At 71.6% G+C, this 57,043-nt stretch carries 51 protein-coding genes and 1 tRNA gene (2 of these 52 cut by a window edge); 27 read left to right on the top strand and 25 right to left on the bottom strand.

Annotated elements, in window-relative coordinates:
* The 3 genes from ACGFWI_RS03620 to ACGFWI_RS03610 form a co-directional block, all read left to right on the top strand.
* Positions 1-15, top strand: the 3' portion of a protein-coding gene (locus ACGFWI_RS03620) for an LLM class flavin-dependent oxidoreductase (protein WP_393904245.1). It extends 885 nt beyond the left edge of the window; 15 of the gene's 900 nt are visible here — the last part of the coding sequence; the start codon falls outside the window, past its left edge; it ends in the stop codon at positions 13-15.
* A 294-nt stretch (positions 16-309) separates the two neighbouring features.
* Complete coding sequence (gene htpX, locus ACGFWI_RS03615) at positions 310-1,209, top strand: zinc metalloprotease HtpX (protein WP_393904244.1); 900 nt, start codon at positions 310-312, stop codon at positions 1,207-1,209.
* Between the two features lie 100 nt (positions 1,210-1,309).
* A complete protein-coding gene (locus tag ACGFWI_RS03610; protein ID WP_393904243.1) occupies positions 1,310-1,873 on the top strand; it encodes a hypothetical protein in 564 nt (187 codons plus the stop codon).
* 102 nt (positions 1,874-1,975) lie between these two features.
* Here ACGFWI_RS03610 and ACGFWI_RS03605 read toward each other — a convergent pair whose 3' ends face one another.
* On the bottom strand, positions 1,976-2,518 hold the full coding sequence (locus ACGFWI_RS03605; protein ID WP_393904242.1) for an RNA 2'-phosphotransferase: 543 nt from the start codon (positions 2,516-2,518) through the stop codon (positions 1,976-1,978).
* A gap of 144 nt (positions 2,519-2,662) precedes the next feature.
* Positions 2,663-3,247 carry a PadR family transcriptional regulator gene (locus tag ACGFWI_RS03600; protein WP_393904363.1) on the bottom strand — a complete coding sequence of 195 codons (585 nt, stop codon included), beginning with the start codon at positions 3,245-3,247 and terminating at the stop codon, positions 2,663-2,665.
* Positions 3,248-3,385: 138 nt separating this feature from the next.
* Between ACGFWI_RS03600 and ACGFWI_RS03595 the strand changes: the two genes are divergently transcribed.
* Complete coding sequence (locus ACGFWI_RS03595) at positions 3,386-3,976, top strand: hypothetical protein (RefSeq protein ID WP_393904241.1); 591 nt, start codon at positions 3,386-3,388, stop codon at positions 3,974-3,976.
* Positions 3,973-5,322: a carotenoid oxygenase family protein gene (locus ACGFWI_RS03590; protein WP_393904240.1), complete on the top strand. Its 1,350-nt coding sequence runs from the start codon at positions 3,973-3,975 to the stop codon at positions 5,320-5,322. The genes ACGFWI_RS03595 and ACGFWI_RS03590 overlap by 4 nt, the downstream gene beginning before the upstream one ends.
* A gap of 241 nt (positions 5,323-5,563) precedes the next feature.
* On the opposite strand, the gene ACGFWI_RS03585 is transcribed toward ACGFWI_RS03590, so the two are convergent.
* The 3 genes from ACGFWI_RS03585 to ACGFWI_RS03575 all read right to left on the bottom strand — a co-directional run bounded on the left by ACGFWI_RS03585 (position 5,564) and on the right by ACGFWI_RS03575 (position 9,814).
* Positions 5,564-6,784 (bottom strand): MerR family transcriptional regulator, encoded by a 1,221-nt coding sequence (locus ACGFWI_RS03585; protein ID WP_393904239.1) that lies wholly within the window; start codon positions 6,782-6,784, stop codon positions 5,564-5,566.
* A gap of 256 nt (positions 6,785-7,040) precedes the next feature.
* Positions 7,041-8,771, bottom strand: coding sequence for an SDR family oxidoreductase (locus ACGFWI_RS03580; RefSeq protein ID WP_393904238.1), 1,731 nt, complete (start codon positions 8,769-8,771; stop codon positions 7,041-7,043).
* A gap of 176 nt (positions 8,772-8,947) precedes the next feature.
* A complete protein-coding gene (locus ACGFWI_RS03575; protein WP_393904237.1) occupies positions 8,948-9,814 on the bottom strand; it encodes a M24 family metallopeptidase in 867 nt (288 codons plus the stop codon).
* Between the two features lie 207 nt (positions 9,815-10,021).
* Here ACGFWI_RS03575 and ACGFWI_RS03570 point away from each other — a divergent pair, with 207 nt between their 5' ends.
* The 4 genes from ACGFWI_RS03570 (at position 10,022) to ACGFWI_RS03555 (ending at position 13,780) form a co-directional block, all read left to right on the top strand.
* A complete protein-coding gene (locus ACGFWI_RS03570) occupies positions 10,022-11,077 on the top strand; it encodes an ABC transporter ATP-binding protein (RefSeq protein WP_393904236.1) in 1,056 nt (351 codons plus the stop codon).
* Positions 11,067-11,993 (top strand): ABC transporter permease, encoded by a 927-nt coding sequence (locus ACGFWI_RS03565; RefSeq protein WP_393904235.1) that lies wholly within the window; start codon positions 11,067-11,069, stop codon positions 11,991-11,993. The genes ACGFWI_RS03570 and ACGFWI_RS03565 overlap by 11 nt, the downstream gene beginning before the upstream one ends.
* Positions 11,994-12,069: 76 nt before the next feature.
* Complete coding sequence (locus ACGFWI_RS03560) at positions 12,070-12,981, top strand: ABC transporter ATP-binding protein (RefSeq protein WP_393904234.1); 912 nt, start codon at positions 12,070-12,072, stop codon at positions 12,979-12,981.
* Between the two features lie 79 nt (positions 12,982-13,060).
* Complete coding sequence (locus ACGFWI_RS03555; RefSeq protein WP_393904362.1) at positions 13,061-13,780, top strand: ABC transporter permease subunit; 720 nt, start codon at positions 13,061-13,063, stop codon at positions 13,778-13,780.
* A 63-nt stretch (positions 13,781-13,843) separates the two neighbouring features.
* Here the strand turns inward: ACGFWI_RS03555 and mltG are convergent, their stop codons facing one another.
* From mltG to ACGFWI_RS03540, 3 genes are all read right to left on the bottom strand, one after another.
* Positions 13,844-14,665, bottom strand: a complete 822-nt coding sequence (mltG, locus tag ACGFWI_RS03550; protein WP_393904233.1) for an endolytic transglycosylase MltG — start codon at positions 14,663-14,665, stop codon at positions 13,844-13,846.
* Between the two features lie 216 nt (positions 14,666-14,881).
* Positions 14,882-16,303, bottom strand: coding sequence for a diaminopimelate decarboxylase (gene lysA, locus ACGFWI_RS03545; RefSeq protein WP_393904232.1), 1,422 nt, complete (start codon positions 16,301-16,303; stop codon positions 14,882-14,884).
* A 16-nt stretch (positions 16,304-16,319) separates the two neighbouring features.
* A complete protein-coding gene (locus ACGFWI_RS03540) occupies positions 16,320-16,634 on the bottom strand; it encodes an SAV_915 family protein (RefSeq protein ID WP_393904231.1) in 315 nt (104 codons plus the stop codon).
* Between the two features lie 393 nt (positions 16,635-17,027).
* On the opposite strand from ACGFWI_RS03540, the gene ACGFWI_RS03535 reads away from it, so the two are divergent.
* Positions 17,028-18,110, top strand: coding sequence for a MerR family transcriptional regulator (locus ACGFWI_RS03535; RefSeq protein WP_393904230.1), 1,083 nt, complete (start codon positions 17,028-17,030; stop codon positions 18,108-18,110).
* On the opposite strand, the gene ACGFWI_RS03530 is transcribed toward ACGFWI_RS03535, so the two are convergent.
* Together ACGFWI_RS03530 and ACGFWI_RS03525 are read right to left on the bottom strand one after the other, a co-directional pair.
* Positions 18,100-19,017, bottom strand: a complete 918-nt coding sequence (locus ACGFWI_RS03530; RefSeq protein WP_393904229.1) for a LysR family transcriptional regulator — start codon at positions 19,015-19,017, stop codon at positions 18,100-18,102. The genes ACGFWI_RS03535 and ACGFWI_RS03530 overlap by 11 nt on opposite strands.
* Before the next feature lie 176 nt (positions 19,018-19,193).
* Positions 19,194-20,795: an MFS transporter gene (locus tag ACGFWI_RS03525; RefSeq protein WP_393904228.1), complete on the bottom strand. Its 1,602-nt coding sequence runs from the start codon at positions 20,793-20,795 to the stop codon at positions 19,194-19,196.
* A 140-nt stretch (positions 20,796-20,935) separates the two neighbouring features.
* Between ACGFWI_RS03525 and ACGFWI_RS03520 the strand changes: the two genes are divergently transcribed.
* Both ACGFWI_RS03520 and ACGFWI_RS03515 read left to right on the top strand, forming a co-directional pair.
* On the top strand, positions 20,936-22,000 hold the full coding sequence (locus tag ACGFWI_RS03520; protein WP_393904227.1) for an Lrp/AsnC family transcriptional regulator: 1,065 nt from the start codon (positions 20,936-20,938) through the stop codon (positions 21,998-22,000).
* Positions 22,001-22,008: 8 nt separating this feature from the next.
* Positions 22,009-22,788 carry a rhomboid-like protein gene (locus tag ACGFWI_RS03515; RefSeq protein ID WP_393904361.1) on the top strand — a complete coding sequence of 260 codons (780 nt, stop codon included), beginning with the start codon at positions 22,009-22,011 and terminating at the stop codon, positions 22,786-22,788.
* Here ACGFWI_RS03515 and ACGFWI_RS03510 read toward each other — a convergent pair.
* The 9 genes from ACGFWI_RS03510 to ACGFWI_RS03470 all read right to left on the bottom strand — a co-directional run bounded on the left by ACGFWI_RS03510 (position 22,776) and on the right by ACGFWI_RS03470 (position 33,415).
* A complete protein-coding gene (locus ACGFWI_RS03510; RefSeq protein ID WP_393904226.1) occupies positions 22,776-23,591 on the bottom strand; it encodes an HAD family hydrolase in 816 nt (271 codons plus the stop codon). The genes ACGFWI_RS03515 and ACGFWI_RS03510 overlap by 13 nt on opposite strands.
* Complete coding sequence (serS, locus tag ACGFWI_RS03505; protein WP_393904225.1) at positions 23,588-24,877, bottom strand: serine--tRNA ligase; 1,290 nt, start codon at positions 24,875-24,877, stop codon at positions 23,588-23,590. The genes ACGFWI_RS03510 and serS overlap by 4 nt, the downstream gene beginning before the upstream one ends.
* Positions 24,878-25,616: 739 nt before the next feature.
* Entirely contained in the window at positions 25,617-26,543 is a 927-nt protein-coding gene (gene pheA / locus ACGFWI_RS03500; protein ID WP_393904224.1) for a prephenate dehydratase, read from the bottom strand.
* Between the two features lie 200 nt (positions 26,544-26,743).
* The gene (efeB, locus tag ACGFWI_RS03495) at positions 26,744-28,114 is read right to left on the bottom strand and encodes an iron uptake transporter deferrochelatase/peroxidase subunit (RefSeq protein ID WP_393904223.1); all 1,371 of its coding nucleotides are present in this window, start codon (positions 28,112-28,114) and stop codon (positions 26,744-26,746) included.
* A complete protein-coding gene (locus tag ACGFWI_RS03490) occupies positions 28,114-30,432 on the bottom strand; it encodes a copper resistance protein CopC (protein ID WP_393904222.1) in 2,319 nt (772 codons plus the stop codon). Before ACGFWI_RS03490 ends, efeB begins: the two co-directional genes overlap by 1 nt.
* Before the next feature lie 60 nt (positions 30,433-30,492).
* Positions 30,493-30,942 carry a copper chaperone PCu(A)C gene (locus ACGFWI_RS03485; RefSeq protein ID WP_393904221.1) on the bottom strand — a complete coding sequence of 150 codons (450 nt, stop codon included), beginning with the start codon at positions 30,940-30,942 and terminating at the stop codon, positions 30,493-30,495.
* Positions 30,939-31,583 carry an SCO family protein gene (locus ACGFWI_RS03480; protein ID WP_393904220.1) on the bottom strand — a complete coding sequence of 215 codons (645 nt, stop codon included), beginning with the start codon at positions 31,581-31,583 and terminating at the stop codon, positions 30,939-30,941. Before ACGFWI_RS03480 ends, ACGFWI_RS03485 begins: the two co-directional genes overlap by 4 nt.
* Positions 31,584-31,671: 88 nt before the next feature.
* The gene (locus ACGFWI_RS03475) at positions 31,672-32,460 is read right to left on the bottom strand and encodes a YcnI family protein (RefSeq protein ID WP_393904219.1); all 789 of its coding nucleotides are present in this window, start codon (positions 32,458-32,460) and stop codon (positions 31,672-31,674) included.
* A 109-nt stretch (positions 32,461-32,569) separates the two neighbouring features.
* Positions 32,570-33,415, bottom strand: a complete 846-nt coding sequence (locus tag ACGFWI_RS03470; RefSeq protein ID WP_393904218.1) for a hypothetical protein — start codon at positions 33,413-33,415, stop codon at positions 32,570-32,572.
* A 247-nt stretch (positions 33,416-33,662) separates the two neighbouring features.
* Here ACGFWI_RS03470 and ACGFWI_RS03465 point away from each other — a divergent pair, with 247 nt between their 5' ends.
* The 5 genes from ACGFWI_RS03465 to ACGFWI_RS03445 all read left to right on the top strand — a co-directional run bounded on the left by ACGFWI_RS03465 (position 33,663) and on the right by ACGFWI_RS03445 (position 39,837).
* A complete protein-coding gene (locus ACGFWI_RS03465) occupies positions 33,663-34,160 on the top strand; it encodes an ATP-binding protein (protein ID WP_328385627.1) in 498 nt (165 codons plus the stop codon).
* Positions 34,161-34,334: 174 nt separating this feature from the next.
* Entirely contained in the window at positions 34,335-35,678 is a 1,344-nt protein-coding gene (locus ACGFWI_RS03460; RefSeq protein WP_393904217.1) for a diacylglycerol/lipid kinase family protein, read from the top strand.
* Between the two features lie 262 nt (positions 35,679-35,940).
* The gene (locus ACGFWI_RS03455; protein ID WP_393904216.1) at positions 35,941-36,072 is read left to right on the top strand and encodes a hypothetical protein; all 132 of its coding nucleotides are present in this window, start codon (positions 35,941-35,943) and stop codon (positions 36,070-36,072) included.
* A 727-nt stretch (positions 36,073-36,799) separates the two neighbouring features.
* Entirely contained in the window at positions 36,800-38,815 is a 2,016-nt protein-coding gene (locus tag ACGFWI_RS03450; protein WP_393904360.1) for an ABC transporter ATP-binding protein, read from the top strand.
* Positions 38,816-39,078: 263 nt separating this feature from the next.
* The gene (locus tag ACGFWI_RS03445) at positions 39,079-39,837 is read left to right on the top strand and encodes a TetR/AcrR family transcriptional regulator (protein ID WP_393904215.1); all 759 of its coding nucleotides are present in this window, start codon (positions 39,079-39,081) and stop codon (positions 39,835-39,837) included.
* 142 nt (positions 39,838-39,979) lie between these two features.
* Here the strand turns inward: ACGFWI_RS03445 and ACGFWI_RS03440 are convergent, their stop codons facing one another.
* Positions 39,980-41,440: an aminopeptidase P family protein gene (locus tag ACGFWI_RS03440; protein WP_393904214.1), complete on the bottom strand. Its 1,461-nt coding sequence runs from the start codon at positions 41,438-41,440 to the stop codon at positions 39,980-39,982.
* 234 nt (positions 41,441-41,674) lie between these two features.
* Positions 41,675-43,312, bottom strand: a complete 1,638-nt coding sequence (locus ACGFWI_RS03435; RefSeq protein ID WP_393904213.1) for a PP2C family protein-serine/threonine phosphatase — start codon at positions 43,310-43,312, stop codon at positions 41,675-41,677.
* A 721-nt stretch (positions 43,313-44,033) separates the two neighbouring features.
* Between ACGFWI_RS03435 and ACGFWI_RS03430 the strand changes: the two genes are divergently transcribed.
* The gene (locus ACGFWI_RS03430; RefSeq protein WP_393904212.1) at positions 44,034-44,741 is read left to right on the top strand and encodes a bifunctional DNA primase/polymerase; all 708 of its coding nucleotides are present in this window, start codon (positions 44,034-44,036) and stop codon (positions 44,739-44,741) included.
* 527 nt (positions 44,742-45,268) lie between these two features.
* The gene (locus ACGFWI_RS03425; protein WP_393904211.1) at positions 45,269-45,910 is read left to right on the top strand and encodes a hypothetical protein; all 642 of its coding nucleotides are present in this window, start codon (positions 45,269-45,271) and stop codon (positions 45,908-45,910) included.
* 252 nt (positions 45,911-46,162) lie between these two features.
* On the opposite strand, the gene ACGFWI_RS03420 is transcribed toward ACGFWI_RS03425, so the two are convergent.
* From ACGFWI_RS03420 to ACGFWI_RS03410, 3 genes are all read right to left on the bottom strand, one after another.
* Positions 46,163-47,131 carry a DUF5926 family protein gene (locus ACGFWI_RS03420; protein WP_393904210.1) on the bottom strand — a complete coding sequence of 323 codons (969 nt, stop codon included), beginning with the start codon at positions 47,129-47,131 and terminating at the stop codon, positions 46,163-46,165.
* 160 nt (positions 47,132-47,291) lie between these two features.
* Positions 47,292-47,882, bottom strand: a complete 591-nt coding sequence (locus ACGFWI_RS03415; protein ID WP_393904209.1) for an ATP-binding protein — start codon at positions 47,880-47,882, stop codon at positions 47,292-47,294.
* Between the two features lie 140 nt (positions 47,883-48,022).
* Entirely contained in the window at positions 48,023-48,868 is an 846-nt protein-coding gene (locus ACGFWI_RS03410; RefSeq protein WP_393904208.1) for a glycerophosphodiester phosphodiesterase, read from the bottom strand.
* 616 nt (positions 48,869-49,484) lie between these two features.
* On the opposite strand from ACGFWI_RS03410, the gene ACGFWI_RS03405 reads away from it, so the two are divergent.
* The 7 genes from ACGFWI_RS03405 to ACGFWI_RS03375 all read left to right on the top strand — a co-directional run bounded on the left by ACGFWI_RS03405 (position 49,485) and on the right by ACGFWI_RS03375 (position 55,072).
* Positions 49,485-50,990, top strand: coding sequence for a S1C family serine protease (locus ACGFWI_RS03405; protein ID WP_393904207.1), 1,506 nt, complete (start codon positions 49,485-49,487; stop codon positions 50,988-50,990).
* Positions 50,991-51,041: 51 nt separating this feature from the next.
* Positions 51,042-51,128: transfer RNA gene (locus tag ACGFWI_RS03400), tRNA-Ser, on the top strand.
* Positions 51,129-51,545: 417 nt separating this feature from the next.
* Positions 51,546-51,896: a hypothetical protein gene (locus ACGFWI_RS03395; RefSeq protein WP_393904206.1), complete on the top strand. Its 351-nt coding sequence runs from the start codon at positions 51,546-51,548 to the stop codon at positions 51,894-51,896.
* Positions 51,897-52,369: 473 nt separating this feature from the next.
* Entirely contained in the window at positions 52,370-52,999 is a 630-nt protein-coding gene (locus ACGFWI_RS03390; RefSeq protein ID WP_393904205.1) for a hypothetical protein, read from the top strand.
* A 27-nt stretch (positions 53,000-53,026) separates the two neighbouring features.
* Positions 53,027-53,587, top strand: a complete 561-nt coding sequence (locus tag ACGFWI_RS03385; protein WP_393904204.1) for a GDSL-type esterase/lipase family protein — start codon at positions 53,027-53,029, stop codon at positions 53,585-53,587.
* Between the two features lie 206 nt (positions 53,588-53,793).
* Complete coding sequence (locus tag ACGFWI_RS03380) at positions 53,794-54,258, top strand: GNAT family N-acetyltransferase (protein WP_393904203.1); 465 nt, start codon at positions 53,794-53,796, stop codon at positions 54,256-54,258.
* A gap of 55 nt (positions 54,259-54,313) precedes the next feature.
* The gene (locus ACGFWI_RS03375) at positions 54,314-55,072 is read left to right on the top strand and encodes a class I SAM-dependent methyltransferase (protein WP_393904202.1); all 759 of its coding nucleotides are present in this window, start codon (positions 54,314-54,316) and stop codon (positions 55,070-55,072) included.
* Between the two features lie 172 nt (positions 55,073-55,244).
* Here the strand turns inward: ACGFWI_RS03375 and ACGFWI_RS03370 are convergent, their stop codons facing one another.
* The gene (locus ACGFWI_RS03370; protein WP_393904359.1) at positions 55,245-56,348 is read right to left on the bottom strand and encodes a bifunctional DNA primase/polymerase; all 1,104 of its coding nucleotides are present in this window, start codon (positions 56,346-56,348) and stop codon (positions 55,245-55,247) included.
* 439 nt (positions 56,349-56,787) lie between these two features.
* On the opposite strand from ACGFWI_RS03370, the gene ACGFWI_RS03365 reads away from it, so the two are divergent.
* Positions 56,788-57,043, top strand: partial view of a hypothetical protein gene (locus ACGFWI_RS03365; RefSeq protein WP_393904201.1) — the 5' portion only. It continues 50 nt past the right edge of the window; 256 of the gene's 306 nt are visible here — the first part of the coding sequence; its start codon is at positions 56,788-56,790; its stop codon lies off the right edge, out of view.

Here is a 57,043-nt window from a genome sequence, read left to right as displayed (position 1 = left end):
CTGGGCGCCCGGTAGGCGGGGCACGGTCCGGCGGTCCCCTACGGCCCGCCGGTTCGTCTCGACCCCGCCGGAGTCGCCTCCGCTCCTCCGAGCCGTTTCCGCTCCTCCGAGCCGTCTCCGCCCCCAGGCACCGCATGTGTCCCGCCGCCCGGCGCGCCCGGCAGTCCCCTGGCCTGGGCTTTACCCCCTATATAGCCCTCAAGAGGGAGAATCGGGACAGCGGCGCAGTGTGCTGCCCGCGGCGCGCGGTGCGGGGACGGCGCGTGGGCGGTCGGCGCACTGCGCGAACTGCGGCGTTGCGGAGGAGCCATGGCACAGACCCGATTCGCCCCGGACCGCGGGCTGACCACACGCATGGTCACCACGATGTTCTTCATCGGGCTGCTGTACGTCGTGGTCGTCGGCGTGCTGGTGGTGCTGCTCAAGGGCGCCTGGGTGGTGGTGCTGGTGATCGCGGGTGCCCTGTTCGTCGCGCAGTTCTGGTTCAGTGACCGGATCGCGGCGTTCAGCATGGGCGCGCGTGAGGTCACCCCGGAGCAGGCGCCCGAACTGCACGGCGCCGTCGACCGGCTGTGTGCGCTGGCCGATATGCCCAAGCCGCGGGTCGCGATCGCTCAGTCGGATGTGCCGAACGCCTTCGCCACCGGCCGCAGCCGGAAGAACTCCCTGGTGTGTGCCACCACCGGGCTGCTCAGGCGGCTGGAGCCGGAGGAACTGGAGGGGGTGCTGGCCCACGAGCTCTCGCATGTCGCGCACCGCGATGTCGCGGTGATGACCATCGCCTCCTTCCTCGGCGTACTGGCCGGGATCATCACCCGGGCCGCCCTGTGGAGCGGTATCGGCCGCAACAACCGGGACCAGAACGCGGCCATCGCCGTGCTCATCGTGACCGCCGTGAGCGTGGTCGTCTATGCGATCAGTTTCCTGCTGACCCGGCTGCTGTCCCGTTACCGCGAGCTGTCCGCCGACCGGGCCGCCGCGCTGCTGACCGGCCGTCCCTCGGCGCTGGCCGCCGCACTGACCAAGGTCACCGGCCAGATCGCAAGGATCCCGACCGAGGATCTGCGCAAGGCCCAGCCGTTCAACGCCTTCTACTTCGCCCCGGCGTTCAACAAGGAGAGCTTCAGCCGGCTGCTGTCCTCGCACCCGACGCTGGAAGAGCGGCTGGACCAACTGGCCAAGATCTCGGCGCAGCTGGGGCGGGCGTGATGAACGGCGCGGCCGGGCCGGATGTGGTGACCGGCGCAGTGGCCGGACGGGATGACCGGCGCAGTGGGGCCGGACGTATCGAGCAAGGAGTAAGTCGCGCATGGGATTTCTGGACGTCATCCTCGGCCGCAGCAAACCGGTAAGCCCCGATCTCGACCGGCTCTTCGCGCTGCCGTCCGCCGCGGTAACCCTTCAGGCCGCGGCCGGATTTGAACCCACCGGCCTGGGGTCGGTGTGTTTCGCGAGCGTCGAGGGCGGGACGTTCTCGCGCATCCAGGAGGAGGCCCGGTCCCTGCTGGACGGTTCGGTGGAGTTCACGCAGGACGCGTACGGCTACACCTGGCTGCTCGCACAGCATCCGCCGGAGGATGTGGCGGGCCTGGTCAACGACCTGCACGCGGTCAATACGTCTCTGGAGGAAGCGGGTTTCGGCCCGCAGCTGCTGTGTTCGCTGGTCGGCTTCCGCGATGAGCGGCAGCGGCCGCTGGCGCTGGTCTACCTCTACAAGCGCGGCACGTTCTACCCCTTCTCCCCGAAGGAGGGCGGCGGCGAGAAGCGCGACAATCCGCTCGAACTGGAGGTGCGGGCGATGCTCGGGGACGACCTGACGATCGAGCAGGATCTGGCGCGGTGGTTCCCGGTGTGGGGGGCGCCGGGGCTCTGAGGAGGCGCTGTCGCGGGGCCGCCGGGGCGGGCTCACGGGGGCGGTGGGGCGGGCCGGCCCTGTGGGGCACACGGATTTCGGCCCGGTCCTACGGGCGAGGGCTCAGCCCGGGAAGCGGAGGAACGGGGCCGGTACGCGGCCGGTGAGCCAGACCCCGTTGGCACTGACCCGGAAGATATGGCCGGCGCGGTGCATCGCACCCGCGTCGACGGTCAGGACCACGGGCTTGCCGCGCCGCGCGCCGACGCGGGTCGCGGTCTCGCGGTCGGGCGAGAGATGGACGGCATGCCGCGACATCGGCCGCAGCCCCTCCTCCCGGATGGCGGCCACACTGCGGGCCACCGTGCCGTGGAAGAGATGGGCGGGTGGTACGGCCGGCGGCAGATCGAGGTCGACCCGCACCGAGTGGCCCTGGTTGGCGCGGATCCGGTCGTCCTCGATGGCGTAACGCTGCTTGTCGTTGCCGGCGGCCACCGCCTCCAACTCCGCCCGGGAGAAGCGGAATCCATGCCGCGCGGCCGCTGTCATGAGTTCTTCCACGGACACCCATCCCTGGGCGTCGAGGGTGATGCCGATCCGGTCCGGTTCGTGGCGCAGATGTTTCGCCAGATACTTCGAGATGCGCACGGAGCGCTGGTTTTCCATGGTTCCAGAGTGCCGCGCACGGCGGGCGACGGCACCTGAATTGTGGGCCCGGGAGGCTGCGGCAGGTGCCGGGCGGCGCTGTCAGCCGTCCGCCCCGCGGGCCTGTCGGGTGACCGAGGGCCTCGACGGCCGTCGCCCGGCCCGTCACTCCTCTTCGGCCTGCCCGCCCTCCGTGTGCTGCGCCCTTGCGAGCGCGCTCGCCTTTCTCGCCCTTGCGCTGGTCACCTCTTCGGCTGCCCAGCGGGCCCATTCCTCCTGGGTCGCCGACATCCGCAGGCCGTACTCCAGCGCGATGCGCCCGTAGACCGAAATCATTTCCTCGTCCCACTCGGCGGTCTCTTCGAGGTGCTCGAGCGTGGCGCGGGTATGCGCGGCGCGCTCGGCCTGATGCAGGAGAAATGTCTGTGCCTCGAGAGGCGTGACGATGCCGAGGAAGAAGACGCGCAGCAGGCCGTCATGGCGCTGGGGGCCGCTGGGCTCGATCTCGGTGAGCCAGTGGCGCAGCTCCGCCAGGCCGTCCTCGGTGATCGCGTATTCCTTGCGGCCGCGGGGGCCGTGGGCGGCGACCTCGACGAGGCCGGCGGTCGTGAGTTTGGTGAGCTCGCCGTACACCTGGCTCTGCGTGGCCGGCCAGACGTTCGAAAGCGTGGCGTTGAACAGCTTCATCAGGTCGTATCCGCTGGCCGGGGCTTCGGCCAGCAGGCCCAGCACGGCATGTCTCAGGCTCATGGTCAGCACTTTACCTTCCACTATTGACATGTCAAAGGTGGAGCTTCTATGTTCGACATGTCGAAGTTGGAAGGTGTCGCGAATGCGGCTACTCGTCCCGGCACTGAGGCGCGCGGTCGTGCGTGAAGAGGGGGAATCATGAACTACCTGCGGAGCTTCATTCCGTGGCTGGTCTTTGCGGGGGTGTCCTCCCTCGGCTGGCAGTGGGGGGCGCTCGCGGGCCTGGTGCTATCCGTCGCGCTGCTCATCGCCGACCGTTCCGCGGGCCTTTCGCTCGACTACCGGCTGCTGGAGTACGGCACGATCCTGTTCTTCGCCGCCCTCGCCGTGCTGGCCTTCGCCCGTCCCGACAGCGGTCTCAAGATGTACGGCAGTGCCCTGTCGACGGGCTGGCTGGCGCTCATCGCCTGGGTGTCGATCGCCGTGCAGCGGCCCTTCACGATGGCGATCGCGCGGCGGATGGCCCCGCCGGAGGTCTGGCACACCCCGCTGTTCCGTCGCATCAATGTCGTGCTCACGGCCGCGTGGGCGCTGTCCTTCACCCTCACCGCGATCGCCCAGACCGTCGTCTCCGCCCATGCGTGGAGCGTCATCATCTCGATCGTCATTCAGATCGCCGGATTCGTCCTACCCCTCCGCTTCACCGCCGCCTACCCGGAGCGGGCCCGTGCCCGCTTCATGGAGAAGTCCGGCGTGCGGGGCGACGCCCAAGGAGGCCTGGCTTCATGACCACCACACCCTCGACCACCCCGTCCGCATCACACGCCCCCGCACCGCACATGGCCGGCAACTTCGCCCCGGTGAAGGATGAGCTGACCGCCTACGACCTCCCGGTCACGGGCACGATCCCGCCCGAGCTCAGCGGCTGGTTCCTGCGGAACGGCCCCAACCCGCGGGACGCCGCCAGTCCGCACTGGTTCTTCGGCGACGGCATGGTCCACGGTCTGCGCCTGGAGGGCGGCCGGGCCGTCTCCTACCGCAACCGCTGGGTCCGTACCTCCACCTTCACCGAGGGCGAGCGCACGGTGGACGCGCAGGGCCGCCGCAATCTGGCGGCGGGCGTGGCCAACACCCATATCGTCCGGCATGCCGGACGCACCCTCGCACTGGTCGAGTCGTCGTTCCCCTATGAGATCGACTGCCGCCCCGGCCATGAGCTGGAGACCATCGGCGCCCATGACTTCGGGGGCCGGCTCACCACCGCCATGACCGCCCACCCCAAAACCTGTCCCACCACCGGCGAGCTGCATTTCTTCGGATACGGCGGCCCCACCCCGCCCCATCTCACCTACCACCGTGCCGACGCGTCAGGGGAGTTGGTGATCAGCCGCCCCATCGATGTTCCGGGGCACACGATGATGCACGACTTCCATCTGACCGCCCGCCACGTCATCTTCATGGACCTCCCGGTGGTCGCCGACCGCAACCACCCCGGCATGCCGTTCCGCTGGGACCCGGAGTACGGCGCCCGGCTCGGGGTGCTGCGGCGTGACGACCCCTACGGCGAGGTCCGCTGGCTGCCCATCGACCCCTGCTATGTCTTCCACGCCCTGAACGCCCACGACGACGGTGACCAGCGGATCGTTCTGTATGTGTCCCGCTACGCCGAATACGGCGCCATGACCCCGCCCTACCTCTGGCGCTGGACCATCGACCTCGCGACGGGCGCGGTCACCGAGGATCAACTCGACGACCGTTTCTGCGAGTTCCCCAGGGTGGATGACCGGCTCGCCGGGCTGCCGGCCCGCTTCGGTCATGCCACCACCGGCGAGCTGCCGGGCAGCGGTCCGATACCCGGCGCCCTGCTCCGCTACGACCTGCAGACCGGTGCGGTCGTCCGGCATGACTTCGGCCCGGGGCGCACTCCTGCTGAGGCCGTCTTCGCCCCGGCGGACGATCGCCCGGGAGGGCCGGGCTGGCTGATCACCTATGTCTACGACGCCTCCACGGACACCAGCGATCTCGTCGTACTCGACGCGGAGGACATATCCGCCGACCCGGTCGCCACGGTCCATCTCCCGCAGCGAGTGCCGTACGGCTTCCATGGCAACTGGCTCCCGGATCCGGCCGGCTGAAGCCCTGAAGGGCGCGGTGGGGGGACCGCGCACCGCCTGATCCTTGACAACTCAAGACGGTGTACGGCGGGAGGCGGGCGGGCTCCCGACGGGGCGGCACGGGCTCGCGGCCGGAGCCCGTGCCGCAGGCGGAGCAGGGTCCGCCCCGGCCCCGGTAAGAGTTCGGCGTGGACATCGGCGTCGGCGTGGTCGTCGGACCAGGTGTGCCGTCCGCACGAACGACGGGACTTTGGCGACGGGCCTAGGTGTGCTGTCCGGGCACGTTGCCCGCCTGGTGCTCGGTGTCGGTGTCGGCCGCTTCGCCCGCCGGCGCGTTCCCGCTTCCGCCCGACGCCAGGGCGTCCATGGTGCGGGCCTGCACCTCCCGGTGTGCGGCGGCGGCGATGAAGGCGGCCGTGTTCTCCGCGCCCACCAGAGCCCGTACGGCCTGTACGGCCTCGGCGGGGAGCAGCACGGTTTCCGGCACCGCACCCGGGCCGGTCGCGGTACGGGGGTCCGTGACCGGCCCGGGGGCGCCTGTCGGGGCGGCCGTCGGGACGACCGGCGGAGGCCCGGGAGCGGCCCGTGGACCGGGCACGCCTCCGGCTCCCGCCTCGGCTCTCGGCCCGGCTCCCGCCTCGGTGGGCGTCCCGGCAGGCGCCCGCTCGGCGCGGTCCGCCGCCACCGCCACCGACGCCGGGCCCTCCGCTCCCCCGGGCCCGTGCGCCTCTGCCGGTAGTGCCTCGCTGAGGTGATGGCGCAGATACCGGGTGGCCAGAGTGCGCATGGCGCGGGCGAGTTCGGCGTCAATGGTCTGCTGGGCCAGGGGGCGCAGCCGGCGGACGAGCGCGGCGGCTTCCGCGGCCTCTGCCTCGGTGGGCGGGTGGTCCAGGAAGGGCTGGAAGACATGCTCGGTGGTGAAGTCCAGGAAGCGGGAGGCGATGTGCTCGACCTGGCCCCGCACCTCCCGCAGATGACCCGAGATCGCCCGGAGCGGGACACCGGCGGAGTGCAGTTCGGCGGCGACGGCGAGTTCCTGCGGGCTGGGGACCAGGAACTCGTCGCCCTCGCCGGGGATCCTCTCCAGAACGCCCAGTGCGACGGCCTCGGCGATCGCTTCCTCGTCGGAGGTGCCCCCGAAGGCGGCGTCCAGGTCCTGGCGGCTGATGCGGGACGACTCCTCGTCGGTCCACGGCCCGTCGATCTCGGCGACCAGGCCCAGGACCCCGCCGAGATCGAGGCCCGCGTCCCAGGCCCCGAGGAGTTCCTTGATGCTGGCCAGGGTGTAGCCGCGGTCGAGGAGATCGGCGATCTGGCGCAGCCGGGCCAGATGGGTGTCGCCGTAGACATTGGCCCGGCCCCGGCGTTGTGGGCGGGGGAGCAGCCCGCGGTCCTGATAGGCGCGGATCGTGCGGACCGTGGCGCCGCTGAGGTGCGCCAGGTCCTCGATGCGGTATTCGGCCGTCGGCGGCTGCTCGGTCACTGAGGTGCTCCTTACGAGAGGCCGCGCGCTACGAGAGGGCAGCGCGGTCCACCGCGCCCGCCGCGGCCCGTGCGGCCGGGGAGGGCGTCGGAGGGACGGCGGCCGTGCACGGCGACCCTTCCTGCGAGGGATGGTACGACCGCCGCAGACACCGCGGTTTCGCCGCTCCCGGCTCACACCGGGTGGGCAGCAGCGGCGGATACCGGCCGGGTGCCCGGGACGGGCCCGGGCAGCGGATACGGGTGGGCGTCGGGCGCTACAGCCGCGGCTCGAAGCGGGCCAGGGCGCGCAGCGCGCGTGGGGTGAAGCGGGACATCAGACGGGCGCCGCGTGCTTCGGGGGTGACCGGCACCACCGCCTGGTTGCGGACCACCGCACGCAGAATGGCGTCGGCGACCTTCTCCGGCGGGTAGTTGCGCAGCCCGTACATCCGCGCGGCCTTGGCCTGGCGGCGCTTCTCCTCGTCGGCCGAGACGCCGGTGAAGCGGGCCGTGGCAGTGATGCCGGTGTTGACCAGCCCCGGGCAGATGGCCGAGACGCCGATGCCCTGACCGGCCAGTTCGGCACGCAGACACTCGCTGAGCATCAGGACGGCCGCCTTGGACGTGCTGTAGGCGGGCAGCACCCTCGACGGCTGGAAGGCGGCGGCCGAGGCGATGTTGACGATATGGCCGCCCTGCCCGCGGTCTGCCATCCGCCTGCCGAAGATCCGGCAGCCATGGATGACGCCCCACAGGTTGACGTCCAGCACCTTCTTCCAGTCCTCGGCGCTGGTCTGTAGGAAGGAGCCGGACAGGCCGATTCCGGCGTTGTTCACCAGGACGTCGACGGTCCCGTACTCGGCGTCGACGGTGTCGGCGAGCTTCTCCATCGCCGCCTCGTCCGAGACATCGACGACCTCCGCCCAGGCCCCCGGTGCGCCGATCAGCCGGGACATCTCGGCGGTCCGTGCCGCGCCCTCGGCGTCCCGGTCGACGGCGACGATCCGCGCGCCGGCCTCGGCAAAGGCGAACGCCGTCGCCCGGCCGATGCCGCCGGCCGCACCGGTCACCAGCACCAGCTGACCGCCGAACCGGTCGGCGTGCGGGCCGGACGCCACGACCTGCTTTGCCGGATCCCCCTCTTCCTTGGCGGTGACGAACTCGCCGATCCAGGAAACCAGTTGATCGGGGCGGGTGCGCGGTACCCAGTGCTTGGCCGGGAGGGTGCGGCGTACCAGCTGGGGCGCCCACTGCTCCAGGTCGTCGTACAGCCGCTGGGAGAGGAAAGCGTCGCCGGTCGGGGTGATGAGCTGGACCGGGCAGTGGGCGTAGGCGTCGGTGCGCGGGCGGCGGAGCCGGGGAAGAACATTGTCGCGGTAGAGCCAGGCGCCGTGGGCCGCATCGGTCGGCAGTGAAGCGGTCGGGTAGTCACCGCCCGGTACCTTCTCCACCCGCTGCAGGATCTGCGGCCAGCGCTTGCCGAGCGGGCCCTTCCACGCCAGCTCGGGCAGTACGGGCGTGTGCAGCAGGTAGACGTACCAGGACTTGGCGCTCTGGTTGAGGAGCTGCGCGGCGCGCCGGGGCGTGGGGCGCGCCATGCGCTTCTTGATCCAGTGGCCGAAGTGGTCCAGGGAGGGGCCCGACATGGACGTGAAGGAGGCGATCCGGCCCTCCGTTTGCCGCACCGTGGCGAACTCCCAGGCCTGCACCGAGCCCCAGTCATGGCCTACCAGATGGACCGGGCGGCCGGGGCTGACGGCGTCGGCGACGGCCAGGAAGTCGTCGGTCAGTTTCTCCAGGGTGAAGCCGCCGCGCAGCGGCTGCGGAGCGGTGGACCGGCCGCAGCCCCGGACGTCGTAGAGCACCACATGAAACCGGTCGGCCAGGCCGCGGGCGACCTCGGACCACACCTCTTTGCTGTCCGGATAGCCGTGCACCAGCATCACCGTGGGCCGTGCCGGATCTCCCAGCTCGGCGACGCACAGCTCGATGCCACCGGTTCGCACCCAGCGCTCCCGCGCCCCGTCGAGCCCCGCACCGTGTGCGGCCCCGGGCTGCTGCGCCCGGCCCGGTTGCCGGTGCCGATCCGCTCCCCGCCCACGTCCCTTTCCCTGCACGGGCTCCTGTCCGGGCTCCTGTGCACGTCCCTGCCGATGTCCCTTGCCCCGGCCACGTCCCGTGTTCACGCTGCCTTCTCCTCCTGCCAGCGCCGCACATGCGGCAGATCGTCGTCCAGCCAAAAGGCGCTTTCCTGCGGGTCCTTGGAGTCCGTGACGACCAGGATCTCCTCGAACTTCGCGCCCGTTCCCCGGAACCCGAGGTGGGGTTCGACCGCCCACAGTCCCGGCTGCGGCGGGTGGTCGGAGAAGGTGTAGGGGCTCCACAGCGGGGACCAGCCGTCACGGTGGCCGTGCAGCGCATCGGAGGCGAGGCCCTTGAGGGACTGGGTGCCGAACCCGAAGAGGGTGGGGGACCAGCGGCGTTGTCTGACCCGGTCGACCTTGTGCGCGATGACGCCGAAGGGGTAGGCACGATGGCGGTTGGCGTAGCCCTGCCGCACCATGAGCCGGTCGACGTCCTCGTAGATCTCCCGCAGCGGGCGCCGCTCGCGCACCTCCCGCAGTATCAGCTCCCGGTGCACTTCGAGGTCGGCGAGCAGCCGGTCGTGCACGGGGTTGAGCCCGAGGCAGCCGGAGTAGCCGATGTCGGCCGTGAAGCCCCGGTGAACCGGCGCCATGTCGAGGATGAAGGCCATCCCCGGTTCCAGCTCGCGGTGGGTCGGGAAGAACTGCAGCGGTACGCGGAAATTGGCGAAGGCGGTGCGGTCGCCGAACCAGGCGAAGGGCAGATGGAACCAGTCCCGCACCCCCCGCTCGCGCAGCCACTCGCGCTGCATCCGGGCCGCCGCCCGCTCGGTGACCCCGGGCTTGAGCTGGGCGGCCACCGCTTCCGCGCAGGCGTAGGCGAGCCGCTGGACCTCTCTGAACCCCCTTAGCCCGGCGTCGAGTTCTCCGGCTCCTGGTGAGGTCGCTGAGGTGACTGAGGCCATCGCCAACCGTCCGTCCGTGAGCGGTGCATCGCGGTACGTGCCCGTAACTTGACACTGATGAATGTGACAATGACCGGCGGCTGCGTCAAGAGGGTCGTCAGCTGCGCACCGCGACCCCGACGCCATGGCCGCCCGGAGCAGGAGACCCCTACGGGCGCGTAATACCGCAGGGGGAGACACATCCCATCGTCTGGTCTGACGACCGGTGTGGCGGGCGCCACTACCGTCGATGACGTGACTGTGATCGTGACCGAAAGCCTGAGCAAGCGGTTCCCGCGGGTGACCGCTCTGGACCGGCTCTCCCTTGACATCGCCCCCGGCGTAACGGGCCTGGTGGGTGCCAACGGTGCCGGCAAGTCCACCCTGATCAAGATCCTTCTCGGACTGGCCCCGGCCACCGAAGGGACGGCGCATGTCCTCGGCCTGGATGTGACCAAGGACGGCGGCACCATCCGTGAGCGGGTCGGCTACATGCCCGAGCACGACTGCCTGCCGCCGGACGTCTCGGCCACCGAATTCGTGGTGCACATGGCCCGGATGTCCGGTCTGTCGCCGGCCGCCGCCCGTGAGCGCACCGCGGACACCCTGCGCCACGTCGGCCTCTACGAGGAGCGCTATCGACCCATCGGCGGCTATTCGACGGGCATGAAGCAGCGGGTGAAGCTGGCCCAGGCGCTGGTCCACGACCCGCAGCTGGTGTTCCTCGACGAGCCCACCAACGGCCTCGACCCGGCCGGGCGGGACGAGATGCTCGGCCTGATCCGGCGCGTTCACACCGACTTCGGGATCTCCGTCCTGGTGACCTCCCACCTCCTCGGTGAGCTGGAGCGGACCTGTGACCATGTCGTCGTCATCGACGGCGGCGCACTGCTGCGTTCCTCCTCGACCGATGAGTTCACGCAGGCCACGGCCTCGCTGGCGATCGAGGTCACGGACACCGACGCCCATCCGGACGGCACCGGAACGCTGCGTGCGGCCCTGACCGCTGCCGGAGCCACGGTGACCACCGGCTCCGCCGGCACGGAGAGCCTCGCCTCCGCCGGGCGCCTCCTGTACATCGAGGCGGCCGGGGAGGAGACCTACGACCTGGTGCGGGACACCGTTGCCGGACTCGGGCTCGGCCTGATCCGGATGGAACAGCGCCGGCACCAGATCGCCGAGGTCTTCCGCGACGCGGACGCGGCGCATGCCACCCCCGCCACCGCAGGCGCCCCGAGCGCCCCGTATGCCACCCAGGACGGAGGCGCCCACGATGTCGCCTGAGCCCACGACGTCCGCGTCCGCGACGTCCGCATCCGCCGCGCCGGGCGGCGCCTATATCCACAACATCGGCTACCGCCACTACGACGGCCCCCGCCTGGGCCGCGCCTACGCCCGCCGGTCGCTCTTCTCGCAGAGCCTGCGCGGCGCCTACGGTCTGGGCCGTTCGGCCAAGAGCAAGGTGCTGCCGATGCTGCTCTTCGCGGTGATGTGCCTGCCCGCCGCGATCATGGTCGCGGTGGCGGTCTTCACCAAGGCCAGCAGCCTCCCGGTGAGCTACTCCCGCTACGCCGTCTACCTCCAGGCCGTCATCGGCCTCTATCTGGCCGCCCAGGCCCCGCAGTCGGTCTCACGGGATCTGCGCTTCAAGTCCATTCCGCTGTACTTCTCCCGCCCCATCGAGCGGGGCGACTATGTGGCCTCGAAGTTCGCGGCGATGGCCAGTGCCCTGTTCATCCTCACCGGCGCCCCGCTGCTGGTCCTCTACGTGGGGGCGCTGCTGGCGAAGCTGGACTTCGTCGACCAGACCAAGGGCCTGGCGCAGGGACTGGTCTCCGTGGTGCTGCTCTCGCTGCTGTTCGCCGGGATAGGCCTGGTCGTCTCCGCGGTCACGCCACGCCGGGGCTTCGGTGTCGCCGCCGTGATCGCCGTACTCACCATTCCGTACGGTGCGGTGAGCGCCGTCCAGGGGATCTCCTTCGTCCAGGGCAACGAGGACGCGGTCGGCTGGCTGGGGCTGTTCTCCCCCATCACGCTGATCGACGGAGTGCAGTCGACGTTCCTCGGCGGCACCAGCTCCTTCCCCAACGGACTGGCGCCGTCGACCGGTGCCGGCTTCGTCTATCTCCTCGTCACGCTGGGCGTCATCGCCGGCTGCTACGCCCTGCTGATGCGCCGCTACCGGAAGGCCGGACTGTGACCGCGCCCCGCCGCAGGCTCCCGCCGGACGGCGCCCCCGGCCCGACCACCACCCTCCTAAGGAATGGGCTGCGCCCATGAGCACTCTCACCATCGACCATGTCTCGCGCTGGTTCGGCAATGTCGTCGCCGTCAACGACATCACGATGACCATCGGTCCCGGCGTGACCGGCCTGCTCGGCCCGAACGGTGCCGGCAAGTCCACCCTCATCAACATGATGGGCGGCTTCCTCGCGCCCTCCAACGGCTCCGTCACCCTCGACGGGACAACGATCTGGCGCAACGCCGGCATCTACCGCCACATCGGCATCGTCCCCGAGCGCGAGGCGATGTACGACTTCCTCACCGGGCGCGAATTCGTCGTCGCCAACGCGGAGTTGCACGGCCTCGGCCGGGCGGAGGCGGCCAGGGCGCTGGCCACCGTCGAGATGGAGTACGCCCAGGACCGCAAGATCTCGACGTACAGCAAGGGCATGCGGCAGCGCGTGAAGATGGCTTCCGCGCTGGTCCACGAACCGTCCGTGCTGCTGCTCGACGAGCCGTTCAACGGCATGGACCCCCGTCAGCGGATGCAGCTGATGGAGCTGCTGCGGCGGATGGGAGACCAAGGCCGTACGGTCCTGTTCTCCTCCCACATCCTCGAAGAGGTCGAGCAACTCGCCGCACACATCGAGGTGGTGGTGGCCGGACGGCATGCCGCGTCCGGTGACTTCCGCAAGATCCGCCGGCTGATGACGGACCGCCCGCACCGCTATCTGGTCCGGTCCGACAACGACCGCGCGCTGGCCGGTGCACTGATCGCCGACCCCTCGACGGCCGGCATCGAGGTGGACCTCGCCGAAGGCGCGCTGCGCATCCAGGCGGTCGACTTCGGCCGCTTCACCGAACTCCTGCCGCGGGTCGCCCGCGACCACGGCATCCGCCTTCTGACGGTCTCGCCCTCCGACGAGTCGCTGGAATCCGTCTTCTCCTACCTCGTAGCGGCCTGAGGCCTGAAAGGAGCCCTGACGCATGTCCACGACCACTCCGACGGCCCCGCCCGTGACCCCTGGCGCGCCCAAGGCCTCGCTGTACCACCCGACCGTCGCCCGGCTCACCTACCGCGCCCTGCTCGGCCGGCGCCGGGCCCTGATCCTCTTCGCGCTGCCCGCCCTGCTGGTGGTGCTCGCGGTGGCCGTCCGGATGCTGGCCGGCGCCGACGATTCCACCGCCGGCGGCATCCTGGGCGGCTTCGCGCTGGGCACGATGGTGCCGCTGATCGGTGTCATCGCCGGTACGGGCGCGATCGGCCCGGAGATCGACGACGGCTCGGTCGTCTATCTCCTCGCCAAGCCGGTGTCCCGGCCGACGATCATCTTCACCAAACTCCTGGTCGCGATAGGCGTCACGGTCGCCTTCTCCGCCCTTCCCGTCCTGCTCGCCGGCTTCCTCCTCAACGGCAACAGCCAGCAGATGGCCGTGGGATACGCCGTGGCGGCGGCCATCGCGTCGGTCGCCTACAGCGCCCTCTTCCTCCTCTTCGGCACGATCACCCGGCACGCCGTGGTGTTCGGCCTGGTCTACGCCCTGGTCTGGGAGGCGCTGGTGGGCACCCTCGTCCCGGGCGCGAAGACGCTCAGCATCCAGCAGTGGGCGCTGGCGGTCGGCCAGAAGGTGGCCGCGGAGGGCGCGATCACCTCCGATGTCCAGCTGCCCCTCGCGATCAGCCTGTTGGTGGCCCTGACGGCCGCCGCCACCTGGTATGCCGCCCGCCGTCTGAAGGCGCTCACCCTGGCCGGTGAGGAGTAGGCCTGGCCGACGGGTTATGGCGGGGGTGAGGGGCCACGGGGCAGCGGCCAGGCGCCGGGGCCCCTAAGCCCCGCCACCGCCGCTCCCGGCGCTCTGCTGCCGGCCGTTGAACTCCCGGACGTTCCGCAGATGTTCCTGGTAGTCGGCGGTGAAGCGGGTATCGCCCGGTTTGACGGTGACGAAGTAGAGCCAGTCGCCCGCGGGCGGCGCACCGGCCGCCTTCAACGCGTCCGCCCCGGGATTGTCGATCGGCGTCGGCGGCAGGCCCTGGTACCGGTAGGTGTTGAACGGGCTCTTGGTCCTGGTGTCGGCATGGCTGGTGTTGAGGGTGCTGCGGCCCAGCGCGTAGTTGATCGTCGAATCCATCTGCAGCGGCATGTGGTGCGCAAGCCGGTTGTCGATGACCCGGGCGACCTTGCCCATATCGGCCGGGCGGTCCGCCTCGGCCTGCACGATGCTGGCGATGACGACCGTCCGGTAGGAGGCGATGCCGTCGGCGGCGAGCCGCTGGTGGGCGGTTTTGACCATGTAGGTGAGCAGCGACGCCGGGGTGGTGTCCGAGTCGATGGGATAGGTCGCCGGGAAGAGGTAGCCCTCAGGGTTGCCCTTCGCCTCGTCCGGCAGCGCCAGATGCGCGCTCTTGGCGGCGTGCGCGGTGGAGCCGGCGGGCCGGTGCAGGGCCTTGTCGGCGGCGGCGTAGACCTGCGAGGCCCGCTGCCCCTCCGGGACGGTCAGCGTCTGCCCGGGCCGCAGCCCGCGCAGCACACGCGGCAGCAGCAGAACGGCAAGGACGACCAGGACACACAGCACCGCTACCAGAATGAGCCGGCCGGTGCGGGAGAACCGCGGTCCTGGCCGGCGAACGGTGCGCTCAACATCGCTCATGGGGGCACGGTAGGCGAGAGGGAAGGGGCGCGTGGCGACTGCTCCCCGGATCGTTGCCGATGACGGAGATCATTCACCAGCTCGCCATGCACCGGCCACGAGCGACGAGGCCACGGGCCACGGGCCACGCGCCACGGGCTACGTGCGACGGGCCACGGCGAGGGCCCGCCGGGCGCCACCCCGCGCAAGGCGGGGAAGCGGCGGGCCCTCCCGCTCTCAGAGCCCGATGTCCCGCTCCTGGATGTCCGCGAGGGATTCGCGCCGTACCAGGAGGCGGGCATGCCCTCCGGTGACGGCGATGACCGGCGGCCGGCCGACGAGGTTGTAGCCGGAGGCCATCGAGAGGTGGTACGCGCCGGCGACAGGGACGGCCAGCAGATCGCCGGGACGGATGTCGCCGGGCAGCGGGACATCGGCGGCGAGCACATCGCCGGCCTCGCAGTGCCGCCCGACGACGGTGACCGGTTCCGGTGCGGCGGACGGGCGGCGGCCGATCAGCCGCGGGGCATAGCGCACCCCGTACAGCGCGGGCCGCGGGTTGTCGCTCATCCCGCCGTCCACGGCCACGAAGGTGTGCGCACCGGTCCGTTTGACGGACAGCACCCGGTAGAGGACGACACCGGCCGGGCCCGCGATGGCGCGGCCGGGTTCGACGGCGAGCCGTGGCACCGGCAGCCCGGCCGCCGCGCAGCCGCGGGCCAGTTCGGCGCGGATCCTGTCCCCGAGGGAGGCGAGGTCGAGCGTGGGCTCGCCGGGGCGGTAGGCGATGCCGTGGCCGCCCCCGAGATCCAGCTCGGGCAGGGTGATGCCGTGCTGCTCGTGGATCCGGGCCAGCAGGCCGATCAGCCGGCGTACGGCCGACAGATAGGGCTTGACGGTGGTGATCTGGGAGCCCAAGTGGCAGTGCAGGCCGACCAGTTGGAGACGTGGCTGGCTCAGCACCCGCGCGATGGCGTGCTGTGCGGAGCCGTCGGCGATCGACAGCCCGAACTTCTGGTCGTCGGTCCCGGTACGGATCTTGGCGTGACCGCCGGCGGCGATGCCCGGCACGACCCGGACCAGCACCTTCTGCCGGCCGCTCGCCGGGACCGCGGCGGCCAGCCGGGCGATCTCCGAGGTGCTGTCGATGACGATCCGGCCGACGCCGAGCCGTAGCGCGGCCCGCAGGTCGGCCGGGCTCTTGGCGTTGCCGTGCAGCACCATCCGCTCGGGCGGGAAGCCGGTGGTGACGGCCAGCTCCAGCTCGCCGGCGGAGCAGACGTCCAGGCCCAGTCCCTCCTCGTGCACCCAGTGCACCATGGCGCGGCACAGGAACGCCTTGGCGGCGTAGAAGACGTCCGTGTCGGGGAAGGCCCGCAGGTAGGCGCGGCAGCGGTGGCGCACCTCGTCCTCGTCCAGGACGTAGACGGGGGTGCCGAAGCGGTCGGCGACCTCAGTGAGCGGGACGCCGCCCACGGAGAGGTCGTCCTGGCCGAGCGGCGCCGCTGACCCGGGCCAGACGGACAGCGGCTCGCGGCCGGACGGTGGCTCGTCGGCGGACGGCGACGGGGTGGCGGTCGGCGGCGCGGTCGCCACCGCGGTGGCCGACGACGGAGCACCGGTCCTGCGGGTGGTGCGCGGCAGTGTGCTGTGGCTCATGGTGATGACCCCTCCCTCAGACGGCCCGTAGGTGCTGACCACGGGGAATGTCGGGGGCGAACCGTGGATCGACGGTCAGGACCGTCGCTCCGACGGGTTCGGCCAGCGCACGCAGCGCGGGCTCGGAGAGCCTGACCCAGGGCTGGTCGCCGCCGAGGGCCTCGGCCAGCCGCTGGGGTGAGGTGAAGCCGACGGCGGTACGGCCGCCCAGCGGAGTGCGGAACAGGCGGGCCGTACAGCCCGCGGGGCCCGACCGGACAGGGACGAAGAGAAGCCCGGCCGGGACACGTTCGGCAGGCTCGGGATCTTCCGCGTACAGAAGGTGGGACACGGCGTTGCTCCTCGAACAGAACCTCGGCCCCGGACCGGTGGGAAACGCGTACGCCGGGGCTCGGCCCTGACGTTATTCCCGGGGAACGGGGCACTCGGCCGGCTCCTGACGCGTCATTGACGGGTTGTGGACGCTACTTGACGCGATGCTGCTGCCCGGTGGCGGATTGTGCGACGGCGGTGACGCCGAGGCGCGGTCACCGCGGCGGGACGGGCCCCGGTCCGTCCGGCAAGGGCGGGCCCCGGCCGTCCGTCGCCGTGTCCCGCATCCGTCGCCGTGTCCCGCGTCCGCCCCGCCGCCCCCCCCCGCGCCCCGGGTCCCCCGATCTGTCCACCTCCGTGGCAGGCCGTGCTTGACCTTGACACTGTGGAAAGGACTCCACTGGAAGGCGTCATGTTCACCATCGGAGATTTCGCCCAGTACGGCCGTGTGTCGGCCCGCATGCTGCGCCATTACGACGCGATCGGGCTGCTGCGCCCGGCCCGCACCGACCCCGTCAGCGGTTACCGCTTCTACGAGGCGGCCCAGCTCGCCCGGCTCAACCGCATCATCGCGCTCAAGGACCTCGGATTCAGCCTCCAGCAGGTGGGGGCGATCCTGGCCGACGAGGTGAGCGTGCCGGAGCTGCGCGGCATGCTGCGGCTGCGGCGGGCGGAGCTGGCGGCGGCGCTGACGGCGGCGGGTGCGCGGCTGGCGCAGGTCGAGGCGAGGCTCCGGACGATCGAGAGCGAGGGACGCATGTCTGCCGACGATGTGGTGGTCAAGCGCACCGACACGGTATTGCTCGCGGAGCTGAGCGGGATCGCCGCCGGCTACGGGCCCGAGGACATCGGGCCGGTCATCCAGCCGCTGTACGGCGAACTGTGCCGACGGCTGGAGGCGGCCGGGGTGACCCCGGCGGGGCCGGGGCTGGCGTACTACGAGGACGCACCGGAGACACCGGCAGCAATGACGGGCGAGGGGAGCGAGCCCGCCGGAGCGGGCAGCGAGCCCACCGGAGCGGGCGAGGCGCTCGCGGCCGGGAAGGAAGGAGACGGACCCGCGGACGAGAACCGAGGACACAGACACGCGCATGCGCACGCCAACGGAGACGACGGACCCGCGGACGGCGGAAAGGCGGCCGCCGGCGGTGAGGCCATCGTCGTCCACGCGGGGATGGTGATCACCCATGAGGCGCTGGCCAAGGCGGGTGTCACGAGCGACGGCACCTCCGGCCGCTCCGGCACCACTTCCGCCGCACCCACCCCCACCGGCCTCGGCTTCGACGTTGTCACCCTCCCTGCCCTCGACTGCGCCGCCACGGTGGTGCACCGCGGCCCGATGAGCCGGATTCTGCCGACGGCCCAGAACCTTGCGCACTGGATCGACGCCAACGGCTACCGCTCCGCCGGGTATGCCCGTGAGCTGTACCTGGAGTGCCCGCCGGACCAGGAGAGATGGGTCACCGAGATCCAGGAGCCGGTGGTCAGGGCCTGAAGCTCTCCGTACCGCCGCCCAGGCACGCGGTGACCGTCTCCGCGAACGCCACGGCCGCCGGGCTCAGCGCCTCCCACTGGCGTACCGCCCAGCCGGTGGCCAGTGGGGGCAGCGCGGCGATCGGTACCAGCCGCAGTGCCGGGTGGGCGGAGGCGTGCAGGCCCGGCAGTTGGGGGACGACGGCATGGCCGACGCCGAGTTCGGCCAGCAGCAGGGCGGTGTCCCAGTCGGCGACGCTGGTGGTACTCGGGGACGGCACGGGGCCGGCTTCCCGGTGGCTGAGGTGACCGTCGAGGCGCATACGGGAAGTGGAGTTCTCCGGCAGCCGGATGTGCCGGATACCGGCCAGCTCCTCGGGCTCGATCCGCTTCCGGCCGGCGAGCGGGTCATCGGCGCGTACGGCGAGCACCCAGGGCAGCCGGACCACCGGATACTGCTCGATGCCGGGTACCGACGGGCCGATGGTGATCCAGCCCAGCTCGGAGCTTCCGTCCGCGACGGCCTCGAAGCAGCGGCGGCTGGAACTCTCGGTCCGGAACTCCAGGTTGACGTGCGGATGGTGGGCGCGGAAGGTGACCACGGCCTCGGACATGAAGTGCCGGACGGTCGTGGCGCCGGTGGCCACCCGGACCGTGCCGCCGTCGCCCGCGCGCAGATCGGCCAGCCTGCGCAGCGCCAGATCCAGCCCGCCGATGCCGTCCGCCGCCGCACGGTGCAGGATCCGGCCCGCCTGGGTCGGCGCCACACCGCGCGGCCGGCGTTCCAACAGCCCACTGCCCGTCTCCCGTTCGAGGCGCTTGATGCGCTGGCTCACGGCCGACTGGGTGCAGCCGAGATCGCGGGCGACGGCACTGAGACTGCCCGCCTCGCACACGGCCACGAAGACGCGCAGATCGTCGAGGGTCACCCGCGTACGGTAGCCCTCAACCCAAGCTCCCGCTAAGGGATTTGAAAGGAAGTCAGAGGATTGACTTGGGTGTGGTGCGCGGCGAACATCGGCACAGGGCCCAGGGCGGCAACCCGGAACCCCATACGGCCGTACGGTTCCGGGTGCCGACCCGCACCGGGGCTGACTCCACCCCGTTACGCCCCCGCCCGCGCACCCTCCCGCACGGGAGCGGTCGCCGCCCCCTCCGCCGAGCCGCCGGCCGGACCGCCGCCGCTCTCCCCGCGCCGTACCACCGCAAGGACCAGCAGCCCGCCCGCCAGGGCCACCACCCCGGAGATCAGCATGATGTCCGTCAGCCCGGAGACGTAGGCGGACCCGATGGCCGCAGGGGAGGCGCCGGGCCGTACACCGCCGCGCAGCGCGGTGGCGAAGACGGTGCCGAGGACCGCGATGCCCAGGGCGTAGCCCAACTGCCGGAACGTGTTCACGGCGCCGCTCGCCATGCCCGCCCGCTGCGGTGGCGCCGCGCCGAGCGCAGCGGAGACCAGCACCGGCATCGCCATCCCGATGCCCAGACCGCTCACCGCGAGCCCGGGGGCCGGCGCCGCCCAGCCGGAGTCGTCTTTCAGCAGTGCACACGACAGCAGCGCCCCGGCCCCCACCAGCAACAGGCCGATGCCCACCGGGAGTTGGGGTGTCATCCGCTGCAGCAGCCGGCCGCCCAGCGCACCGACCAGCAGGGACATCAGCGCCATCGGCGTCACCGCGAGACCGCCCTGCACCGGGCTCAGGCCGACGATGTTCTGCAGCCACAGCCCCACGAACGTCAGATACGGGAACGCCGCGGCCTGCAGCAGCAGCGCCGCCGCCATCAGCGCCGCGAACGACGGCCGGCGCAGCAGCCCCAGGTCGAGCAGCGGCCGGCGCACCCGCCGCTCGACGGCGACGAACACCAGCAACGCCAGCGCCGCGCCGCCGAGCGAGGCGAGCGTCCCGTAGTCCGTCCAGCCCTGCTCGCCGCCGCGGATCAGCCCGTACGTCAGCGCGCCCGCGCACCCGGTGAAGGACGCGGCGCCCGGCCAGTCGATACGGGCGACGGGGGCTCCCCCGGCCGAGTCCGTTCGGGGGTGGGGCAGGTCGCCGTGCGACTCCCGGACCCGGCGCAGGGTGATCCACACCGCGACGGCGACCAGCGGCAGATTGACCAGGAAGATCGCCCGCCAGTCCACGTACTCGGTGAGCAGGCCGCCCAGTACGGGGCCGATCGCGGCCGCGGCGCCGCTGGTACCGCCCCAGACGCCGAACGCCACACCACGGTCGCGGCCCTGGTACGCGGCCATCAGCAGCGGGGTGTTGGTGGCGAACATCGCCGCCGCGCCCACGCCCTGGACGGCGCGGGCGGCGACCAGGACGCCCGCGTCCGGGGCCAGACCGCAGGCCAGCGAGGCGAGCGCGAACAGCACCAGCCCGGCCACGTACAGCCGGCGCCGTCCGAAGAGGTCGGCGGCCGAGCCCGCCACCATCAGCAGCGCGGCGAGCGCCAGTGCGTAGATGTCCATCACCCACTGGAGCGAGGTGAAGGAGGCGCCCAGGCCGTCGGCTATCCGGGGCAGCGCGGTGTTCACGATCGTCACATCGACCAGCAGCAGGAAGTTGCCGAGGGTGATGGCGATCAGCGGCCACCACTTCCCGGCCCGTCTGCCCGCCGGGCCCTCGTCCCCTCTCCTGCCCGGCCGCCCGTCCGCGCCCGCCGCCCGGCCGCCGCCCGGGGTCCCCCGCTCGGGTGCGTTCCCCATGATCATTCCTCCGCTCGTGTCGCCGGGGCGGCCCGATGCGGCGCCGCACCCGTAGTGCCGACGCCACCGTGCGGCCCGCGCCGCCCGTTCTCCCAGCCACCGCGCTCCCGGCGGCGCAATCCGACACGCGCTAGCCTCGAATGGTGAAAACCGACGGGAAGCCCGACGGGACGGTCCAGGGAAGAGCCACCGGCCGGCCCCTCGGCGGCCCCACCGGCTTCGATGCCCTCGACCACCGGCTCGTGCATGCGCTCCAGTTGGACGGCCGGGCGCCGTTCAGCCGGATCGCAGCCGTGCTCGGCGTCTCCGACCAGACCGTCGCCCGGCGCTACACCCGGCACCGCACCACCGGCGCGCTCAAGGTGCTGGGGCTCGCCGATGCGCAGGCGCTGGGGGAAATCACGTGGATGGTGCGGGTCCAGTGCACACCGGACGCCGCCGTCTCCGTCGCCGAGGCGCTGGCCCGCCGCTCGGACACGTCCTGGGTGAGTCTGATGTCCGGCGGCACCGAGATCGCCGCGGTCTGCCGCGCCCCGAGCAGCGACCACAGTGATGCGCTGCTGCTGCAGAAGCTGCCGCGTACCCCGAGCGTCGTCGGCGTGACCGCGCACTGCCTGCTGCATGAGTTCTTCGGTGGTCCGCAGGGCCTGATCAGCAAGTCCGGGGCGCTCACCGACGCTCAGATCGCCGAGCTGAGTCCGCAGCCGTCGAACCCACCCGCGGCCCCGGTGACGCTCACCGACGCCGACCGCCGGCTCTTCGACGCGCTCGGCCGGGACGGCCGGACGCCGCTGGGCGAGCTCGCCGCCGTCACCGGCTGGTCGCCCAGCACCGTCCGCCGCCGGCTCGCGGAGCTGCGTGCGGACGGTGTCCTGTACTACGACGTCGACTACGACCTGCGGCAGTTCGGGTACGGCGTGATGGTCGCCCTCTGGCTGTCCGTCGCGCCCGCCGAACTCGCCGCCGCAGGCGAGGCGTTGGCGGCACACCCGGAGGTCGCCTTCGCCTGCGCCACCACCGGACCGAACAACCTCTTCGCGTCCGTGCTGTGCCCGAGCGTCGGCGCGCTCTACACCTACCTCACGACCCGGGTCGCGGCGCTGCCCGGTATACGGGCGATGGAGAGCGCACCCCGCATCCGGCACCTCAAAGGGCCGGGACCGCTGGTCACCACGTCCCCCGCCGGCTCCGGACGCCGCCGGTGAGCCCGCTGATGGAGCCGCCGCGCGGCGGCCGACGTCCGCGCCTTGGCAACCCCCTGACCTGGCTGAAGGACTGGGTACACAGCAGTCCCGGCACCCATATCTGGCTGCTGGTCATCGGCGTCACCAGCCTGGTCATCGCCTCCGCGTCCGAGGGGCTGGGACAGTTCCTCGTCCACCGCACCAGCAGCAATATCCACGAGCTCAACGAGCATCCGCTGCCGTCGCTGCTCATCAGCGGTTTCTGGATCGAACGCCCGTCGTCCTTCCTGCTCTACGTGGCGATGTTCGAGCTGGTGCATGCCAACGTGGAGCGCTGGATGGGCAGCGCGCGCTGGCTGCTGACCGTCGGCGGTGCGCATATCGCCGCCACCCTCGCCAGCCAGGAGCTCGTCCTGCTGGCCATTGAGGGCCACCGGCTGCCGCCTTCGATGACTCATGTCGTGGACATCGGGGTCTCGTACGGCCTGGCGGCGGCCGCCGGTGTGCTGACGTACCGGCTGCGGCCGCCCTGGCGCTACGGCTATCTCGCCGGGGTGCTGGTCTTCTTCGCCATCCCGCTGCTGGCCGGCGCCTCCTTCACCGACTTCGGCCATGCCATCGCGCTGACCATGGGCTTTGCGGCCTGGCCGCTGATCCCGGCGGTGGCCTCCGGGGGGTTGCCGGAGCACGATGCGGGCCAGGAGCCCGCCGGGGGGCCGGCGGCGCGGCGGAAGTACGGCGGGCAGCCCGCCGCACCGGTCGCAGCGCCACCCCCGGAGCCGGAGGCGGAGGGCCGTCAGGAGAGGTAGAGCCGCTCCAGCACCACCGCGATACCGTCCTCCTCGTTGGAGGCGGTGAGTTCGTCCGCGACGGCCTTCAGCTCGTCATGGGCATTGGCCATCGCCACACCGCGGGCGGACCAGGCGAACATCGGGATGTCGTTGGGCATGTCGCCGAAGGCCAGGGTCTCCTTGGCGGTGACGCCCAGCCGGCGCGCGGCCAGCGACAGCCCGGTGGCCTTCGACAGGCCCAAGGGCAGCAGTTCGACGATGTCCTCGCCGGCCACCGTCACGCCCACCAGATCCCCGGCGACCTGACGCGCGGCCAGCGCCAGCGCATCGTCGTCCAGGGTCGGATGCTGGATGTAGACCTTGTTGAGCGGGGCCGCCCACAGCTCGCCGGGGTCGTCCATCTTGACGTTCGGCAGCGGGCCTTCCTGGACGCGGTAGCCGGGGCCGACCAGTACCTCGCCCTCCAGACCGTCCCGGCTCGCCGCCAGACGCAGCGGGCCGACCTCCGCCTCGATCTTGGACAGCGCGAGACCGGCCAGCTGCCGGTCCAGCGTCACCGACGTCAGCAGCCGGTGCTCACCGGCGTGGTAGACCTGACCGCCCTGACCGCACACCGCAAGGCCCTTGTAGTCCAGGGCGTCGAGGATGTGCCGGGTCCAGGGCACGGCCCGGCCGGTGACGACGATATGCGCCGCGCCCGCCGCGGTGGCCGCGGCGAGCGCCTCGCGGGTGCGAGCGGAGACGGTCTCGTCGGGGCGCAGCAGCGTCCCGTCGAGATCCGTCGCGATGAGCTTGTAGGGGGGCGGAGCGGAGGAGCTCACTTGGCGACGGGCTCCAGGATCTCCCGGCCGCCCAGGTAGGGGCGGAGCACCTCGGGGACGCGCACGGAGCCGTCCGCCTGCTGGTGGTTCTCGAAGATCGCCACGATCGTGCGCGGTACGGCGCAGAGCGTGCCGTTCAGGGTCGCCAGCGGCTGGACCCGCTGCTTGCCGTCGACGGTCTCGCGCATCCGGACCGAGAGCCGCCGGGCCTGGAACTCGTCGCAGTTCGAGGCCGAGGTCAGCTCGCGGTACTTGCCCTGGGTGGGGATCCAGGCCTCGCAGTCGAACTTGCGGGAGGCCGAGGAGCCGAGGTCACCGGTGGCGACATCGATGACCTGGAACGGCAGCTCCAGGCTGGTCAGCCACTGCTTCTCCCAGTCCAGCAGCCGCTGGTGCTCGGCCTGGGCGTCCCCCGGCGCGACGTAGGAGAACATCTCCACCTTGTCGAACTGGTGGACCCGGAAGATGCCGCGGGTGTCCTTGCCGTAGGTGCCGGCCTCGCGGCGGAAGCACGGCGAGAAACCGGCGTAGCGCAGCGGCAGCTTGGCGCCGTCCACGATCTCGTCCATGTGGTACGCGGCGAGCGGGACCTCGGAGGTGCCGACCAGGTAGTAGTCGTCCTTCTCCAGGTGGTACACGTTCTCCGCGGCCTGACCGAGGAAGCCGGTGCCCTCCATGGCGCGCGGGCGCACCAGGGCGGGGGTCAGCATCGGCGTGAAACCGGCCGCGGTGGCCTGCGCGATGGCGGCGTTGACCAGGGCGAGCTCCAGCAGCGCGCCGACGCCCGTCAGGTAGTAGAAGCGGGAGCCGGACACCTTGGCGCCGCGCTCGACGTCGATCGCGGCGAGCAGCTCGCCGATCTCCAGGTGGTCCTTGGGCTCGAAGCCCTCGGCGGCGAAGTCACGGATCGTGCCGTGCGTCTCCAGGACGGTGAAGTCCTCCTCGCCGCCCACGGGCACGTCGGGGTGGACGAGGTTGCCGAGCTTCCGCAGCAGCGCTTGCGTCTCCTCCTTGGCCTCGTCCTGTGCGGCGTCGGCGGCCTTGACGGCGGCGGACAGCTCACCGGCCTTCTTCAGCAGCACGGCCTTCTCGTCGCCGGAGGCCTTGGGGATGAGCTTGCCGAGCGCCTTCTGCTCGGCACGCAGCTCATCGAAGCGGACGCTGGACGACCTGCGCCGTTCGTCGGCGGAGAGAAGCGCGTCGACGAGTGCGACGTCCTCTCCACGGGCGCGCTGGGACGCGCGCACACGGTCGGGGTCCTCACGGAGCAGGCGAAGGTCAATCACCCCACCAGGCTACCGGGCCCCGTCCCGCCCCTCGACGCGATATTCCCCGGTATGTCATTTTGCCCGTTTTGGGCTATTTATTCCCCTAGGGAAGGGAGAGGGGAAACGGGTGGGTAATTCGCCCGCATTCCGTGCTGCCGGCTGGTCGGGAGGGAGTCCTTGCCGCGCCCTGCGGGAGCCTTTGCAGTGTCCGGCGGAGTCCTTCGCGGCGTCCGTCACGAGATCTTCGTAGTGTCCGCGATGGGGCTTTCGCGGCCTCCGTGCCGAGTGATCCACGGTGTGGACAACGGGAGTTGGGCGGGCGTCGGAAGGGGGTGCGGACCCCTGGTTTTCCCCCAGGATCCCCTGGTTGTCCACAGGGGTAGAGGGTTTTGGGATTCTTATCCACAGGCTGTGTGTGAGATCTGTGGAAGTCGGAGCTGATCATTCCGCTCCCGAAATGCTCGGCTATGGATTACCTGTCCAAACCCCGTTCACGCACTCTTTCGTGTGGGATTGCCTCGCTCTAAAGGATTGATCACGTGAATTGGGCTGACGGTGCCCGACGTGGGGTGCTGTGGAGGGGTGTGCGGTCAGTAGGGCGATATGTCGACTGTGTCCGACTCTCATGTCGACTTACCCACAGGTCGAGAACCGAGCCTGTGGATAACTTTGTGGATAACCCACAACCCTTCCAAAGTCGCAGGTCGTGCTGTTCCGCAGGGCTCGCCGACCGGGCCGCGGAGCACGCGTATCCGGCTCAGCCCCGCCCGTCCATGCAGCGCGCCAGCCAGTCCGACGCCTCGGTGAACGCCGCGTCGGTCATCTCCCGCCGCACGCTCGGCGACACCTCGTCCGCCCGCGGATAGGAGCCGAGGAACCGCACCTCGCGGCAGACCCGCCTGAGACCCATCAGCACCTCGCTGACCCGGCGGTCGGTGAGGTGCCCCTCGCAGTCCACGGAGAAGCAGTAGCGGCCGATGCCCTCGCCGGTCGGCCGGGACTCGATCCGCATCATGTTCACCCCGCGCACCGCGTACTCCTGCAGCAGTTCGAGCAGCGCACCGGGGTGGTCCTCGGCCAGCCACAGCACGACCGAGGTCTTGTCGGCGCCGGTGGGCGCCGCGGGCCGGGCCGGGCGGCCCACCAGCACGAAGCGGGTGGCCGCGTTCTGCGCGTCATGGATGTCGGTGACCAGCGGCTCCAGGCCGTAGGTCGCCGCCGCGAACTCGCCCGCGAAGGCGCCGTCGTAGCGGCCCTCCTGCACCAGCCGCGCGCCATCGGCGTTCGAGGCCGCCGACTCCCATACGGCCTCCGGGAGATGGGCCGCCAGCCACTTGCGCACCTGCGGCTGGGCGACCGGGTGCCCGGTCACCGTCTTCACATCGCTGAGCGCCGTACCGGGGCGGGCGAGCAGCGCGAAGGCGATCGGCAGCAGCACCTCGCGGTAGATCATCAGCGGCTCGCCGGAGGCCAGTTCGTCGACGGTGGTGGTCACCCCGCCCTCGACGGAGTTCTCGATCGGCACCAGCGCCGCGGCGGCCTCACCGGCGCGCACCGCGTCCAGGGCCGCCGGCACCGACACCATCGGCACCAGCTCGCGGGTCGCCGCCTCGGGAAGGCTGCGCAGCGCGGCCTCCGTGAACGTGCCCTCGGGGCCGAGATAGGTGTAGCGGCTGGCCGACATGGATAAGGACTCCCTCGCGTAACTGCGGGGGCACCCCGCCGATCTTCTCCCTGTCCTGCCACGATACCCAGCCCTGCGGAGACCGGGCGGGACTTCCCTGGAGGGCCGGTTCCGGGGGCCGCCTGCACGGGGGCCGTCTCGCGGAGAGCGGGGTCCCGGAGGGCGGCCCACCGGAGGCCGGTTCCGGCCTGCCGGGTTCCTCAGCCCTCCAGCAGCGGGCGGCCCACGTAGTCGCCGGGCTCGGCGGCCGGGGGCACCGCGAACAGTCCGCTCGCCTCGTGCCGCAGGAACCGCGACAGCGCGTCCCCGCGGTCCAGCTTCCGCTGGATCTGGGTGAAGGCGCGCAGCGGGTCGGCCTGCCAGCAGACGAAGAGCAGCCCGGCGTCCGGGGTGCCGTCCTCCCGGAACCCGTCGTGGAAGGAGAACGGGCGGCGCAGCATCGCCGCGCCCTGGTTGGACTCCGGCGCCGCGATCCGCGCGTGCGCATTGGCCGGGATGACCGGCAGCCCGTCGGAGCCGCTCGCTTCCAGCCGCATCGGGGTGGTTTCGGAGCCGCCGGTCAGCGGCGCCCCATTGTCCTTGCGGCGCCCGATGACCTTCTCCTGTTCGTGCCGTGAACGCTTATCCCAGTCGTCCAGCAGCATCCGGATCCGGCGGACGACGGCGTACGAGCCGCCGCGCATCCAGGCCTGGTCGGCGTCCCGGCCCACGAAGATCCGCTCGTCGAAGTCCTTGTCGGACGGCTTGGGGTTGTTGGTGCCGTCGATCTGGCCCATCAGATTGCGTGCGGTCATCGGGTGCGCGGTGGCGCCCGGTGTGCGGTTGAAGCCGTTCATCTGCCAGCGCAGCCGCGCCGCACCGGCCGCGTCCTTCTGCAGCGCGCGCAGCGCATGGAAGGCGACCAGCGCATCATCGGCGCCGATCTGTATCCACAGGTCGCCGTTGCTGCGCCGGGGGTCCAGCGCGTCGGCGGAGAAGTCGGGCAGCGGGTCGAGCTGTACGGGACGCCGCTTCGTCAGGCCCGTACGGCCGAAGAAGCTGTGCCCGAAGCCGAGGGTGACGGTCAGCGAGGACGGGCCCGCGTCGAGCGCGACCCCCGTGTCGGCGTCCGGGGTCCGCCCGGCCATCAGCTCCGCGGCCGTCCGCGACCAGCGGCGCAGCAGCGCGGCGGCGGCCTTGCGGTCCGCGTCCGGTGCCAGGTCGAAGGCGACGAGATGCCCCGTGGCCTGCAACGGGGTGGTGATCCCCGCCTGGTGCCCGGGGTGCGCCGCCCGGAACGGGACCTCGGTCGAGCCGATGGTGGTCACGGCCTGGGCGGCCGCGTCCTGCGGCTGCGCCGCGGAGACCCCGATGGCGCCACCGGCCCCGCCGACCACCAGCCCGGCCGCGCCCGCCGCGCCGACGGTGCCGAGCAGCCGGCGCCGGGAGAACTCCAGGGCGGGGGAGCCGTCGGTTTCGGCCGCCGGAGCGGCGGCCGGAGCGGGCACGCTCGCCCCGCTGCCGGGCCCGGCGGACTGCGCGCCCAGGGCCTTCTTCCCGGGTGTCTTCTTGCTGGACGTCTGCTTGCTCATCAGCCGATCTTCACGTTCTTGATCTCGGTCACCTGGTCGATGTCGGAGGTCCGTACGAGCAGCGACAGCTGCCACTGCCCGCGGACCGGCAGCTGGACCCCGTCCGCGCGCCAGTGGCCCTTGCCGATGTGCTTCGGGACGACCGGCAGCGGTCCGATCTTCTTGGCCTTCTGGGTGAAGGAGACCTTCACCTCGGGGACGTCGACGGCCTTGCCCGACGGGTCCGAGATCCGCAGCCGCAGCGCGTTGGCGCTGCCGCTGCGCCCCGGGTCGAGGTCGAGGCGGGCGGTGCCCTTGCCACCCGCGCCGCCGGTGTCGAACGGGATGCTCAGCACCTGCGGCTGGTTGGCCGCGGTGGACTGCCCGTCCGAGGTGGCCTTGACCGCCTCTTCGGTACGGGCCGGTTCGGTGGCGGTCAGCACCGTGGCCACCACGAGCAGCACGACGGCGACCGACGCCTCGGCCAGCACGGACCGGCGCAGCCCCAGCCGCTCCGGATCGGCATCGCGCCGCCGCTTGGTGCGGGCGGTACGCAACGCGGCCTGCTGGCGGGCGAGTTGGGCGGTACGGGCGGGGTCGGGGGTTTCGTCCGGGGTCTCGTTGGAGGGTTCGTCAGGGGTGGGGGCACCGTCGGCGGCGGGGCGGCTGTCATCGGCGGGGGATCCGTTGCCGGCCGGGCCGCCGTCGTGAGTGGGGGCCTCGTGGGGAGCCGGAGCCGGAGCCGGAGCCGAAGCGGTTACGGCGTCGGCCCTGGCCGCGGCGCCGACGACCGCCTTCTCGGCCTCCCTGTCCTTCTCGGCCTCCCCGTCCGCCGGGACCTCGGCCGCCTGGACCTCAGATTCCTGAACCTCGGCCGTCCGGACCTCCGCTGCCGGGACCTCGGCCGCCCGCGCCTCCGTCAGCCGTCCCGTCCACCGCCGCGACACCCAGGCGATCCCGACGAGCACCACGACCAGGCCCACCTTGAGCAGCAGCAGCCACCCGTACGTGGTGTCGGTCAGCGCACGCCAGCTGCCGACCTGCCGCCAGGACTGGTAGGTGCCGGTGGCCACCAGCACCAGCACGGAGCCGAACGCGATCCGCGAGAAGCGGCGTACGGCGGTCCGCTCGACGGGTGGCCCCCAGTACAGCGAGACGACCAGCGCCGCCAGCCCGCCGAGCCAGGTGGCGACCGCGAGCAGATGCAGCACATCGACCGGCATCGCGACGGCGGGCTGCAGACCGGTCGAGGCGTGTTCGGCCAGCGCCCAGGTCGCGGCGAGCCCGGCGGCGACGATCACACCGCCGAAGGCGAGCCCGAAGGTGAGGTCCTTGCGCTGCCTGGCGTTGTCGGCGGTTTCCGCATCGCGCTCCGCGGCCTCCGCGTCCTTCTGCCCGGCGGCGTCCGCGTCCGGCTCCTCGGCGTTCTCGGCGTCCACGGCTCCATCGCCCGCGTCGCCCGCCTCGCCGGGCGCCCCCTTCTCCGCCGGCTGTCCACCCTGCGCCTGTGCCTCCGCCGGCTCCTGCAGCCGTGCATACGTCCCGAAGAGCACCGCCACGAACAGCGCCGCGGCGGCGAGCAGCAGCAGCCGGGAGATCAGCGCCGCGCCCGGCTTGGTGACCAGGACCTGCTGGAGGCCGCCGAGGTCGAAGACGTCGGCGAGATCGCCGGACCCGGTGTACGGGGTGCGCAGCAGCAGCATCGCGACGGTGGTGCCGGCCAGCAGCGCCCACCCCTGGACGACCAGCCGCTGCACGGACCCTACGAGAGCCGCGGCCGGCCGGCAGGCCAGCACGAAGGCCGCGCCGCCGACGAGCAGCACGAACCCGGTGTAGGCGAGGTAGCGGGCGACGCCGTAGAGCGCGCCGACCAGACCGCCGCCGGCCTGCTGTTGGAGTACCGGGGCGGTGGTCTTGGAGGGCGCTCCGACCGAGAAGGTGAAGGCGCCGGAGACGGGGTGGCTGTCGGCGGAGACCGCCTGCCAGGCGACGGTGTACGTACCGTCGTGCAGCCCCGGCGGCAGCCCCGCGCCGTATTTGACGATGCTGTCGCTGCACAGGTTGCGCAGCTTGCCGCGGTCCACCCGTTTGCCCTGCGGATCCAGCACCCGGATCGAGTTGTCGCCCAGGGCGACGCCCTCGGAGAAGGTGAGCGTCACCTGCTCAGGGGCGCGGTCCACCACCGAACCCTGTGCGGGGGTACTCCCGGTCAGCGCGGCATGCGCCGAGGCCGGGGCGGCGCCGCCGAGCCCGCCGATCAGCGCGCCGGCCAGCGCCACCGCGACGACCAGCAGGCGCAGCACGGCGGACCGTCGCGGTCCGAGCCCGGTGGTGACCATAGTGATCGCTCCCCTTACTCCCGTTGTTCTGTACGGCCTGTGCGGTCTTTCGGTCCCCTGTTACTTCTTCGGCGCGTAGGTGACGGCCTTGACCGGGACCGTCACCTTGATTGGCTTGGCGGAGGCGAAGTGCAGCTCGATGCTCACCTTGTCGCCCTCGGCCGGCTTGTTCTTCAGGCCCATGAACATCAGGTGGTTGCCGCCGCGGCTCAGCCGGAGCTCGCCGCCCGCGGGTATCGCCAGCGAGTTGACCTGCTCCATCTTGGTGCCGACCGTCTTGTGGATCGTGATGTCCTTGGACAGGTCACTGGTGACTGAGGTCAGCTTGTCGGCGGTGCCGCCGCTGTTCTTGACGGTGAAGTACGCGCCGGCCATGTTCTGGTCGACCGGCTGCGGCATGTACGGGTCGGCGACCTTGAGCTGCGGGGCGCTGTCCGCGCCGCCGCAGCCCGCCAGCGCGAGACCGGCGGTGAGGGCGACGGCGGCGGCGAGGGTGGTGCGGCGGTTCACGGGTTCTGCCCCTTGACGATCTTCGGAAGTGCCTTGGTGTAGTTGTCGGAGGTCGCTTCCTGCATGCCCATCCAGTGGACCTTGTCGTCCTTGGGGGAGCTCAGCAGAACCTGTGCGCCGTGGGTGGAGACGACATCGCCGTTCTTCTTCTTGACCGGCTTCTCGATCCCGATGTTCACGCTGCGCGCGCCGGCCTGGATGGTGTCGAACTTGCCGGTCAGACCGGTGAAGTCCTTGTCGATGCCGCCGAGCCACTTCTTGAGCGCGGCCGGGGTGTCACGCTCGGGGTCGGAGGTGACGAAGACGACCCGCAGATCCTTCTGTTCGGCCCGGGGCAGCTGCTTCACCGCGACCGCGATGTTGGCCATGGTCAGCGGGCAGACGTCCGGGCAGTTGGTGTAGCCGAAGTAGATCAGCGTCGGGTGGCCCTTGGTCTTCTCCAGCAGGTCGTACTTCTTGCCGTCGGAGTCGGTCAGGACGAGGTCCGGCTTCTCCATCGGGCTGTCGAGCGTGACGATCGGCTTGGCGGCGGTGCCGCCGGAGACCTCGGCGGCGGGCTTGCCGTCGTCGCTGTTGCAGGCGGTCAGGCTGAAAGCCGCGGTCGCCGCGAGGGCGGACGCGAGCAGGGTCCTTCTGTGCATTGCAGATAAATCCCGTGTCGTGGAATCCCGTTTGTGCGGGAATGGGGTGGGTGGGCCGGCGCGGGAAGTGCGCCGGCCCAGCCGGTGATCAGGCGCTGCGGCGCCGGCCGGCGAACACGCCGAAGCCGACTCCGATGATGCCGACGACGATGCCGATGGCGCCCAGGATGCGCGCCGTGTTGTCACTTCCGGACGCGTCCGAGCTGGCAGCCGTGGTCTTCATGCCGGCCGTGGTGCCGCCCTTGGCGTCGGCGCCGGCGGCACCGTGGCCGTCCTCTTCGGCCGCGGCCAGCTTGAGGACCGGAGCCGGGTTCTCCGGCTCCGGGGCGCCCTCCTTCGTCGGCTCGATCCAGCGCACGACTTCCTTGTTGTCGTACGTCTGGAGAGCCTTGAAGACGAGCTGGTCGGTGTCCTTGGGCAGCTGTCCGACGGAGAGCGGGAACTGCTGGAACTGGCCGGGCTCAACGCCCTTGCCGTCGGCGGTCCAAGTGATCTTCGAGGGCGCCTCGTTGATCTTCTCGCCCTCCATCTCGATCGGCTTGGCGAGCTTGGTCTTGGTGACCGAGATCTTCCACCCGGGCACCGGCTGCGGCATCACGGACGCCAGCGGGTGGTCGGTCGGCAGCGTGACCTCCAGCTTCACCGTCGAGGCGTCGTCCTTCTCATTGGGCACCTTGAAGTTGACGGTCGCATAGCCGCCCTTGGCCGCCGTGCCCGTGGGCTGCACGCTCACGTGCGCGAAGGCCGGGCCGGCGAGCAGCAGCACACTGCCGGCCGCGGCGGCGCCCACGAGCGGCAGCCGCCGTGCGAGCCGGCGCGGGTGTGACGCGTCCGACTGCTGCTGCGACATCTTCGCCATCTTCGAATTCTTCGACATCGAAATGCACTCCACAGGGAGGAGAAAGGTGCTGGTGACGGTTTGGTGGCGCGCGTGCGGCGACGGCGCGTGAGCCCGTACCCGTCCTGTGGGAGCGTGCTTCGCGTCGTCAGGCCGCGAGGGCCAGGGACGGGGGCCCTCGCCTGACAACACTGTGGTGGAGTGCGAGGTTCTGCGGGCCGGGTTTGTCATCCCCGTACGAAACGGGAGCACGCAGCGCATCATCGTGCGCCGTTCCGAGGCCCGTGAGCAGGGCACCGACGAGGGCGAGCGCCCCGCGTACCGCGCCGACCAGTGTCTGCACCGCGATCTCGTACGCCGCCGGAGCCGACAGCCGGACCAGCCGCCACAGGGCCGCCTCGCCCCGCCGCAGCAGCCAGCCGACGGCGAGCGCGGCCAGCAGATGCCCCAGCAGCATGGGCAGCGACGACAGCGGACCGTGCATCATCGCGGCGCCGGCGGTGGTTGCGCCACCGGCCGTTCCGGACCCTGCCGGAGGGGCCATCCCGGCGGCGGAGGCCGTATCGAAGCCACCCGAACCGAGAATCCGGCGCGCCTCCGCGAGGCCTACCCGACCGGTGCCGAGCCCGCATGTCACATGCCGGGCAAGGAAGAGCGTCGCCCGGTCCGAAAGCCCGCCGTCGCCGGTGCCGGCGCCGCGCGCCATGGCGGGCATCGGGAGCTGGCCCCAGGCGAACAGCGCGTGCAGGGTGAGCTGCCCCACGGCAAGACCCGCGGCGATCCCCGGCAGCGAGCGCTCCCGCCCGGCCAGCGGTGCCGCGACCGCGAACACCGCGGCAGCCGCAACACCCAGCGTCCACAACGGGATGGTGGCGCACGAGGCGGCGATGTGCCCGCCCGCGGACAACACAACACAGACCGCGGTGAAGACCGCGGCCCTCAACAGCCGAAGATCGGCGGCTGCGCGCGCTGTGGAGGCGGGCGGTGGAGTCATGGCCGCGCCATCATCCCACTGGTCGGAGGCGCCGCCTACGGCAGGTCGGCACCGAGGGGGCGCCCTGCCGGGTGTCCAGGGAGGCCGACGGGGCGCGCGGCAGCGCATGGGCGGCGCTTCGCCTACACCGATGCGCTCGCTCTTCGCATCCGCCGAATGAGCGGTATCACGTCCCGGACATGCTTACGGACCTTGTGGCGCGGCAATAGGTATCGATATGTCGAGCGGCGGCCAGGAGGCTGGAGCGATGAGCATCTGGTGGTCACTCCATTTGCGGCGTGAGGCTGCGAGCGTGCCGCTGGCCCGTCGTCTGCTGCTGGGCACGATGGAGACGGCGGGCGTCGACCCGGACATCTGTTACGACCTTGCGGTGGCCCTCTCCGAAGCCTGCGCGAACGCCGTCGAGCACGGCGGCGACGCCGCCACCGAGGACTACCGCGTCACGGCCTTCATCGACGGCGACACCTGCCGCATCGAAGTCACCGACTCGGGCCCCGGGTTCCGCCACTGTCCCGCACCTCCCGCCCCACCGCATACCGCCGCGGACCGCGCCCTCCCGCCGGCCCCCGTGCCCACCCCCGCGCAGGCTCCCGCCTTTGCCGAGGACGGCCGGGGGCTCTTTCTGATCGAGGCCCTCACCGACCACGTCCGCTACCGCAACCGCACCGGCCGCCCCGGCGCGGTCGTGAGCTTCGACAAGATCCTCAAGTGGCGTGAGGGGGCGGCGCTTCCGATGGCGTCGTGACCGGTCCGGCGCGCGCGCCGGGCACGGCCTGGGCGGACGCGACCCCGCGCAGGCATGGCCGGGCAAGACGGCCGACACGGGCCACGGCATCGCTCACCGGGACACGTCCGGACCGCCGGGCCCCATGACCGCCGGGCCCTATGACCGCCGGCCCCATGACCGCCAGGAGTCTCCATGGGCACGGATGCCCGCGTACGCGACCGCAGGGCGCAGCGCTGGTCCGCGCTGCTGGCCCTGGCGGCCGCGGCCGCAGCGGCGCTGGTCCTGCTGGTGTTCGCGGGGCTCAGAAGCGTCGTCCTCCTGGGCGTGGGGCTGGCCGGACTCGCCGTCGCCGCGGCGGGCGCCTGGTGCGCGCTGACGCGGCGCGGACTCACCCGGGTTCTTGCGGGCACGCTGGCCGCCGCGGCCCCGGTCACCGTGCTCCTGCTCTACGCCTGGGCCGGTCTGTTGTGGGTGGTACTCGTCTCGTTCGCCCTGTGGGCACTGGCGGTCTCCGCCGGCGGAGCCGCGCTCCGCAGGGACACCCGGCCGGAGCGCACACCCGAAGTCCGGGCTGCGCCGCCCGAGCGCCCCTTCCTCCTCATGAATCCCCGCTCAGGGGGCGGGAAGGTGGGCATCTTCCACTTGAAGGAAAAAGCGGAGCAACTCGGTGCGGTCGTGCACCTGCTGGACACCGCCCACCACGAGGATGTGGTCGCGCTCGCGCGCAGCGCCGTGAACGAGGGCGCCGACCTCCTCGGCGTCGCCGGTGGGGACGGCACACAGGCCATGGTGGCCGGCGTGGCGGCGGAACACGGCATCCCGTTCATGGTGATCTCGGCCGGCACCCGCAACCACTTCGCACTCGACCTCGGCCTGGACCGGGACGATCCGTCGAGCTGCCTCGACGCCCTGACGGACGGGGTCGAACTCCGCGTCGACCTCGGCTTCATCAACGGGCGGGCCTTCGTCAACAACGCGTCTTTCGGGACGTACGCGGCTGTCGTACAGAGCCCCGACTACCGCGACGACAAGGTGCGGACCATCCTGGAGATGCTTCCGGACCTGCTGACGCACCAGCGCGGCCCGCGACTGGTCGTGCGTGCCGCGGGCACCGCCATCGACGCGCCCCAGGCGGTCCTCGTCAGCAACAACCCCTACCGCATGGGCGACCCGGCCGGATTGGGACGACGGGAAGTCCTGGATTCGGGCGTCCTCGGGGTCCTGGGTATCAAGGTCGACAACGCGGCGCAGGCGGCCGGAATCCTGCGGGGCAGGTACGGGCCGGGCCTCACCGCGCTGACCGCCGAGGAGGTCGTCGTCGACGCCGACGAGCCCGAGATCCAGGCCGGCGTCGACGGCGAGGCCCTCACCCTGCCGACCCCCGTCCGTTGCTGGATCCGGCCCCGGGCCCTCCGCGTCCGCGTGCCGCGGCACCGCCCGGGCGTACCGCAGTCGAAGCCCCCGATGAACTGGCGGCGGCTGCGAAGGCTCGCACTGGCGAGGGAACACCCCGCGGCAGGCAGCGGCGCCACTTAGCCGCGCTCCGGGGCCCTTTGCGTAGGACCCGCCCGAGAGCCACGAGGCCCGGATAAGAGCCGGCTGTGCGTGGAATGTGCGTGGAATGTGCGGCAGGGGAATTGTGCCGGTTGCTCATCGCTTTCTGAGAAAACCTCATGCGGTATTCATTGAACCCTCAGCGGTTTTGACCCTTCCTTGGCTTTGTGGCCGGTAATTTTTTCTTCGTCAGGCAGTCGCGGATCAGGAATCCGCGGCACATACGAAGATCGAGGAGAATCTCATGTCTTTCAAGAAGATTGCGCCGCTGCCCAAGCCCAAGAAGAAGCCGCTGCCGAAGCCCCCGAAGGGCCACGGTCACGGGCACTGCCACAAGCCCGCCCGGAAGCCGCTGCCGGGGCACGGCGAGCGCTGACCGGGCAAGCAGGAGGAGCTGCCGCTCCTGAGTGACCGGGGCGGCGCGAGGGCCGACGGCCGTGGGGGTCGTCGGCCCTCTCTCTTTGTATGCGTAACGCATTTCTCGCAGGGGTTTTGCACGACCCTGCTGTGAAAACCATATGCGCCGCCTTGGCAGGGCATATGAATGCGGCGAAGGGAGGGTTAATTCGGGGTGGTGGTGGCCGTGCCGGCCATTTTCCCGCCCCGAGCGGGCGGGGCGATTTCCGGACCGGTCGGCGGAGCGGTATTCCGGCCCCGGCATCGGAAGGAACCGGAGCGGCAGTAAGGACCGGAGCGGCTGGAGGTGCCGGGAGTAATGGGAGGGCTGAAAGGCATGGAAGAAGCGGTGGTGAAGGCGTTGGCGGCGGCAGGGGATCGGGTGGCGGCGGACAAGGTGGCGCGGCACACGGGCGCGCGCACCCTGGTCGCGGGCGTGGGAGGGGGCGGCCGTGGGCCTGCGGGAGAGTGACTTCGCGACGATGCGGTTGCGGCGGGTCCCCGCCGAGGCCGGGGTGGTGCCCGGACTCGTACGGGGGCGGCACCGGCGCCACGGCACTGATGCCTACGGCGAGGACGACGGCCACGGAACGTCCCGGGCCACCACCACGGGCGCCACCTCAGCCATCCCCGTCACCACACCCACCACACCCACCACCACCACACCCGCCATCCCGGCCGGCACCGCATTCCGTCGCTTCTGGCCGATGAGCAAGGGGCTGCGCGGCCGACTGGTGCTCATCTGCCTCTGTGTCATCGTCGCCGCGCTCGCCGAGACCGCCGCGATCCTGCTCTTCAGCGACCTCACCGACCATGCCCTGCAGCGCGGCTCGCTCGACGCGTTCTGGGCGCCGGCCGCACAGTGGCTCGGGGTGGCCGTGGCCGGCGCGGCCGTCGGCTATGCCGGCAACTCCCTCGCCGTCTGGGTCTCGGAACGGTTCGTGATGCGGCTGCGCGCACAGGTCTTCGACCACGTCCAGCGGATGCCGCCGCACTTCTTCCAGCGGCACCGCCAGGGCGATCTGGTCGCCCGGCTCACCGGCGATGTCGAGGCCATCGAGCAGATGGTGGTCTCCGGCGCGGTCGGCGCGGTCTCCTCGGCGTTCAGCGCGGTCTTCTACGCCGTCGCCGCCCTCTGGCTGCGCTGGGACCTGGCGGTGGCCACCTTCGTCCTCGCGCCGCTGTTCTGGCTGGCCGCCCGGCGTTTCTCCGGCCGCATCAGGACCGCGTCGCGCCAGGAGCGGGTGGCCGACGGCGCCATCACCTCCGTCGTCGAGGAGTCGCTCGGCAATGTCGTCCTCACCCAGGCATACGGCCGGGAGGGGGCGGAGCGGGCGCGGCTGGACCGTGAGGCCCGCGCCTGGTTCACCGCCTCGGTCCGCGGCGCCCGGCTGAGCGAGCTGTACGAGCGGCTGGTCGAGGTCATCGAGACGGTGTGTGTGCTGAGCGTGATCGGGCTGGGCGCCTGGGAGATCTCCGCGGACCGGATGACGCTCGGTCAACTGCTGGCGTTCGCCGCGTTCCTGGGCTATCTGTATCCGCCGGTCCGGGATCTGGGCCAGCTCGGCCTCACGGTCACCGCGGCGACGGCGGGGGCCGAGCGGCTCATCGAGATACTGGACGCGCGCCCGTCGGTGGGAGATCCGGCGCCGGGGCCGACGGTGCCGACAGGGCCGACGACTCCGGTCTCGCCCCCACTGCCCCCGGCCCCGTCGCCGGCGGACACAGTGCCCCTCCCCGCGCAGCCGGCACCGGGCGTCGCACCGCCGGCACCGGGCGCCGTACCGCTGCCACCGGGCGCCATGCCGCCGCCATCCGGCGCCATGCCGCCGCCCCCGCAACTCACCCTCCCCACACCCCCGCTACGGCCCGCCCAGGGGGCCCCGGGCACCGTGCAGTTCCACGACGTCGGCTTCCGCTACCCCGGTGCGGATGCGGTGGCCGGGCCCGCCCTGTCCCGGATGGCGTTCACCGCCCGGCCGGGAGAGCTGCTGCTCGTCACCGGACCCAGTGGCGCGGGCAAATCCACCGTCGCCAAACTGCTGTTGCGCTTCTACGACCCGGACTCCGGCACCGTGACGCTGGACGGCGTGCCGCTGCGGGACCTCCCGCTGTCCCGGCTGCGGGAGCGGGTGACGCTGCTGCCGCAGGAGACGCTCATGCTGCACGACACCATCCGCGCGAACATCGCCTGCGGCCGCCCGGGCGCGAGCGACCAGGAGATCGCCGAGGCCGCGCGGGCCGCCGACGCGGACGCGTTCATCCGCGCACTGCCCGACGGGTACGACACCGGGATCGATCCCCACTCGGCCCGTCTGTCGGGCGGTCAGCTCCAACGGCTGGCCATCGCCCGGGCCATGCTGCGCGATGCGCCGGTCCTCGTCCTGGACGAGCCGACGACCGGTCTGGACGCGCTCGCCGCGCGCCGTATCGTCCAGCCGCTGCGCAGACTGATGCGCGGCCGCACCACCATCATGATCACGCACGATCTCAATCTCGCGCCCGACGCCGACCGCATCCTCGTCCTGGACGGCGGCCGGATCGTGGAGGCCGGGCGGCACGAGGAGTTGCTGTCCCGCGCGGGCGGGGCGTACTCCCGGCTGCACCGGTCGCAGAACAACGCGGTCATGGACACCGGCGAGTTGCGGCTGCCGCTGTCCGACGACGGACGACCGCTGTTCCGCGACGAGGCGTGGCTGCCCGGGAGCGACCGCCGAGGGTGAGCGCCGCACGGTCCCCGGGCGGCGGCCGTGTGCGGGATGTCCGCGTATGAGGTGTCAATCCGGGCTAACATCAGCAGTCGGAAAACTGGCTGGAAATCGCCCTTTGCGGAAGCTGGTCAGCGCGGTCTCGCGGTGAGAGAACCTCCCCCGCGGCGTCCCCTGTCCTGCGAGACCAGCGCCCACCACGATTAACGCGAAGTTGCTCGCGTTAACCTTTCCCGGACAATACTTGGCGTGAACCCGCACTGCAATACGGAGCCGTCGTGACGACAGCGCACCATGCCCCGGGCGAGACCAGGCCCGGCGGTCGCACCGCCCGCACCCGCCAAGCCGTATTGACCGCCGTATTCGAGGAGTTGGGCGAGGGCGGCTTCGCCGAGCTGACCATGGAGAAGGTCGCGCAACGCTCGGGAATTCATGTCGCGACGCTCTACCGTCGCTGGCGCTGCACCGAGGGTCTGGTGTGCGACCTGCTGACCGATCTGAGTGCCGAGGTGCCGCTGCCGGACTCCGGCACCCTGCCCGGGGATCTGCAGGCGCTGGCCTGCTCGATAGCCGCCTTCTACGGGGAGGCGCGGATGCGCCGGCTGATCGAGGCGGTGGTTTCCGCCGCGGCCCGTGACCCACAGGCGGCGGCGGTGCTGCGGACCTTCTTCGGCGAACGGCTGGCGCTGGCGGGCCGGATGGTGGAGCGGGCCGTCGGCCGCGGCGAACTGCCCACGGACACGGACCCGGAGAAGGTGATGTCGGCGCTCGGCGCGCCCTTCTACTACCGGATTCTGATCGCCCGTCGCCCTGTCGACCGGGACGTCGCCGAATCCGCCGCCACCGCTGTCTGGGCGGCATCCCGGGCCGGCGCGTATGTGCGCACGGACGACGGTCCGGCTGTGTGCACGGAGGTCGACGGTCCGGCTGTGCGTACGGAGGTCGACGGTCCGGCTGTGCGTACGGAGGTCGACGGTCCGGCTGTGCGCACGGAGGCCGACGGTCCGGCGAACGGCACGCCTCCCGGCGGCAGCTGAGCCACCGGGAGACGTACCGACGGTGCAACGGGCGCCGCGCGCCCGGCAGTCCCGCCCTGTGCGGCGGTCACCGTGCGGCCGGGCACTCCCGCCACCTGTGGCGGGCGCCGCAACCGCCGGCAGACCCGCCGTACACCGCCCGCTACTTGCCGAGCAGTCCCGCCATCCAGGTCTCGACCTCGTCGGACCGCCGCGGCAGCCCGGCCGACAGGTTCCGGTTGCCGTCGTCCGTCACGAGGATGTCGTCCTCGATCCGGACGCCGATACCGCGGTACTCCTCGGGCACCGTCAGATCGTCCGACTGGAAGTACAGACCGGGCTCGACGGTCAGCACCATGCCGGGCTCCAGCGTGCCGTTGACGTAGTTCTCGGTGCGGGCCGCGGCGCAGTCGTGGACGTCCAGGCCGAGCATGTGGCCGGTGCCGTGCAGGGTCCAGCGGCGCTGCAGCCCCAGCTCCAGCACCCGCTCGACCGGGCCCTCGACCAGACCCCACTCGACCAGCTTCTCGGTGAGCACCTGCTGCGCCGCGTCGTGGAAGTCGCGGTAGGCCGCGCCCGGCTTGACCGCCGCGATGCCCGCCTCCTGGGCCTCGTACACCGCGTCGTAGATCGTGCGCTGGAGGTCGGTGTAGCGGCCGTTGACCGGCAGGGTGCGGGTGACGTCCGCGGTGTAGAGGCTGGTGGTCTCCACACCGGCGTCCAGGAGCAGCAGATCGCCGGAGCGCACCGCGCCGTCGTTGCGGACCCAGTGCAGGGTGGTGGCGTGCGGCCCCGCGGCGCAGATCGAGCCGTAGCCGACGTCGTTGCCCTCGACGCGGGCGCGCAGGAAGAACGTGCCCTCGATGTAGCGCTCGCTGGTCGCCTCGGCCTTGTCCAGGACCTTCACGACGTCCTCGAAGCCGCGCACCGTCGAGTCGACGGCCTTCTGCAGCTCGCCGATCTCGAACGCGTCCTTGACCGCGCGGGCCTCGGAGAGGTGCACCCGCAGCTCTTCGTCGCGCTCGGCGGTGACCTTGTCGGTCAGCGCGGCCTCGATACCGGCGTCATGGCCGCGCACGACGCGGACCGGGCCGGTGGCCTCCTTGAGCGCGCCGGCCAGCTCGCGTACGTCGTTGCAGGGGACGCCGAGCAGTGCCTCGGCCTCGCTGAGGCTGTGGCGCCGGCCGACCCACAGCTCGCCCATGCCGTTCAGCCAGAACTCGCCGTTCTCCCGGTTGGAGCGGGGCAGCCGGTGGACCGTCGCCTCGTGGCCGTCCTTCGTGGGCTCCAGGACCAGGACGCTGTCGTCGGTCTGGTCGCCGGTGAGGTAGACGTACTCCGTCGAGGCACGGAAGTCGTACTCGGTGTCGTTGGAGCGGGTCTTCAGGTTGCCCGCCGGGATCACCAGACGCTCGCCGGGGAAGCGCGCGGACAGCGCGGCGCGGCGGCGGGCGGCGTTCGGGGCCTGCTCGATCGGCCGCAGGTCATGCAGCTCGGTGTCGGCCCAGCCGCCCTTCATGTTCTCCGCGAGCTCATCCGAGACGCCCGGGTAAAGGCCGTTCTTGCGCTGCTTGATCGGCTGCTCGTCCTCGTCCGGGGTCTCCGGCGTGAGCTCGTCGGTCACAATGCCTCCTTTTAAGACTGAACCGCCTTCCATCGTATGTGCGGATCGAAAGCGGTCCAGAGGCAAAAAGGTGTGACCTCTGCGGTACGACGGCCTGAGGACGCACGGCGCCCACCGGGGGCGGACGGGTGGCGTACGAAGACGGCCCGGCCGGCGGCCCCGGTGTACGCCCCGGCGCGCGGCGGTGCGCCCGCCGTACGGCGCGTGGCGCGTGCAGGTCCGGTCCGGCCGGCCCTACTCCTCGAAGTACGCCGCGAGCAGCACCACGTCCTCCTCCGACGACGGATCGTCCAGGCCCTGCGGCAGCATCGTGCGCACGATGTGGTCGACGACCGCCTCCGGATCATGGCGGATCGCCCTGGGGACGCCCGCGGCGGCCGCGTGCAGCCGGGTGAAGGCGCGGTCCATGGGCTCGCCGGTCCGGTGCAGCAGTCCGTCGCTGTAGAGCAGCAGGGTCTCGCCGCCGGCCGGTTCGATCTCCACGCTCGGCGCTTCCCAGCAGGCCAGCATGCCCAGCGGCGCGGACAGTGAGGTCTCCACGAACTCCGTCCGCAGCTCGCCGAGGATCAGCGGCGGGCAGTGGCCGGCCCCGGCCAGCACCAGCTTGCGGGCGAAGGGGTCGGTGATGCCGCCCGGCATCAGCGTCGCGGGAGGTCCGCCCGGTGCGCCGGGCGGTGGCTCGGTGAAGGCGAACAGCGCGGTGGCGCTGCGGGCCGGCTCGGTCAGCCGGAGCAGCAGTTCGAGGTCGGAGAGGACCGCGACCGGATCCTCGCCCTCCATGACGGCGTAGGCGCGCAGGGACGCCCGTAGCCGCCCCATGGCCGCCACCGCGCTCGGCCCGGAGCCGGTCACCGAACCGACGGCCAGGCCCAGCGCACCGTCGGGCAGCGGCAGCGCGTCGTACCAGTCGCCGCCGCCGCGCGGCCCGGTGCTGTGCCGCACCGCGAGGCGTACGCCGGGGATCCGCGGCAGCCGGTGGGGCAGCAGCTCCTCGCGGAGCGTCCGGGTGGCCTGCCGGCTGCGGTGGAGTTCGAGGAGACAGGCGAGGTGCTCGGCGGCGTGTGCGCGGTAGAGGCCGACGAGGTGGCGCTGGCGTTCGGTGGGCTCGGCCGGTTCGTCGTAGAGCCAGACCACGGCGCCGGTCCTGCCGAGGGGTTCGGCGGAGAGCGGGACCGCGTAGCTGGCGGCGTACCCGAGACGGGCGGCGACCTCGCGTAGGCGGGGGTCGAGGTCCTTCTCACCGGGGATGTCGGGTTCGGCGATCTCGGTGCAGGGGCCCGCCGACGCTTCGTGGCGGGGGCCGGGTGCACGGCCCTCGCCACGCGTCTCGCGGCAGGTGTCGTCGAGCGGGTCGGTCCGGGTGTCGTCGCCGGTGGCCCGCTCCGGGAGGCCGTCCAGTATCCGCGCGTACGACAGGGCGCGGCGCGGGATGGTCTCGATGTGACCGATCTCGGCGTGGCCGAGGCCGAGGCCGACGGTGGTCTCCGGGCCGAGGCCGTCGGACGGGGCGAGGACGACCAGCCCGCGGCGCGCGCCGACCAGGGAGGCTCCGGCGCGCAGCAGCTCGTGGAGGGCGTCCTCCAACGTACGGGTGCGCGCGAGCCGTTCGGTCAGGTCGTGCAGGGTGCTGAGGTCCGAGATCCAGCCGGCCAGCCGGTCCTGGACGGCGGCGAGTTGGTCGACGACGGAGATGTCGGGAGCACCGGGTGCGCCCTCGGGTGCGGCGCCCCGGGGGGCGCCCTGAGGGGCCTCGGACGCCCCGTTTGACGAGGCGTCCGACGGGGTGCCGACGGCGGGGTCGGCGGGGGTTTTCGGCCCGCGCGGGTCGACAGTGTGCGCGGGGGAGGGAAGGGCTGGCTCGATTCCAGCCACTTTCGGCACGTGAGGGGTGGTCATGGCCTACGGCTCTCGTCGTGCCAGGCATTGCCCCTGGTCAGGCCGCTTTTTGGTAGGGAGTGCGGCATTTTGTTGAGTGATGTTGTGCGGTACGGGTGGCCGCTCAATTTCCTCAATAGCATCGCAAACCCCCATGTCATGCTGCTCCGCTATTAATGCCTCCACATGTACACGTAGCAGCGATGTGATGTCCAGCATTGTCCCCATGGGGTTTGTGGTGTCAACGAGGTCGGTAGATTGGCCTGAAAAAAGCCCCCCGAGCGTCAATTTGAGGTCGACTGGCGGCGATCAGCAGCGCGTCATCACCACAGTGGCGGGTACGTACTCGGAAAGGTGCGGAGTCAGTTGGCACCGCACCGGAACTCTCCGGCGGGCACCGGCGTCTAACATGCCGACGACCACGACGCACTCCCAAGCGGCGGGGGCTGCACCACGGAAGCGCAAGCGCCATACGCACGCCACCCCTCGCCATGCTTCACGCTCGGCGTACGACGTGATGCGCTGCCTTGTACACGCGGTGACCAGTGATCCACGTGGCGTGATCGATGCGCGATCGACCCCGGGTTCCATGGCCGGGCCGCAGGACACGCCCCACGGCACGAAGCGGCACGGCGCGAAACGATGGTGAACCGGACATGTAGAGCCATGCAGTGCGATGGACAAAGCCCTCGGCGTTAACGGAAAGGAACGAGCGCTCATGCGCGAGATCCTCGGAAGGCGACGCAAGCCCCTGTTCCGGCGCGGAAAGTCGGCGCAGCTCGGTGCGGCGCTCCACTACGCCACCGAGTGGCAGTGGCCGGTACTTCCCGGTGTGGGATTCGGATCCGGCGGCCGCCAGCCGGCCGGCGCCCGGCTCGGCCTCGGCGAACGGATCACTCGCCGGTGCAGCTGCCCGGACCCCGACTGTGTGGTGCCCGGCGCGCACCCCTTCGACCCCGGACTGCTGGCGGCCACCACCGATGGCCGGATGGTGCGGTGGTGGTGGACGAACCGCCCCGATGCCCCGGTCGTGCTGGCCACCGGCGGCCGTGCGCCCTGCGCGGTGAGCCTGCCCGCCGTCGCCGGGGCCCATGCCTTGGCGGCCCTGGACCACTTCGGCGTACGCCTCGGCCCCGTGGTGGCCACGCCCACCCGCTGGTCGCTGCTCGTATCGCCGTACGACCTCCCGGAGTTGGGCGAGCTGCTGCACTCCCAGGACTGGGTGCCCAGCTCGCTGCGGTTCCACGGCGAGGGCGGCTATGTGGTGCTCCCGCCCTCCCAGATCGGTGCCGGCCGGGTCCGCTGGGAGCGGCCGCCGGCCGTCACCCCGGCCGCGCCCTGGCTCCCGAAGGTGGCCACGATCGTGGACGCACTGGTCACGGCGAGCACCGGCACCCCCGACGGCGGCAGCCGGCTCGCGTACTGACGCTCGCGCATGCCCTGGGCGCCCGATGTGTGCTCGGGCGCCCTCGTTGTGTGCGGGATGCCGGCCGCGGGGGTGGCGCTGTCGTGGGTGGTGTCTGTCGCGGGTGGGTGTCTGTCGCGCGTGAGGTGCCCGTTGCGCGTGGGTACTTGTCCCGCCTGGGCCCGTTCCGCCTGGGCCCGTTCCGCCTGGGCCCGTCCTGCCCGGGTGCCTGCCGTACACAGGCGCCGTCCCAGGTGATCGGCGGATCCTCGCTGGATGCCGGCGGACGATCAGCGGTGGAGTGGACGGATGGCTGACGGACAGATGGCTGGCGGACGGGTGGCTGAGGGACGGGCGGCGGCCGGACGGCGGACGGTTGGCCGGCGGACGGGCGGAAACTCCCCGCGGCGGATCACCCGTACGGGTGTGACCTGCCCCGATCTCTCGGGGAAACGGGCGTCCGGGTGCCCTGGTGCACCCCCGCCGGCCGATAGGTTCGGCCCACCGTCAAGCCGTCGTCAGCGGCATCTCAAGTGCAGGTGGGGCCCATGCAGCGTGCGCAGAAAATCCGCATGATCGGGCTCGCCGGCGCGGCGCTGCTCGCCATCGCCGTGCCGCTGGGGGCCGCGATGGCCGGCCCGGCCGGCACCGCGGCTCCGGGAACGGGTCCCGGGGAGGCAGCCAAGGCCGAAAACAGCTCTACGGAGGACAAGGGAGGCCGGGGCGAGAGCGGTACCAAGCCAGGCAGTATGCCCCTCGCCGCCGTCGGCTCCACCCTCGGCTCCACGGGGTCACCCGGCTCCTCCGACCGCCCGGCCCTGCCGCACCTCTCCGGCCGCACCTCCCGCTGCGGCCCCGAACTCACCGCCCCCCAGGGCATCGAGGCCCAGACCTGCGTGCTTGCCGAGGACGGTCTGACCTGGGGGCGTACGTACTACCGCAACCGCACCGGCGACCGGCTGCGCGCCGTACTGACGCTGCTGCGGCCGGACGACAGGACCGTCCAGGTGAACTGCGAGGTGCCGGCGGGCGGCGCACCGGGCGTGTGCGAGACGCCGTCCGCCCCGACCGTGCACAGGAGCCGGCTGCCGTACACCGCGGTGGCGGAGATCGCCGATGCGTCGGGGGAGCGGCTGCTGCTGCGGTCCGGCAGCAACTCGTCTGCGGGAGAGAGCGGTTCGGACCACTGAGGGGGTCGGGGCCGCCGAGGTCCGGCCGAGCCAAGCGGAATGCCTGGTTCCGGACATGGAAGCGCCCGGTCGCTGGCGACGGGGGATGCACCAGCGACCGGGCTTTTAGAACCGTAACAAGAGATCGGCGGTTCGCAAATTCGATCGTGGATTTCCGGACGCCTATTTACCGGCAGGTACGGGGAGTTGTGACAGGCGTCACGCCTGGGGTCCTCCGGGGCGTCCGGTCCGCACGGTCGAGGGGCGGCACGGTCAGCTCAGGGTGACCTGACGGTTGGTGAGCCCGCCGCGTGCCCGGCGCTCCTCGGGGGTCAGCGGGGTGTCCTTCGCCAGGGCCTCGGCCAGCCGCTCGGCGAACGCCGCGGCCGGCTTGGCGACCTCGTCGGCGCCCATCTCCGAGGGCAGGTCCCAGACCGGGACGACCAGGCCGTGGGCGCGGAACGAGCCCACCAGACGGGTGCCTTCACCGAGCGAGGTGGCGCCTGCCGCGTGCAGCCGGGCGAGCGCGTCCAGCAGCTGCTCCTCGGGGTGTGCGGTGACCCAGCGCAGATGGTTCTTGTCCGGGGCCTCGCACCAGTACGCGCCCTCCAGGCCGGGGATCCGGGCGGTCGGGATGGCCGCCGCGTTGGCCCGCTCCAGAGAGGCGGCGACCTCGCCGGTGGCGTTCTCGGCGTTCCCCACCCAGAACTCGAAGCCGGTGTGGACGGTCGGCTCGAACGCCGCGTCCGGGTCGAGCAGATCCTGCAGCCGCGGGCCCTCGGCGGTGTTCCGCTCGGCGGCGACCGGGTTGCCGGGTTCCGTGGCCAGCGCGCGCTGCAGGGTGTCCGCGAGGTCGCGGCTGAGGTCGCCGGAGGCGGTGTCGTTCTGCAGGCCGAGCAGCACCGCGCCGTTGTCGCGGCGCAGCGCGGGCCACGCCATCGGCAGCACGGTCGCCAGCGTCACGGACGGGACGCCCTCGGGCAGCCCGCCCTTCAGCGTCAATTCGGCGGTGGCGGCGGGCACCAGCTCGCGCATGGCCACCCAGTCGCACTCACCGGGCAGACCCTCGAACGGGCGCTGCACGAGCTCGGTGGCGGCGTGTGCCGCCTGTCGCCCGTGACAGGCCTTGTACCGGCGGCCGGAGCCGCACGGGCAGGGCTCACGAGCGCCGACGACCGGCACCTCGCCGTCCTTGATCTGCGATGCTGCGGCCTGGGGCTGGGGACGGCGCTTCTTGGCCATGGCGACGGAGTCTCCTGGTCGATCCTGGGCGTACGGACGCGGTTCGGCGCGAGCCTAGAGGATTGCGTACGAGGTCGCGCTCGGTTGCGTACCGGGCCGTGTCCCGCCCTGGTGCGGCGGACCTCGGCGTGTCCCGGCGTGCGGCCGGGGCCGGGTGCCGCTATGTCAGATCGTCGAAGTCCGGAAAGGCCGGCCCCAGTGGGTGCCCGTTGCTCACGCCCGCGCCCGTGGCGAGCGAGGGCGGCAGATCGGGCGTCAGGTCCACGCGCGTAGCGAACGCGCCTTGAAGCGAGAGAATCGCCCAGACCGTGACCTCGCCGGCGACGGTGTCGCGTACGCCCCAGTCCTTGGCGAGCGACCGGATGATCGCCAGCCCGCGGCCGCCGCGCGCCGTGACCGACGGAGTGGCCGGAAGGGGCCGGGTCGGGCCGCCGCCGTCCGTGACCGCGACGGTCAGTCTGCCCTGCGCATCAATACGCCAGGAGGCCCGCACGGATGCCGAGGGCGCGTCCTTTGCGCCGGGAGTTACGGAACCCGGTGATCCGTTTTCGTATATCGGACGCGCATGGCGACACGAATTACTCAACAGTTCCGAAAGGACGAGAACCGCGTCATCGACGACGGTGTCCTGAACGCCACTTGCCAACAGCTCTTCACGCATGCGTCGCCTGGCCATGCCCACACCCACTGGACCATGGGGTACGGCCATGATCGACGACGTCGGCACCTCTTGTGCCACCACCAACGCCACCCCCGAGACCTCCTTTGCCCCACGCCACGGGATGAATTCCCCAATGGACTGGACCGGAAACCGGCCAAGCGGCACGCAGTGACGCACTGGACATAACCGAATACGGCCCGAATGCGCCGGTGCACACCCTGTGAAGGGCTTTAGTCCAGGCCGAGTTGCATTCGCACCTGTTTGGGGCGATTTGTAATGACTGCGTCCACGCCCAATTCCTGGCACAGCTCGACATCGGCGGCGTCATTGACGGTCCAGACGTGGACCCGGTGGCCGGCGCGGTGCGCCCTGGCGACGTACTCGGGGTGCGCGCGGAGGATCCGCATCCCGGGGCCCGCGATGCCGACGCCGGGCGGGAGCCGGCCGTCGCGGTGCCGTGGGGTGAGGAATTGCATCAGGTAGACCCCGGGAATGTCGGGGGCCGCGGCCCGTACGCGGTGCAGCGAGCGCGCCGAGAAGCTCATGACCCGGACCGGAGAGGTCCAGTCGGCGCGCATGGCCGGTTTCGTGTGCCCGAACCGGGCGAGCAGCTCGACCAGCCGCTCCTCCACCTGTCCGGCCCAGCGGGTGGGGTGTTTGGTCTCGATGGCCAGCTCGACCCGCCGGTCGGCGTCCGCGACCAGCTCCAGCAGCCGCTCCAGCGTCAGTACGGAGGTCCGCTCGGGATCCTCGTGCTGCCGGTCCGGCGCCTCGTTCGCGGACCCGTCGCCCTTCCAGGAGCCGAAGTCGAGCGTGGCGAGATCGGCGAGCTCAAGCGCGGAGACCGAGCCGCGCCCGTTGGAGGTGCGGTTCACCCGCCGGTCGTGGACGCAGACGAGATGGCCGTCCGCGGTCAGCCGGACATCGCACTCCAGGGCGTCCGCACCGTCCTCGATCGCTCTGCGATAGGCGGCGAGGGTGTGCTCCGGAGCGTCCTCGGAGGCACCGCGGTGGGCGACGACGGAAATGGCGGGACGGCCCGGACGGCCGTCCTGGGCGGGGCGTGCATAGGTCACCGCGTTATCGTGCCATCCACCGTTGCCGGGCCGCCGGGCGCGTACCCCGAGGTGCGGAACAGGGGATGCGCCGGTTTTGTCCGGCATAAAGGATGAGGGGACAGTCACAGCCTCGGCTTACGGCGCTCTGACGCGCGGTGGGAAAGGCTGGAAGGGAGACTCGCCCGTACCGTCCGGCCCGCAGTACCCGGGCCGGATCTGCGGACCGGGACTCGCGACAGCCGGGATGTGCGGGCCGGAGCCTGCGGATCGGGCCCGCGGACCCTGGATCTGCGGGCCGGGACTCGCCCGTACCGCCCGGATCCTTAATCCTGGAGTACCGGGTCCCCCGTCCGGCAAGGGGGAGCTGTACGACCCGGAGGGCCCGCCAGGCCCGCCGGACCGGAAGATCCGACCCGGAGGCCCGCGGGCCTCCGGACCGCACCACCCGGCGGACCGCACGGCCCGCCGGACCGACGAACCGCACCACCCGGACGCACCCCCAGGGTCCGGCCGAACTGCAAGCCCCGGAAGAAGCGGCCCGCCCCGGACACACAGATGGCCGGGGCACGCGGCAGAAGGAGACCCTCCTGCCAGGGCCGTGGCCGCCGAAAGTCGTGAAGCTGAGGAGAGAGCTGTGAGCACCGAGAACGAGGGAGCCGCCGTCCCGTCGGAGGCCAAGCCACCGACCGGGCCGCAGCCGGACAGCGCGTCCGCCTCCGGCGCCCGGACTCCCGGCGCCCCGCCCGCGGCGCCCCCGCCGCCGGACTTCGCGCCGACCGTCCCCTCGGCCTCCGGCCCCGGCTACGACGAACCGGGCCGGATGCCGCCGTACAGCGACGGACGGGTTCCGCAGCCCGGCTACGGCCACCCCGGCGACGACCCCGCAGCCGACCGGACCAGCCAGTTCCCCACCTACTCGGCGGCCGGCCCCGGTGCCGGTGCCGGCGGCTGGGGCCAGCAGCCTCCCTACGGTGGCGGCGGCGACCCCTGGGGCACGATCGGCAGCCCCGCCCCCAAGCGGCGCAACGGCGGCCTGATCGCTGCTGTCCTGGTGGCCGCGCTGGTCGCCGGCGGTGTCGGCGGCGGCATCGGCTTCTGGGCCGCGGGCCAGAATGACAGCGCCTCCACGACGGTCTCCGCGTCCGGCGACCCCGGGGCACTGAACCGCAAGCCCACGTCCGTCTCCGGGATAGCGCAGAAGGCGCTGCCGAGCGTCGTGACGATCGAGGCGGAGGGTGCGACCGGCGACGGCGGCACCGGCACCGGCTTCATCTACGACAAGCAGGGCCACATCCTCACCAACAACCACGTCGTCGCCAGTGCGGCCGACGGCGGCAAGCTCACCGCGACGTTCTCCAACGGCAAGAAGTACGACGCCGAGGTCGTCGGCCATGCCCAGGGCTACGACGTCGCCGTGATCAAGCTGAAGAACGCCTCCGGCGCCCCGCTCAACCCGCTCCCGCTCGGCAAGTCCTCCCATGTGCAGGTCGGCGACGCCACGATCGCCATCGGCGCGCCCTTCGGCCTGTCCGGCACGGTCACCACCGGCATCATCAGCGCCAAGGACCGCCCGGTGGCCTCCAGCGACGGCGGCGGCACCAGCGCCTCGTACATGAGCGCCCTGCAGACGGATGCCTCGATAAACCCCGGTAACTCCGGCGGCCCGCTGATGGACGCCGCCGGCAATGTCATCGGCATCAACTCCGCCATCCAGTCGGCCGGCAACGGCGGCGGAATGGGCGGCGAGTCCCAGCAGTCCGGCAGCATCGGCCTCGGCTTCGCGATCCCCATCGACCAGGCCCGCCGGGTGGCGCAGGACCTGATCAAGTCCGGCAAGCCGGTCTACCCCCAGATCGGCGTCCAGGTCGGCATGCGGGACACCGGCAACGGCGCGACCATCGCCCGGACCGGCAACAACGGCTCCGAAGCGGTCACCCCGAACGGCCCGGCCGACAAGGCGGGCCTGAAGCCCGGCGACACCATCACCAAGCTCGACGACACGGTGATCGACGGCGGCCCCACCCTCATCAGCGAGATCTGGCAGCACAAGCCCGGCGACCAGGTCACCCTGACCTACAAGCGCGGCGGCAAGGAGCGCACCGCCCACGTCACCCTGGGCCAGCGCACAGGCGACAAGTGACGCGCTAGTCTGATCCCGCGACACCCGCGCACCTGCGTGCCGGTGCCGCGGGGAGGCTTGCCCGAGCGGCCTAAGGGAACAGTCTTGAAAACTGTCGTGGCGGCAACGTCACCGTGGGTTCAAATCCCACAGCCTCCGCCCAGGTCAGCGAATTAGCTGGTCAGAAGGGGTGCCCGAGTGAATCGGGCACCCCTTTTGCGTTCGGATGTGTCTCACCCGGCCCGCCGGGCAACCTCCACCGGGTCCACGCCCGCCTTGATCCACAGCGAGGCGATCGCGTGTGACGCGGGTCCGGACAGGGCGGATGGCGACGGCTGTGGCGGTGCCTCGCCCGTCGAGCTCTCCGTCGATGCCAACAGCGGCCTGCGTGGCGCCGTGGCTGCCCGCCTTGCTGACCAGTGAGCGGAGCGGAGGACGTACTCCCACCCGCAATGCGGCCTACGGCGCCCGCATCACCGCGCTACCCCGGTAGGAAATCCGCCCTCCGCGTGCCCTAGCCTGCAACGCCGTGCACGGGCGCGGGCACGCCGGCAACCAGGGGGTTTCTTTATGCGCTTGGCCACCACACTTCTGCTTCTCGGTGCCCTGTTCGGGGTGGCACCGGCCACGGTCGCCCATGCGGCGCCGTCGGGTGGCTCGGTCTCGAATGTCGCGTTCGAGCGGAGCGAGGGCAGTGGCAGTCACAGCGGCTTCAGCAGCGGTGGCGTCAGCAAGGTGAATCTCGCCCGCGGCTCCAAGAGCTCCAAGACCTCCAAGAGCCGCAGGATCGGAACGAACAGCGGCTCCCACGGCAACACGTCGCTCTTGGAGGCGATCCTTGGCCTCATCTTCCTTGCGGTCTGCGCCGTCTACGCGGTCTGTCGGGGTTTCAAGAAGGTGCGAACGTACTTCGGGAAGGGCGCCTGACGGCATTCACTGGTAGGCCTCGTTCACTTCCTCTCGCGCTGTTCCTGGTCCATCACCCGGGCTCCCTTTCGGGGTACCGGGGACGAGCCGGGTGGAGGGGTGGCGGGTCCACCCGCCGGCGCTCGCGCTGAACTCGCGTACGTCCTGCGGGCGGGCCTTGTCGGGGTCGTCGCACGAGAGCCTGGTTGAGGAAGGCGGCCAAGGTGGCGTTCACCACGCCCCAGATGCCGCCCGCCGCCGCGAAGATCGAGGCAGCGGCGATGCCTGTGAGGGCGCTGGTCCGAGGCTTGAGTTTCTTGCCGTAGATGATTGCGACCAGGCAGACCGCAAGGGCGCCCATCCCGACGTGGCCACCGACTCCGCCCTGGATGGTGGCCACGGCCGCGAACTCGGGCGCACGGATTGACCGGAGCCGTCCGCAGCGAGTGGGCGGATCCTCTCCAGGAAGCGCCGCCACCCAGGATCATGGAGCGATGAATGAGGGGATAGCAGCATTGATCGCCGGCCTCGCTGCGGCTTTCGGGGGCGTAGTGGGAGCCTTCGGTGGAGGGGTCATCAGCGCGCGCGGAAGTCTGCGAGCAGCGGAGACGACTGCCACGGCTGCTTTGCGGCAGGTACAGGATCAGGGCGCCGTTGAACATGCTCACTGGGTCCGGCAGCAGAGGCAGGCTCTTTACGCGCGCGTTGTGGAGCTTTACGTGGCCGTCGGCGTGACCTTTCCAACGGCCGTGAAGCAATTGAAAGGAGGGGCGCCGCTTGCCGAAGAGGACAAGCAAACGATGCGGGCTGCGGTGGTGGCGCTGGAAGCCGCGATAAGCCAACTCGGGTTCTGGGGACCTCAGCCGATGCAGGACATCGGAGGTGAACTCAGGACCCGTATCAAGGCCGTTGGCGGGACACTGATCGGGTGGAGCGATGCTGTGGCCCGGGAACCCGACCAGGCCCATCCGCTCACCGGAGGGCAGGAGCAGGCGCGTCGACAGGAAAGGGAAAACTGGAGGACCGAGTATCGCGCCGACCTCAGATCCGCAGCCGATACCTACAACGAGTTCATCCGGACGGCCGGCGAGACCTTGCAGAGCCCTGCTGCGCATGCCGCCTGATCGGACACGTCGACGCGGGTCCTCGCCGTGTGGGTGTGGCCGGGCCGGTCGGCTCTACGGCTTTGCCTCGCGCTCCCGTTGCCACGTATACGCGCGTCGTCGGGGCTGACCAGCAGTTCCTGCTTCGGTGAGAAGGGGACCACCCGGTTTCGGCGGGACGTCCTGGGCCGGCCGGGTGTGCGGACGGTGATCCTTGAGCTGGGGGGCAACGACATCGGCGCCAACTGGTCCAAGGACCCCTGCCTCCCGTCGTCGCACACACCGGTCTCGGCACGTCAGATCACCGACGGCTACCGGGAGTTGGTGCGGGCCGCGCATGAGCGGGGTATCAAGGTCATCGGTGCCACCGTGATTCCGCTGAAGGGGTACCCGGGCTCCTCCGCCAAGGTCGAGCGCTTGCGTCAGCAGGTCAACCACTGGATCCGTACCAGCCGGGTCTACGACGCGGTCGTCGACTTCGACCGGGCCCTGGCCGACCCGGCTCACCCCGACCGGCCGCGGCCCGGCTACGTCTATCAGGACGGGCTGCACCCCAACGACGCCGGATACCACGCCCTCGCCGACGCCTTCGCTCTCACGGAACTCTGAACCGTTCGGTCCGCTGAAATGGGGAGGGCGTGGCGCGGTGGTAAATGCTCCAGGAGAAAGGGGAAGCGTGCGGCAATGGGTTTTATTCGGGCGGTAGGGTGGCGGCGGAAAGATGAATGGAATTCCAGTCGTGATGCGGAGAGTGGGCAGGGGTCACCGTGGGTGCGCGGAGGGCGGGAGCGAGAGGTGTGGGTCGCCGGGGAAATGTGCTGATCCGGCGGGCCGAGGAGCGGGATGCCGCGCGGCTCACCCGCCTGGTGCGCAGCTCTCGGGCTTATGAGGGGCGCTATTCATCGGTGGTCGAGGGGTATCGGGTGGGGCCGGATTACCTCGCGGCGCATCAGGTTTTTGTCGCGGTGGAGGAGATCCCCGGTGAGGAGGGCGGCGGTGAGCGAATCCTGGGGTTCTATTCGCTCATGGTGGAGCCGGCCGAGCTGGACCTGATGTTCGTGTCGGACCAGGCGCAGGGGTTCGGGATAGGGCGCCGGCTGGTCGAGCACATGCGGGGCGAGGCGCGGAGCGCCGGGATCGGCAGGGTGCGGGTGATCTCGCATCCGCCTGCCGAGGGGTTTTACCGCAGGGTGGGCGCCCAGCCGGTCGGAACGGTGCCGGCGAATCCGCCGGCAGTGATGTGGGACCGTCCGGAGCTCGTATTCCTGGTGGTCGAATAGCGGGTCGGGGCGTAAATCGTTGGCCAGGCGGTCCCTTTGTATTGATTGTGTAGGTATGACGCGATCATTTGAGGAACTGGTGGCCGAGGCCGATGCCATATCGGTCGAGGGGTGGGACTTCTCGTGGCTGGCGGGGCGGGCCACGGAGGAGCGGCCCTCGTGGGGGTATCAGCGGGCGATGAGCGAGCGGTTGGCGCGGGCGTCGGCGGCACTGGACATTCAGACGGGTGGCGGTGAGGTGCTCGCCGGGGCGGCCAAGCTGCCGCCGGTGATGGTGGCGACGGAGTCCTGGCCGCCGAATGTCGCCAAGGCCACCGCGCTGTTGCCTCCGCTCGGCGCGGTCGTGGTGGCCGACGCGGACGAGCCGCCGCTGCCGTTCGGTGACGCGGCGTTCGACCTGGTGACGAGCCGTCATCCGGTGACCGTGTGGTGGGAGGAGATCGCCCGGGTGCTGCGGCCCGGGGGCACGTACTTCTCCCAACAGGTCGGACCGGCCAGCGTGTTCGAGCTGGTCGAGTACTTTCTGGGGCCGCAGCCGGAGGACGTACGGCGGGCCCGTCACCCCGAGGAGGCACGCCGGGCGGCCGAGGCGGCAGGCCTGGAGGTGGTCGATCTCCGTGCGGAGTCGCTGCGGGCCGAGTTCTTCGACATCGGGGCGGTCGTCTACTTCCTGCGCAAGGTGGTGTGGATGGTTCCCGGGTTCACGGTTGCGCAATACCGGGAGCGCTTGCGGGAGTTGGACGAGTTGATCCGTGCGGAGGGGGCGTTCGTGGCGCACACGACCCGGTTCTTGATCGAGGCGCGTCGGAGCTGATCCTTCCGCGCCCGGTTCCCTCCACGCCCGGTTCCGTCTGCTCCCGGCTTCGTCTGCTCCCTGGTGGCTGTCCCTGAACGCTCCCTGCCGCGTACCCCTACGGGCTGCCGCCACCGCACTGCCCCTACGGGCTGCCGCCACCGCCGCTGCCCCTGCGGGCCCTCGCTCCCGGTTACCCCTGCCGCCGGCGGGCCGCCGAGGCGATCGTTGCGCGAGCCTCCTGTGCGGACAGGCCGGTGTGGCAGGCGGCCTCCGTGAGTCTGGCGGCGAGCTCCCTGCCGAGGCCGGACTCGTCGGCCCGGCAGGCGGCCCAGTAGAGGCGGGCATTGCGCTGACCGGCCGGGGAGGCGCGGACGAAACGTACGAGTGCCGCGGCGGGCTGGGGCGGGACGCCGTGCGGGGACTCGCGGTGGGCGGACGGGGGCGGGGCCGTGAGGAGGGCGAGCAGGGCGTCCGGCACGGGGGCGGGGCGGTGCGGGGCGCCCGGTGCCAGGGCGTAGCGCCCGTGGGCGGTGAGCGAGCCGGGGCCCACGAGATAGCCGCCCGCGCCGCGGATGTCGATGCCGGGGGCGAGCCGGCCGACCGAATTCGAAATGGCGGGGGACGGCGGGCCGGTGAGCCAGAGGTGGCGGCCGCCGCTGGGGGTGCGGACCGTGACCGTGGGCGGGATCGGGAAGCCGTGCTGTTCGGCGAGGAACCGGAGGGCGGTCAGGCCATCGGCGCCGTTCTTGGTGTCGAGGTCGATGCCGATGAGGTGGTGCGGGGGCCGCCCGCAGGCGAGTCCGTAGCCGGTGGCCCAGGGGGCGGCGGCGAACATCCGGCGGACGCCGAGCGGGTCGGTGCTCGCGTCGTGTACGCCGTGCCCGAGCCGGCCGCACTCGCCGCGGCAGGGCGGGACCTCGGGATGCCCGCGGTGCGGGGACCGGAGGGCCGGAAGCTTGTTGCGGGTCAGCGGGATGACGGGGTAGCCGCGCTCGGCGGCGAGGAGGGCATGGGCGAGGGCCGCGGCGTGCGCATCCGCGGGCCCGGTGGGAGGGAGGCCGAGAGGCGGGGCGGGGCGGGGACCATCGGGCTGCTGGGAGCGCTCCGCAGGCCGGAGTCCGGCGGCGGGCTCGGCGGGTCGATCCGAAGGCCGGGGCCCAGGGCCAACCGCAGGCCGGTGCTCGGGTCGATCCGCGGGCCGGCGCTCGGGTCGATCCGTGGGCCGCCGAACCTCGTCCTGCGGATCGCGTCGAAGCCCAGGGCGCGGCTCGGCGGCCCGCGGATCCGGCCGCACCTCAGGGCGCGGCTCGGCCCGCAGGCCAGGCCGCGGAGCGGGCCGGTCCTCCGTCGGTGTTCCGGTATGGCATCGGTGCAGGGCCATGGCTCTAGTTTCGTACGAATGTTCGACGAAGGGAAGGGGGGCGCGCCCGAACCGGCCCGCGCGCCGGTTGTGGCGGCCGGGCGTGCGGGGCGCACGGAGTCGGCGCGGTGCGGGCTGTGGCGGGATGCCGTGCCGTGGAGGCGAGTGCCGGTGGGCGTCGTGCGGCGGCCGGGGTTTACCCGGGGTTCCTCATGCTTGCGGGGGAATCGCCCCTTCGTGACGGGTTCGCCGGGGATTCATGGGCAAGCCTGAGTGCGCGACGTCGAAGCAAGCACCGAGTGGTCGGCCAACTGCCCGGTGAGCAAGCGGAGTTCCATCGATCCAGAAGTCGTGTTCCGTAGGAGGAATAGACATGGCAAGCACCCGTACCGCCCGCGTCATCGCCGTTGTTGCCGCACTGCCTTTCGCGGCCGCACTCTTCACGGGCGTGGCGCAGGCCGATAACGGCGGCTTTGCAACCAACGGGTCGAGCTCGGCGGCGACGAGTCAGACGGGGACGGGCGTCGGAGGCAGCAACTTCGGTAACTCGACCACCGGTCAGCAGGTCGCCAACGGCGCCGGCGCCTCCAACCAGAACAACACCGCGAGCGTGAACGGCTCCGGCCCCA

The organism is Streptomyces sp. NPDC048434 (assembly GCF_043200375.1).
GTDB lineage: Bacteria > Actinomycetota > Actinomycetes > Streptomycetales > Streptomycetaceae > Streptomyces.
This window is presented reverse-complemented; position numbering and strand designations above follow the sequence as displayed.

Excerpts from the sequence above, each read along its gene's own strand:
- efeB (WP_393904223.1), bottom strand. The coding sequence starts at position 28,114 with ATGAGCAAGCAGACGTCCAGCAAGAAGACACCCGGGAAGAAGGCCCTG.
- ACGFWI_RS03520 (WP_393904227.1), top strand. The coding sequence starts at position 20,936 with ATGGTGAAAACCGACGGGAAGCCCGACGGGACGGTCCAGGGAAGAGCC.
- htpX (WP_393904244.1), top strand. The coding sequence starts at position 310 with ATGGCACAGACCCGATTCGCCCCGGACCGCGGGCTGACCACACGCATG.
- ACGFWI_RS03590 (WP_393904240.1), top strand. The coding sequence starts at position 3,973 with ATGACCACCACACCCTCGACCACCCCGTCCGCATCACACGCCCCCGCA.
- ACGFWI_RS03560 (WP_393904234.1), top strand. The coding sequence starts at position 12,070 with ATGAGCACTCTCACCATCGACCATGTCTCGCGCTGGTTCGGCAATGTC.
- ACGFWI_RS03455 (WP_393904216.1), top strand. The coding sequence starts at position 35,941 with ATGTCTTTCAAGAAGATTGCGCCGCTGCCCAAGCCCAAGAAGAAGCCG.
- ACGFWI_RS03460 (WP_393904217.1), top strand. The coding sequence starts at position 34,335 with ATGGGCACGGATGCCCGCGTACGCGACCGCAGGGCGCAGCGCTGGTCC.
- ACGFWI_RS03575 (WP_393904237.1), bottom strand. The coding sequence starts at position 9,814 with ATGGCCTCAGTCACCTCAGCGACCTCACCAGGAGCCGGAGAACTCGAC.
- ACGFWI_RS03450 (WP_393904360.1), top strand. The coding sequence starts at position 36,800 with ATGAGCAAGGGGCTGCGCGGCCGACTGGTGCTCATCTGCCTCTGTGTC.
- ACGFWI_RS03515 (WP_393904361.1), top strand. The coding sequence starts at position 22,009 with ATGGAGCCGCCGCGCGGCGGCCGACGTCCGCGCCTTGGCAACCCCCTG.
- ACGFWI_RS03490 (WP_393904222.1), bottom strand. The coding sequence starts at position 30,432 with ATGGTCACCACCGGGCTCGGACCGCGACGGTCCGCCGTGCTGCGCCTG.
- ACGFWI_RS03475 (WP_393904219.1), bottom strand. The coding sequence starts at position 32,460 with ATGTCGAAGAATTCGAAGATGGCGAAGATGTCGCAGCAGCAGTCGGAC.
- pheA (WP_393904224.1), bottom strand. The coding sequence starts at position 26,543 with ATGTCGGCCAGCCGCTACACCTATCTCGGCCCCGAGGGCACGTTCACG.
- ACGFWI_RS03430 (WP_393904212.1), top strand. The coding sequence starts at position 44,034 with ATGCGCGAGATCCTCGGAAGGCGACGCAAGCCCCTGTTCCGGCGCGGA.
- ACGFWI_RS03535 (WP_393904230.1), top strand. The coding sequence starts at position 17,028 with ATGTTCACCATCGGAGATTTCGCCCAGTACGGCCGTGTGTCGGCCCGC.
- ACGFWI_RS03595 (WP_393904241.1), top strand. The coding sequence starts at position 3,386 with ATGAACTACCTGCGGAGCTTCATTCCGTGGCTGGTCTTTGCGGGGGTG.
- ACGFWI_RS03605 (WP_393904242.1), bottom strand. The coding sequence starts at position 2,518 with ATGGAAAACCAGCGCTCCGTGCGCATCTCGAAGTATCTGGCGAAACAT.
- ACGFWI_RS03480 (WP_393904220.1), bottom strand. The coding sequence starts at position 31,583 with ATGCACAGAAGGACCCTGCTCGCGTCCGCCCTCGCGGCGACCGCGGCT.
- lysA (WP_393904232.1), bottom strand. The coding sequence starts at position 16,303 with ATGAGCCACAGCACACTGCCGCGCACCACCCGCAGGACCGGTGCTCCG.
- ACGFWI_RS03425 (WP_393904211.1), top strand. The coding sequence starts at position 45,269 with ATGCAGCGTGCGCAGAAAATCCGCATGATCGGGCTCGCCGGCGCGGCG.
- ACGFWI_RS03465 (WP_328385627.1), top strand. The coding sequence starts at position 33,663 with ATGAGCATCTGGTGGTCACTCCATTTGCGGCGTGAGGCTGCGAGCGTG.
- ACGFWI_RS03420 (WP_393904210.1), bottom strand. The coding sequence starts at position 47,131 with ATGGCCAAGAAGCGCCGTCCCCAGCCCCAGGCCGCAGCATCGCAGATC.
- ACGFWI_RS03375 (WP_393904202.1), top strand. The coding sequence starts at position 54,314 with ATGACGCGATCATTTGAGGAACTGGTGGCCGAGGCCGATGCCATATCG.
- ACGFWI_RS03525 (WP_393904228.1), bottom strand. The coding sequence starts at position 20,795 with ATGGGGAACGCACCCGAGCGGGGGACCCCGGGCGGCGGCCGGGCGGCG.
- ACGFWI_RS03600 (WP_393904363.1), bottom strand. The coding sequence starts at position 3,247 with ATGAGCCTGAGACATGCCGTGCTGGGCCTGCTGGCCGAAGCCCCGGCC.
- mltG (WP_393904233.1), bottom strand. The coding sequence starts at position 14,665 with ATGAGCGATGTTGAGCGCACCGTTCGCCGGCCAGGACCGCGGTTCTCC.
- ACGFWI_RS03565 (WP_393904235.1), top strand. The coding sequence starts at position 11,067 with ATGTCGCCTGAGCCCACGACGTCCGCGTCCGCGACGTCCGCATCCGCC.
- ACGFWI_RS03610 (WP_393904243.1), top strand. The coding sequence starts at position 1,310 with ATGGGATTTCTGGACGTCATCCTCGGCCGCAGCAAACCGGTAAGCCCC.
- ACGFWI_RS03470 (WP_393904218.1), bottom strand. The coding sequence starts at position 33,415 with ATGACTCCACCGCCCGCCTCCACAGCGCGCGCAGCCGCCGATCTTCGG.
- ACGFWI_RS03390 (WP_393904205.1), top strand. The coding sequence starts at position 52,370 with ATGAATGAGGGGATAGCAGCATTGATCGCCGGCCTCGCTGCGGCTTTC.